This window comes from Chryseobacterium jejuense (assembly GCF_017877355.1).
Taxonomy (GTDB): domain Bacteria; phylum Bacteroidota; class Bacteroidia; order Flavobacteriales; family Weeksellaceae; genus Chryseobacterium; species Chryseobacterium jejuense_A.
The window spans coordinates 1-57671 of record NZ_JAGIPR010000010.1; the positions used below are offsets into that span (position 1 = coordinate 1).

Below are 57671 nucleotides of genomic sequence, written 5' to 3' on the forward strand. Positions count from 1 at the left end.
ATAAAAATTTTTATTTTTTTAATTATTTTCACCTTCCCCCCGCGTGTCCCTCTACCCCCCCCCCCCCCCCCCCGCCCCCCCCCCCCCCCCCCCCCCCCCCCCCGAAACTCAAGAAAAAAGTTCAAACATACCGCTCAATCAGGGCTAGTAAACTCTAATGGGTTTCAAAAACCCGTTAAGGTAAAAATAAATCTACCATTAAAGGTTGAAGGTTTCCTCATCTGAAATAAGAATCAGTAGAAAAATTTCTACTTTTGCCCCATGTTAGAAATTCTTTATCGTGATGAGCATATTATTGCCATCAATAAACCCAGTGGATTATTGGTTCATAAATCCTTTTATGCCGGAGAAGCAGATACCTATGCTATTCAGGAACTGAGAAACCAGATTGGACAAAAAGTGTTTCCTGTACATCGGTTAGACCGAAAAACTTCAGGTGTGCTGCTATTTACGTTAGATAAAGATACCCTTAGAATCATGAGCGACCGTTTTGCAACCAGAGAAGTGGAAAAAAAATATATTGCCATACTGCGAGGCTGGACGAAAGAAGAAGAAACCATCGATTACGATTTGATTAATGAAAATGAAGTCAAGCAAAATGCTATTACTTATTATCATCTTTTGCAAAAATCAGAAATCGCTTTACCCTTTTTAAAACATCAGACTTCAAGATACTGTTTAGTGGAAGCGATTCCTGAAACGGGACGATTTCATCAATTGAGAAAACATTTTAAACATATTCTACACCCAATTTTAGGCTGTCGCAAACATGGCTGCAATAAGCAGAATAAGTTGTGGCTTCAAACATTTGGCATTAACAAAATGACCCTTCATGCTCATCAATTGATTTTCAATCATCCTATTTCTAACGAAAGAATTACCGTAAATGCTACTATAGATGAAGAGTTCAAAAAAGTAGGAGACATTCTGAATTTTGATTTAACTCAGTACTCTTAATTTACAACCAAAGAGAAAAGCAAATCCTAAATCCTTGTCAAGGATGCTTTAAAGATAAATCAGATCTTCCTGTATTATAGATGCTATATATCAGGTATTTCGATAAAATATCATAGGTTAATCTATGGTTAATTTTAAAATGAGTAATTTTGTAAAACTTTTTTTCAATGTACAAATCGCTCATTCGTCCGATTCTTTTCAAATTTGATCCCGAAGAAGTGCATCACTTTACTTTTTCGATGCTTAAGAATTTTGGATTTCTTACTCAATTATTTTTCCCAAAACCTATTGAAGACAAACGTCTGGAAAGAGAAGTTTTCGGATTGAAGTTTAAAAATCCTGTAGGATTGGCTGCCGGTTTTGATAAAAATGCGGTTTTGTTCAACGAATTGGGAGACTTAGGGTTCGGATTTGTAGAAATTGGAACGGTAACCCCAAGAGCTCAGGCTGGAAATCCTAAGAAAAGATTATTCCGTCTTATTGAAGATGGAGGAATCATCAACAGAATGGGATTCAATAACGATGGTCTTCAGGCTGCTATTGAAAAGTTAAAATCTAACAAAGGGAAAATAATCATTGGCGGAAATATCGGAAAAAATACAGATACAAAACCTGAAAACTATACACAGGATTATCTGGATTGTTTTGAAGGTCTTCATCCTTATGTAGATTATTTTGTACTCAATGTAAGCTGTCCGAATGTAGGAAGCCACGCCAAACTGGAAGATGTGGAATACCTTCGTGAGCTGATCACGGAAGTAAAGAAAATCAATCAGTCAAAATCTGTACAGAAACCTATATTACTTAAAATTGCTCCGGATCTTAATAACACTCAGTTGGACGAAATTGTAGAGCTGATTGCAGAAACAAAAATAGATGGAGTAATCGTTTCCAATACTTCAGTAAACAGAGAAGGGCTGAAAACATCTTCTGAAGTTTTAGAGCAAATAGGAAATGGGGGATTAAGCGGAAAACCTATTCGTGAGAGAAGTACAAAAATGATTAAGTATCTTTCCGATAAAAGTAACAGAGCATTCCCGATCATTGGAGTAGGAGGAATTCACTCAGCAAAAGATGCCATTGAAAAGCTAGATGCGGGTGCAAGTCTGGTTCAATTGTATACCGGATTTATCTACGAAGGCCCGGAGTTAATTAACGAAATCAACAAAGAAATTTTAAAAAGAGCAAGCAGATTGCCTAGATAATATAAAAAGAGAGTTCAGAAAATGAGCTCTCTTTTATTTTGATTTTATTACAGATGCATTTTTAAGATCAACGGTCAATGTATGAGCCGGAAAAGAATCCGATTTTCTTATTTTATACTGTAGCGTTTTGCCATCCTTTGATTTAATCTGTGTTGTATCATACATGTTTTCCAGACAGCTTTCGGTAAGGAATTCCTCATAGCGTTTATAGTTCCAGTCTTTGGTAAAATAAAGAGCCCTGTAGCCTTTTTCTCCTTCGCTGGCTCCGCATCTTCCACATGCATTTAGGTTGGAGGAATGGTCAAAATATAATAAAACTCGGTTTCCTTTCTCGCCGGAAACGTAAGAGATCAGTTCATTTCCGCCATATAGATTAATAACATCAAAGGTGTTAATTTTTTTGTTATTGGGTAAAATCAGATAATTATTGTAGCGGTAGATCATATCATTACCGGTAAATAGCTTTGCAGGCTGAACTTTGTCTTTATTCTCAATATAAAAACTTCCAGGAATAGGGTTTTCCTGAGTTTGATCTTGCCCAAATAAGATGGTTTCTTTTGGAGTAAGAGTTTTTGCAATTTCAGCTACTTTTTCCACATCCTGCGGCGAGTTGATTTTTTCTTTAAACTGTTTGGAATTCTGTTGATGCTTCGGTCCGAAATTATATAATGACAGTTTCCCATAATCATAAAGTCCGGTTAATGGAATTTTCTTCTGATATTTATCATAATAATACCAGCCATCTACAAAATGCTGATATAAGTTACAATCCGGAATGCCATTATAATGAAGCTGTAATGTAACAGGAACTCCTGCAATTTCTCCTTTAAATATCTGGGAAGAGTCTGTAACCTGCTTTAATTCAACTTTCTGGCAGAAGAAAAAAGTCAGGTTGAAAGATAATAATAGAGTGAAAATCTTTTTCATAGCTGGATATTGCTGTTTTAAATAAAAAAGTGAGCAATGGTATAGATAATCAATCCTACCAAACCACCAACTAAAGTCCCATTAACACGGATGAACTGAAGATCTTTTCCAACTTCCAGTTCCAATTTTTCACTTAACTCTTTACCCTGCCAGTTGCCCACAGTGGTACTGATGAGGTTCCCAAATTGATGGGTATTTTTGAGAATATATTTATAAGCCGTTACCCGAACCCAATGATCTATTTTATTCTGAAGGTTTTCATCTGTTTTTAAGTTTTGTGAAAACTCATTCAGGTTTTTGGAAAGATAATTTTTCAAAGCAGAATGGTCTTCCTGGAGTTCTTTCATTAGTGTTTTCTTGATGGAAACCCAGATGTCATTAGAATATTCTTCAAGCTTATCATTTTTAAGAAGTCCGTTTTTAATGGTTTTGAATTCCTCATCCCACTTAGGATCTTCTTTAAGGTCCACAGAAAATTCATAGATTTTTTGAGTAATCAATCCTCTGACTTCATGTTCCGGATTCTCTTCTATTTCTTTGAAAAAAACAGATAAACCATCCGCGATCTTATCCGCAATTTTATTATCAACGAAAGATGGAATGAAAGTATAACTTCCTTTTTTTACCCGGTCCTTAATCATTTCATCATTTTGAATAATGTATTCCTTAATCTGTTTTGAAAGGTTGGTAATAATCCTCTGATGGTCATTCTTTTCCAGAATATAATGGATCCCGTTTCCTACCACCTTGTTGAGCTTAATATCATCCGTCATTTCTGATACCTTTTTACTGATGAACTGACTCACCGTAGAATCATCAAGCTTATTGAGAATATCAAGAACAATATCAGACAGGTTTCGGATCAGAATATCCTGATTTTTTTCTTTGGCAAGCCATTCTCCGGCAAAACCGGAAACCTTTATTTTTTGAATGTACGGCCGTATATTTTGAGGTGAAAGAAAATTACTGACTACAAAGCTTCCCAGATTATCTCCCAGCTTTTGCTTACTGTTTTCAATCAGATTGGTATGAGGAATCGGAAGCCCAAGCGGATGACGAAATAAAGCCGTTACGGCAAACCAGTCGGCCAAAGCACCCACCATGGCTGCTTCGGCAAAAGCACGTACATACCCAATCCAATGAGAAGAACTGGACTTCTGCATTATAGTTGTAACAATGAAAATAAGAGCCATCAGAACAAAAAGTCCTGTGGCAAATGCCTTATATTTTCTAAGCTGTTTTCTTTTTGCTTCGTCATTCATATTCTCAAATTTACTAAATTTGGTTATGAAACTGTTTAATCTTAATAAAAGCTTTTGCTTTAAATATTGCAATTAACTTTAAGAGTTCAGAATTACAATGAAATTTTTAGTTTCACTCATTATATTAATTGTTCTGCAGGGATGTACGCAGAAACAGCAACCTATTAAAATTACTTCTATGGAAAATACAGAAGCAAAAAACAATCCATATTACTCAAGAACCGATACTGCAAAATTGAATATCTCCAATGATGAATGGAAAAAAATACTGGCTCCGGATCTTTATGCAATCTCAAGGGAAGCTGCTACAGAGAGAGCTTTTACAGGAAAATATAATGATTTTGATGAATTAGGAGATTATTATTGCGCCGTTTGTGGTAATCATTTATTCCGTTCCACTTCAAAATTTTCAAGCAGCTGTGGATGGCCGAGTTTCTTTGAAGCGGATAAGGAAGGGGTTTACTATAAAAGAGATACTGCCTATGGAATGGAAAGGGTAGAAGTACTTTGCAAAAGATGTGACTCCCACCTGGGACACGTCTTTGATGATGGTCCAAAACCTACAGGATTGAGGTATTGTATGAATTCTATTAGCTTGGAATTTGTAGGAGATTCCCAAAAATAATGAGCTTTATTTCATGGCCATGAAAGAATTGAGTCTGGAAAACCGAAAACGAGTCTGGGTCACTTTGTCAGAACTATATCTCGATACAGAGCTTCAGGAGTTAGATTTCAGATACATGGCAACATCCTTTTTTGAAAGTTCTTTTACTTTTGAAGAAATCAAAGGAATTGATCAATATGAGGTTTTTCCAGTTTTCTTTTCAAACCTTTTGATTCCAGCAGGAGAGTGGGCAGGATTTGATGAGTTGATATTGGTTAAAAATATTATGAAATGGATGGAAACAAGAAATAAGTTGGATATTTTAGCGGTCAAATGTCTTTACCCCATCTATGGTAAGATAAATAGGAGTTATTGGAAAAAAATAGAAGAGGTTTATAATCAGATACGTGCTGAGACCCTCCGTTAAAGTTTCTTAAATTCAGTTAAACTTTTTAGACTTATAAGTGGCTGATAACTATGTTTTTATAATTTTGCCCCACTAATTTGGTACTAATATATTATTGAATGAAAGGATTTTATGGCGTAATAGGCCTTCTTTACATGGTGACAACTTCATTCTACATTTCTCCAAGAGCAGAAGTAAAGAGTGTAAGTATCACAACAACAAAAACAAAAAGAGTAACTGACACGAAATCTGAGAAGAGTGCTGCAGCAACAGCATCTTCGGCAGAAGCATTATACAAAACAATTGAATTTGATCCTGACCATGAAATGAACTACGAAGTTTTTTCCAAAGCATTAACAGGATTTGAAAATCTAAAGAAAGCAGGATTGCTTACGGATGAGTCGCATTTATTAACTGTTTGCGATTTTTCTATGTCTTCCAATAGCAAAAGACTTTGGGTTATTGATCTTAACGACAAAAAAGTACTGTTCAACTCATTAGTTGCCCACGGTAAAAATACAGGCGAAGAATTTGCTATGAATTTTTCTAACACGGAAAGTTCGCGGCAGAGCAGCATAGGATTTTATATCACGGATGCAACTTATCAGGGAGACAACGGGTATTCATTGAGATTATTGGGAATGGATAAAGGATTCAATGATGCAGCATATAGAAGAGCGATTGTAATGCATGGAGCAGACTATGTAAGTGATACATTTGCAGCAGTGCATAAAAGAATCGGAAGAAGCTGGGGTTGCCCTGCTGTACCGAGAGAGCTCTCGCAATCTATGATTAATACGATAAAAGGTAGAAATTTATTATTCATCTATTATCCCGATCAAAATTACCTTTCCTCTTCGGAATGGTTAAAAGCATAAGATTTAAAGCAGTCAAAAAATGACTGCTTTTTTCTTTTGAAAAACTTATTGTAAATATTCTTTAATAACAGTTCTGGCTTCCTCAATGTTATTACTGATTCGGGCAATTATTTTTCCGTTTTCGTCGATGATAAAATGGAGAGGATAGCTTGTAGCGTTTACTTTCTTTTGGAAGTCTTTATTTACATCAAAGAAATTAATCCAATTGGCATTGTTTTTCTTTAAAATATTCTTTGCAACCTCTATTCTATTGGGTTTTTGCTCGTCTGTAATCGTGATGAAATTTACATTTTGACCTTTATATTCGTTATATAGCTTCACAATTTCAGGCATACTTTTTATGCAGGGAGCGCAAGTAGTAGACCAATAGTCAATAAAGGTTAATTTATATTTCTTAAAGCTTTCAGAAGTCAATTTATTCTGCTTATCAAAATAAATATCAGGTATTTTTTGTCCGATGGATGTAGACTGTTCAGCTTTTAAACGAGTTTCAACACCTTTGTATAATTTCTGTTGTTTAAATTTTGTTGAAAATAAATTCAGGTTTTTCAAGTAAGCAGGATGGTAATCTTCAAAAGTATAATCATTCACAATTTCCCATAAGGCGACATACGAATTGGGATTTTTCCTGATATATTCTCCTAAAAACTCCTGTTTTTTGTCCATGTTTATCAAACTGTCACGTTGATGTGGGCTTTTTGATTTTATATAAAACTGGTCCAATGATTTTTGTAAAGCCCTATACTCTTTGTTGGTTGGAGAATCTATATTAACTTCTAGATTATGAATGTTTTGGGGTAAATCAATTTTATATTTTCCTTTTTCTAAAAAAAATATTTTTGTATTATAAACTCCTTCACCTTTCTTTCCTATATAACCAAAAGCTACAGGTTGAGGATATTCTATAAAGCCACAGATAATATTTTTCTTGTGAATTTTAAAATAATAAATTGAATAATCTATTTTGACCTTTTTTGCAAAATCAGAAATATTTTTATTCGTTTGTATTTTAAATGTATAAAGATCTCCAAATCCTTTTCTTGTCATTGGTGCTCCCAACATGAGACTGTCATTAATGTACGGATCTGAACTGAGATCAATTTCAAAATTATTCTGAGAATAAATAAAATTTGAAATGAGAATTAATAATACATAGTGAAGTTTCTTCATAAAATATTTTGTAATGGAACTAACTTACAAAAAACTTTTACACATAGAAAATCCCTGTGCTTTAAAAACACAAGGATTATAAATATTTTCATTAAAAATCTTCCGGTATTTTTGTCCTTCTGACTAAGTAAGAATTTATTATTAACTAAATTTCAGATATAAAAACCTGCCAGAATTTTATTTTAAAAATTAAGAAAATTTCTTAAAAACAATAGTAGCATTATGCCCTCCAAAGCCAAAAGCATTACTCAATGCAAAATTGATCTCTTTTTCCTTAGCTTCTCCAAATACAATATTAATATCCTTCGGAATACCCTCATCAATACTGTGAAGATTGATGGTTGGTGGAATAATACCATTCTGAATAGCCTTAATAGAAAGAATAGCTTCAACAGCTCCTGCGGCACCTAATAAATGCCCGGTCATTGATTTCGTTGCACTGATGTCAAGTTTTTTATTCCCTTTGAAAGCGTTGTTAATTGCTTTTAATTCAATTAAATCGCCCAATGGAGTAGAAGTGGCATGTGGATTAATATAATCTATATCTTCCATATTTACACCTGCTTCTTTTACAGCTAATTGCATGGCTTTGATAGCTCCAACTCCTTCCGGATGAGGTGCTGTCATATGATAAGCATCCGCAGTCATTGCTGCTCCTGCTAATTCTGCATAGATTGTTGCGCCTCTTGCTATTGCATGTTCATATTCTTCAAGAACTAATGCACCTGCGCCTTCACCCATTACGAAACCGTCTCTGTCTGCATCATATGGACGACTGGCTGTCGCAAAGTCATCGTTTCTCGTAGACATAGCCTTCATAATAGAGAAACCACCTATTGAAGCAGGAGTTATAGCTGCTTCAGAACCACCACTAATGATTACTTTCGCTTTTCCAAGACGGATATAGTTGAAAGCATCCATTAATGCTGTATTTCCTGTAGCACATGCAGAAACTGTTGTGTAGTTGATTCCTTGAAGTCCATATTTCATGGAGATCATTCCTGAAGCCATATTGGCAATAAACTTAGGGACAAAGAACGGATTAAAGCGTGGGGTTCCATCACCGTGTGCAAAATCCATTACTTCCTTTTCAAAAGTCCACATTCCACCCTGTCCTGTTCCCCAGATTACTCCTGAGTCAAAAGGATCCATATTCTCAAGATCTAAGCCTGAATCCTGTATTGCTTCTGCTGAAGCGTACATTGCATATTGTGTAAAAAGGTCACTTCTTTTAATTTCGTTGTGGGTAAGATGTAGCTTTGGATCAAAACCTTTTACCTCACAGGCAAAGTGTACCTTAAATTTTTCTGAATCGAAATGAGTGATTAATCCCGCTCCGCTAGCTCCGTTAATACTGTTGTACCAAAATTCTTCGACATTATTTCCCAAGGGTGTCACTGCGCCCAATCCTGTAATGACAACTCTTTTCATATTAGTTGATTATTTAAAACTGATTAGATTTTTATGAGGTAAAGTGTTTTTACCCATGTTTCATTTCACTGCTTTTCTTGATCATTTTGTTTTCCGTTTGCAATATTATCATTTTTCTTTCGCTATGGACGAATAAACAGGTGTATTATTTATAGCATAATGAATATTTTATCCATAAAAATAGCTGAAAATTATTTTTCTAAGATCATTGTTACCCCTTGTCCACGAGCCGCACAGATGGAAATAAAGCCTTTTCCGCTTCCTTTTTCATTCAGGAGTTTGGCTAAGGTAGCTATTACTCTTCCGCCTGTTGCTGCAAAAGGGTGAGCTGCTGCAAGACTGCCACCTTTTACATTAAGTTTGCTTCGGTCTATTTTTCCAAGGGCTTTTTCCAATCCGAACTGTTTAGCCAGATCATCATTTTCCCAAATCTTAATGGTTGCTAAAACCTGAGCAGCAAAAGCTTCATGAATTTCGTAATAATCAAAGTCTTCCAGATTCATTCCTGCTTTTTTCAACATTCTTTCAGCTGCAAAAACAGGTGCTAATAATAAATTCTGTTGGTTTTCTACATATTCTATCCCTGCAAGTTCTGAAAATGTAATGTAAGCCAGAATAGGAAGATTATTGGCTTTTGCCCATTCTTCACTGGCTAATAAAACTGCAGAGGCACCATCTGTAAAAGGGGTTGAGTTTCCCGCTGTTAAAGTTCCGTTTTGCTTATCAAAAGCAGGTTTGAGTTGAGAAAGCTTTTCAAGGCTGGTATCGAGACGCAGATTATTGTCTTTTTCGAGGTTAAAGGCAGGAGTTATCATATCGCCAAAAAATCCTTCATCATATGCTTTGGCCATATTCTGATGACTTTTAAATGCCAGTTCATCTTGTTCCTCTCTTGAAATTTTATAATATTTTGCTGTTATTTCGGTGTGTTCTCCCATCACCAGGCCTGTCTTAGGCTCCTGTCCTTTGTAAGGAATAGGCATCCAGTCCTTCAATTTTGGACTTAACAACTGTTTAAGTTTTCCAAATGCAGATTTCTCTTTATTGGCTTTTAATAGAGCTTTTCTCAAGCGGGGAGAAGATTCAAAAGGAATGTTACTCATGGCTTCTACACCACAGGCAATACCACTTTTTATTTGTCCAAGCGCAATTTTATTCCCAATATAAATAGCAGCTTCAATTCCGGTATCACAAGCCTGTTGAAGATCGCAGGCAGGAGTTGCTGGATTCAGGGAAGTGTTCATTACGGTTTCTCTGATGAGGTTACTCTCAGAAATGTGTTTGATGACGGCACCGCCAGCAACTTCGCCAAGTAATTTACCTTTTAATTGATAACGATCTATCAATCCATTCAGAGCAGCCAGTAAAAGATCTTGGTTCCCCTTTTCGGAATAGGCGGTATTCATTCTGGCAAATGGGATTCTGTTGTATCCTACAATAGCCACTTTTTTTGTTTCCATATTGTACAATTTATGATGGAAGAATTGTGAGTTCATGATCGATCATGTCTTTCACCTTATCTAGCGCTTGATTCAGGAATAGTTCATTATCCATTGTTTTTGAAAGTAAAATTCCTCCTTCAATAAGCATAATAAATAGAGACGCGTATTCATCAGCATTCACTGAAGTTTTCAATTCGTTATCTTTCTTACCTTGAGTTATGACTGCAGATATTTTTTCTGTCCACAACGTAAATGATTTTTGAACATACTGTTTAAGTGCTGGAAAAGAATCGTCAGCTTCTGTGGCCGCATTCATCAATGGACAGCCTCCGTTTGAAAAGACAGCGCGCCAGTTTTTTCTGTAAAATGCTATAAAAGCATGCAGTTTATCTGTTGAAGTTGGATACTGGTCTCCAAGCGAATGACTCATTATTTTACTCAACAATCCGGCATTGTATTTATAGACTTCAATAGCTACCTGGTCCTTATTCTCAAAGTTTCCATAGATACTTCCTTTGGTAAGTCCCGTGGCCTGGGTGATGTCTGACAGGGATGTAGCATTATAACCTTTGGTATTGAACAAAGTGGCTGTTTTCTCAATGATAAATTGTTTTGTCTTTTCTGCCTTTGACATTTTAAATGCTTAATTAAAATGCAAATATACAAAAATATACCAAGTGGTATATTTTATTTTGAAATTAAGCCTGAATCCTTTTCAGAACTCAGACTTATTGTATTAGCAGGTATGCTTTTTTAAGCTAAAGTCGCATTCAAAGTGATTTCAAAGTTGAATGCTGCACTTACCGGGCATCCTTCTTCTGCGATCTTGGCATATTTCTGAAATTCTTCTTCAGTAATTCCTGGAACCTTTGCGGTAAGAGTAAGCTCAGATTTTGTAATTTTTCCAATATTTGGATCAAGGGTGATAACTGAAGTAGTAGTTAATTCTTCAGGGGCGTAACCGGCTTGGGAAAGTTCAGCGCTTAATTTCATTGTAAAGCATCCGGCATGGGCCGCTGCCAATAATTCTTCAGGATTGGTTCCTACACCATCTGCAAAACGGCTGTTGAAAGAATATTGTGTCTGGTTTAAAGTGGTACTTTGGGTTGTAATATGTCCTTTTCCTTCTTTAATGGTACCGTTCCAAACGGCAGTTGCGTTACGTCTCATACTATTGGGTTTTGATTAATATTAATTGATGTTGATGTAAAAATTTATTTCCTGATTAAAAATTGTTCTGTATAAAGATACGAAAAAGCATTGTTTGAAGCATATTAAATTACATAAGCCGGATTTTATTCTGATATACATACCAAAATGAAGTGAAAAAAATAGTCAATATGTTTTTACATTGATATTATTTTATCAAATTTACAAATAATTGTACTGCGAACGATATCTTAACCTTTTTTCAAAATGCCTTCATGAACGGACTAGAAAATATTCTTAGAGAAATAACTCCACTATCTCCAGAAGATAGTTTTCTGGTATTTGACAGGATTAAAGAGTCTTTTGATTTTCCTTACCATTACCATCCGGAGATTGAAATTAACTTCGTATATAAAGGAAAAGGATATCGCAGGATGATTGGAGATCATACGGGGGAGATTGGAGATCTAGAGCTGGTATTGGTTGGTCCCAATTTACCGCATTGTTGGGCAAATTACAGATGTAAGTACAAAAAGACTCACGAAATTACCATACAGTTTAATCAGGACTTTTTTAATCAGGCACTGATGCAGAAAAACATCCTGAAACCTATTAATAATCTGATTAAGGATTCGATTAAAGGAATTTTATTTTCTACGGCAACGGCTGAAAAACTAAAAGATTCGTTTCTTAACCTTTCTAAGATGAACAGCTTTGAGTCATTTATAGAAATTATGAAGATTCTCAATGAATTAGCTGTTGCAGAGGATAAGATACTTTTGTCTTCCTACAGCATCGATTCTGAAACTTTTGATGATAATGATAAGATGAAGGTCATCCATGATTTTGTTCATAAGCATTTTGAAAATAAAATAACCCTGGACAATGTAGCTTCATTGGTCAATATGAGTAATGTGACCTTCAACAGATTTATTAAAAAAAGAACGGGAAAAACCTTTATCAATTACCTTAATGAAATCAGAATAAGCTATGCAGCCCGCTGGCTGATGGAAAAAAACCTTACTGTTTTTGAAATTGCTTTTGAAGCCGGGTTTAATAATATTGCTAATTTCAATAAAGTCTTTAAATCTATTAAAAAGACCACTCCAACTGAGTTCAGGGAACAGTTTAAGGGAGTAAAAAAAATTGAATAACGTCCTTCTCATTTTTCTGCTCTATATTCTTTGAGATTTCTATGTCTCTCATTTTACTATCGTATTTAACGTTGAAGAATAGGAGATAATTCCTCTTTTTTTGATTGTTGAAATTTTATTTTAATTTATTGTTAATTAGTTTATTACATGCTTTTAAATTAATGCGCTGAAAAAATAATATCGTTTTATGATAAAATAGTATTATATCAGACTGGTTACAAAATTTAGATTTGTTAATGTGAATTAAATCTTAACAAAACTTTAAATAATTTAATACATAAACCGCAAAATATTGCTAAAAAAACAATAATCTTTTGGGTATTAAAATATAAAGTAATGTCGTTGATTCTCAATTAAATCTAACTAATCTAAACCTTATGAGAAAAGCAGTTATACCGGTTCTATTTGTTTTTTCCCTTTCTGCTACTGCACAGGAAAAAAAAGCGGCCGACACTACTAAGACAACCGATATTCAGGAGGTCGTAGTCACCTCTTTGGGGATTAAAAAGCAGGCCCGCGCTTTGACCTATTCCAGCCAGCAAATTGGTGGGGATGAACTGACAGAAGTGAAAACCCCCAATTTTTTAAACTCTATCAGCGGAAAAGTTTCCAATGTACAGATCAATAGAACTAACGGTGTAGGAAGTTCGGTGAGGGTTTTAATGAGAGGTAATAAATCAGCAAGTAGTAGTCAGCCTCTCTATGTAATAGATGGTATTCCCATTATTAACAGTGTTGGAAAATCTGCTGAGGCAAGCCAATATTCTACAATGCCAGACGCAGGAGACGTTTTAAGTTCCATCAATCCGGATGACATTGAAAGCATCAACTTCTTAAAAGGAGCTTCCGCTTCCGCACTTTATGGCTCTATTGGGGGAAATGGTGTTATTCTGATTACAACTAAAAAAGGAAAAGTAGGTAAAAGCTCTATAAGTTACAATACTAGTTTTACAGTAGATCAGGCATATAGTCTTCCTAAATTACAGCATAGTTATCTGTCTTATGACCCCTCAGTCTCTGGACAAACTCCTGGTGTTTCCAATGAAAGCTGGGGTGCGAAAGGAGCTTCTAAGGATCATCTGAAAGATTTTCTACAAACTGGTACAACATGGGTTAATAGCCTTTCTTTCCAGTCAGGAACCGAAAAATCAACGAATTATTTCTCGATAGGAAATACCACTAATAAAGGGATTGTTCCTTCTTCGTATTTTGATCAGTACAATGTCTCCTTTAGAAATTCCAGTAAATATCTGGATGATAAATTAACCTTAGATGCTAATTTTATTGGCTCTTTACAAAACAGTATCAATAGACAGACTCCTGGTATTTCTTTCTCTCCTTTAGTGAGTTTGTATTGGTTGCCTAGAGGCGTAGACTTTGATCAATATAATAATAGTAACTATTCTTTTATAGACAAAAAAAGATTATTACCTGCTCAGAATTGGTGGGCTATAGGATCAGATGGAAAATTTAATGGTAATCCCGCAACACAAAACCCTTATTGGGTCTTAAATAGAAATAGAGTAACGGTTAATAACAAAAATACATATAGTGCTTTATCGTTGGCATATCAAATCAATCCGTGGTTATCAGCAAGAGTAAGAGGTAACTATAGCTGGAATATTACTGATAGCCAAAGAGGTGTTTCAGCATATTCAGATCCAAATCTTATAACGAGCAACGGAGAAAATGGAAGATTTCTTCAAAACAAATACGAAAACTCTTCTACTTATGGTGATATGTTATTAGTAGGGAGCCCCAAATTAAATGAAGATATTTCATTAGATTTTACAGTAGGTGGAAGTATCAATACTTCAAGAAGTACAGTAACAGAAATTGATAATGCTTATTTGGCAGCTCCAAATTTGTTTACTGTAAGTAACCTGCAATGGAATGTAAACAGGGGTGTCGGAGATGGCTTTCATAATATAATTTATAGTACTAAAAAGCAGATTCAGTCGGTTTTTGCAAGTGCATCTTTGGGATATAAGAATATGTTCTTTGTGGACATGACTTTTAGAAATGACTGGGATTCCAGTTTGGCTTATACAGGAACCAGTGGATATGATTATGAATCTGTGGGTGCTAATGCTGTATTATCCTCAATCTTTAAACTCCCTGAAGCCATTAGCTTTTGGAAAATAAGAGGGTCTTATGCTACTGTAGGGTTAGGATTGCCTGCAAATTTAACAACCGCAACAAATCCATATAATACTGCTTATGGATATATTGTTGATGCCGGTCAGATTATATATCCTAAATATTCACTTGTGACGGATCCTGCTTTCAAAGAATTATTTGTAAAGCCGGAGCTCAATAAAACTTTTGAAGTTGGAACTGAGTTAAGATTGTTTAAAAACCGTTTAAGTTTTGATATCACCTATTACAATTCAAATGCTACTAACCAGCTTTTACCTATTACAATTTCTTCTAACTTAGGAGGATTGCCGTCTGGTTCATACTATGTAAATGCTGGAAAGATACAAAATACAGGTTTTGAAGCTTCTCTATCCTATAAAATCTTAGATTCAGAAAAATTGGGTTGGACGGCCAGTTTAAATGGTTCTGCAAACAAAAACAAAATTGTAGAATTATTTCCTGATAGATTAAAAGTTAAAGAAGATTTACTCCTTGCACTTACTGGTGGTGGAGCTTATACAAAACTTAGAGTGGGTGGGTCTTTCGGAGATATCTATGGTATTAAGTTCCTGAGAGATGACCAAGGAAGAATTTTAGTAGATGCTGATGGAAAACCTATGGCAGATAAACAGATTGGTTATTTGGGAAATCCGAATCCTAAATTTATGTTAGGGTTTAATAACTCATTTAATATTGGGAAATTGGGGATCTCTTTTCTTATTGATGGAAAATTTGGAGGCCAGGTTCTGTCTCTTACAGAAAAAGCAAATGATATGCTTGGGGTAAGCCAGAACAGTGCTTCTGCTAGGGATGCAGGTGGAGTATCTATCCCGAATGCTGTATATGCACCAGGAACACCAAATGCAGGCGCTGCCTATACTGGGTTAACAGATGCGCAAGCTTATTATAAAGCGGTAGGAGCAAATCAGGAAGGAGCAGGAATTGATGAAGCCTATATCTATAGCGCAACAACGGTAAGACTGCGTCAGGCATCTATAGGCTACACTTTTGATATTAAGTCCAGCTATCTAAGGAATGCAACGGTAAGTATAGTAGGAACAAATCTATTTTTCTTTTATAAAAAAGCACCGTTTGATCCTGAACAGGTTTCAGGAAACACACCTGGTGGTGTAGGAGTGGATTCTTTTGGTATACCTATTACCAGATCTATCGGATTATCACTAAAAGCTAACTTCTAAATTACAATACTACAATGAAAATAATTAATATAAAAACCTATATGCTTGGAATGGCAGTACTTCTTTCTGCCTCCAGTTGTACCGGAGACTTTGAACAGTTTAATCAAGAGAAAGTTGGAGGTCCGGAAAATTTTTATGCAGACTTTAAGGCAATTGTAGACCCTATGAAAGCCATGCAAAGAGGTTTTCAGGCAGATTATCAGTTAGGCACCAATCTCAATGCAGATATGTATAGTGGAATGTTTAGTACGGCATCACAATTTAATGGAGGTACCAATAATCTTACTTATCTAATGATGGATAACTGGAACAATAGGATCATTTCGAAACAACAAGATACTTTTAATAATTCTATTATCATTGATAACGCTGCAAAAAACAATTATCCCGGGATAGATTTCACAGCAACTTTTGCAGTTAAAAAAATATTAAAAATTCTTACAGCGGCAAGAGTTTCAGACCGTCATGGACCTGTAGTATATAGCAAATATGATACCCCCAATGCAAACGGGATTACAGATTTTGATTCTCAGCAGGACGCTTATAACAATTTTATTAATGACCTTACTATTGCCATATCTGATTTGCAAAAAATACAAAATACTGCAGAAACAGAGAGTATAGAAGATAAAAGTGTGATGAAAAAGGCAGATTTAATCTATGGTGGAGATATTGCCAAATGGACAAAATTAGCCAACTCTCTTAAGCTGAGATTTGCTTTGCGTATGAGTTATGCTGATCCCGCAAAATCAAAAAAATACGCAGAGGAGGCCCTTGCTTCACCTGTAGGATTAATCTCTGATAATACAGACAATGCATTGATTAGTGTAGGACAGCATGAATTAAGTTTTATTGTCTATTCGTATGGTGATTGTTATATAGGAGCTCCAATAATGGCTTATATGAATGGTTTCAAAGATCCCAGACTTTCTGCGTATGCTAATCCTGCAACAGATCCTGCAACTTTTGTAGGAGGTAAACCACAATATATAGGAATACGTCAAGGAATTGATTTAATCAATGGGAAACCGACTTATGGAGGCTATTCCCAACCTGCAGCAAGAGCTGCCAGTGGAGATTATTTCTCCGGGACTGATGGAAAGTTCAAATTATTTACTGCTGCTGAAACTTGGTTTTTAAAAGCTGAAGCGGCTTTGAGAGGCTACTCAGGCGCAGGGGATGCACAGGCTAATTACCAAGCAGGTATCACTCAATCTTTTGGAGAATGGGGAAAAAGTTCTGATGTAGCTAATTATCTTGCCGATAATGTTTCAACAGAAGCTCCTTATATTGATCCTAAAAATGCAGCCAATAATATCCTTGCCGGAGACTCTCAGTTAAGTACCATTACAATTGCTTGGAACAACAGTGATTCTAACGAAAAGAAACTTGAAAGAATCATCACTCAAAAATGGTTAGCTCTTTACCCGGATGGTCCTGAAGCATGGGCTGAACAAAGAAGAACAGGCTACCCAGTTTTGTTCAAAGTCAGAAAAAATGATAGTGGAGGATTAATTGATACCAATCAGATGATCAGAAGAATTCCGTTCACAAATGATACAAAAAATTCGACTTTTAATTACGCACAGGCAGTTCAGCAATTAGGCGGCCCGGATAACGGAGCTACCAAGTTATGGTGGGATAAGAAATAATCAAATCACTTCAAAAATACAGAGACATCTCATAAAGGATAATCATTCGGGCAGGAGATAGGCGTAGGATCTCCAAAAAAATTATAGTTTCGTTTTTTAGCCGGAATGAACCTTGAGATGTTCTCTTTTCTTTAGAATCTTATTTTTAAATATGGGAAAAAACAACTCCGGAACCCGTCGGATTCAGCCTATTCTCTGGATATCCACATTATATTTTGCAATGGGTGTGCCCTTTGTAACCATTAATGCGGTTTCAGGAATTATGTATAAAGACATGGGTGTTTCGGATTCACAGATCACATTCTGGACAGCTCTTATTATGTTTTCATGGACATTGAAGCCACTTTGGAGCCCTTTTCTGGAGATCTATAAAACCAAAAAATTCTTTGTTGTTGCTACCCAGTTTGCCATAGGAATTTTATTTGCTTTAGTTGCATTAAGTCTGCCTCTGCACGACTTTTTCAAATATAGCATTGCTCTTTTTGCAGTAGTTGCGTTTTGTGGAGCAACCCATGATGTAGTAGCGGACGGAACCTATATTGGTTTTCTTAGTAATAAAGAACAAGCCAGATATATTGGCTGGCAGGGAGCTTTTTATAACCTTGCCAAGATTATCAGCAGTGGAGCCTTAGTCTATGTTGCTGGAGTGTTGGAAAAAACAAAAGGCGTTACCAATGCCTGGATGATGATTATGGTGATCTATGCATTATTATTTTTTGCATTAGCGATGTATCACTATTTCATTCTGCCAAAAGAAAACAAAGAAGAACAAAAAGATGCAAAAACGGCAGGAAATGTCCGTAAAGAATTGTTGGAGGTCATTACTTCTTTCTTTACCAAAAAGAAAATCCTGTGGTGTATTTTGTTCATTATTTTGTACCGCTTTGCAGAAGGTTTTGCAATCAAAATTGCCCCTTTGTTTTTTAAAGCACCAAGAACTTCAGGAGGGTTAGGATTATCAACATCAGATATCGGGCTTATCTATGGAACTTACGGTTCTGCAGCATTCATCCTGGGATCTGTTTTGGCTGGATATTTTATTTCAGCCCGCGGATTGAAAAAATCATTGATATGGTTGTGCTGTGCATTCAATATCCCATTTGTGGTATATGCACTACTGGCTTATTATCAGCCTATTGATCTTTTACCCGTAGGAATTGCTGTTGTAGTAGAATACTTCGGTTACGGATTCGGTTTTGTAGGGTTAATGCTTTATATGATGCAGCAGATTGCTCCCGGAAAACATAAAACAGCTCATTATGCCTTCGCTACAGGAATTATGAACCTTGGAGTGATGATTCCGGGGATGTTCAGTGGAATGATTAGTGACTGGATCGGATATAAAATGTTCTTTATCTGGGTGCTGATTGCTACCATTCCGGCATTCCTTGTAACCTTGTTTGTTCCTTTCCCTTATTCAGAAAATCAGAAAGAAGAACCAATCAATTAATAAACAAATTTTAAATAAAAGTAAAAATACTTTATGACAGCTCAATCAGTAATGATCCCTTGGCAGGATCGCCCGGAAGGTTGTAATGATATCATGTGGAGGTTTTCCGAAAACCCGATCATTAACAGATATGCAATACCAACGTCCAATAGTGTATTCAACAGTGCCGTAATTCCTTTTGAAGATGGATTTGCCGGGGTATTCCGTTGCGATAATAAAGCCGTTCAAATGAACATTTTTGCAGGGTTCAGTAAAGATGGAATCAATTGGGATATTAATCATGACCCTATTGAAATGCAAGCGGGAAATACCGATATGATTGAATCCGATTATAAATATGATCCACGTGTTACCTTTATAGAAGACCGCTACTGGATCACATGGTGTAATGGCTACAACGGACCTACCATTGGAATTGGATATACTTTTGATTTTAAAGAATTTTTCCAGTGTGAAAATGCGTTCCTTCCTTTTAACAGAAACGGAGTGTTGTTTCCGGAAAAAATTAATGGAAAATATGCCATGTTGAGCCGTCCTAGTGATAACGGGCATACTCCTTTTGGAGATATTTATATCAGTTATAGTCCTGATATGAAATATTGGGGTGAACACCGTTGTGTAATGAAAGTAACACCTTTCGAGGACAGTGCATGGCAGTGTACAAAGATTGGTGGTGGTCCGGTTCCTATCAGAACAGAAGAAGGATGGCTATTGTTCTATCATGGGGTGATCAATACCTGCAGAGGTTTCAGATACTCAATGGGAGCAGCTTTGCTTGATCTTGAGGATCCTACGAAAGTATTGTACAGAACAAAACCCTATTTATTGGCTCCGGCTGAGTTGTATGAACTTACGGGAGATGTGCCTAACGTGGTTTTCCCTTGTGCAGCATTAACAGAAGGCGATAAAGTGACTGTATATTATGGAGCTGCTGATACCGTAGTAGCGATTGCTTTCGGATATATTTCAGAAATTATTGATTTTATGAAAAAGAATTCAATATAAGTGAATGATGTAAGTTCTAAAGGCGTGTAAATTCGTTTATTTTTCCCATTTTTGGGAAGTTTATAATGGTTTTCATAATTTTAAACAAACTTTTAAATTTTAAAAAATCCCTGATACCTCTTATCATGAAAAAAGAATTGTTGATCTGCTTTTTTACCTCTCTGATTTCTATAACCAATGCCCAACAGAATAAAAATGATATTTTATCCTGGGTAGACCCGTTCATTGGAACAGGAGGGCATGGGCACACATTTCCGGGAGCCACAACACCATTCGGAATGATTCAGCTGAGTCCGGATCAGAATACTAAAAGTGGAGACTGGGACTGGTGTTCAGGATATCATTACAGCAGCAAAACGATTATGGGATTCAGTCATAATCACCTTAGCGGAACAGGATGGGCAGATCTTGGAGATATTTTAGTAATGCCCACTGTAGGGCAGGTAAAAATGGTTCCGGGATCAGAAGGGCAACCTGGAACAGGATACCGTTCAACATTCACTCATGATAAAGAGTTTGCAGCACCGGGATATTATTCTGTAATGCTGGACAGCTATGGGGTAAAAGCAGAACTGACAGCCTCTCCAAGAGTAGGATTTCATAAATATACCTTCCCGAAGACTGATGAAGCTAATATTATTATTGATCCTACGAATAAGATCTTCGGAAATATTTATCACACATTGGTAAGTGTTGAAGGCAATAACAAAATTAAAGGATATTGCTATAGTAACGGCTGGGGCGGAAAGAGATTTGCTTATTTTGTGATGGAGTTTTCCAAACCATTTAAATCTTATGGAGTTTATGCTGAAGGGAAAATAAAAGATAACGAAAAAATTGCTCTGGCTAAAGATGCGAAAGCCTTTGTGAGATTCTCTACAGAAGCCAATGAAAGTATAGAAGTAAAGGTTTCTTTATCTCCGGTAAGTACAGAAAATGCACAGGAAAACTTTGATACGGAAGCCAAAAACGTGGATTTTGCCAAAGCTAAAGAAACGGCACAAAAAACATGGCGGGACCTTATCGGAAGATTTCAGGTGACCGGAGGAACGGATAATCAGCGAAAAATCTTTTATACAGGAGTCTACCACACTTTTATTGCTCCGAATCTTTATATGGATGTGAACGGAGATTATGTGGCTGCCCAGGAAAATATGAATACAAAATGGTTTACAAACTACAGTACCTATTCTTACTGGGACGGATTCAGAGCAACTCATCCGTTGTTAACCATCATGGACCAGAAGCATACTAAAGAATTTGCCAATTCACTTATCAGCAGATATACCGATCGCAAGGATCACATGCCGATCTGGGAACTTTGCGGCTATGACAATTTCTGTATGTTGGGCTATCACAGTACATCGGTAATTTGGGATGCCATTTCAAAGGGAGTTCCCGGAATTGATGCTGAAAAAGCATTTGCTGCTATGAAAGATGCGTCTCTGACAGACAAAATGAGCAGCAGCGATGGAGGCGGAGGTCTTAACGATTATATTAAATTAGGCTACACACCTTCAGAAAACGGAGCCTCTGTTTCTGCCACCTTAGAATATTCTTATGACGACTGGTGTATCCAACAGTTGGCTGAAAAATTAGGAAAGAAAAATGAAGCAGAAGTGTATAGAAAACGTTCAATGAACTTCCTGAATACGTTTAACAAAGAAAATAATCATTTCTGGCCAAGACAGAAGGATGGTAAATTCTTAGCAGATTTTGCCCTTAACGATTGGAAGAAGCTCCAGCCACACTGGGTTTCCGGAAATATCTGGGCTTATGATTTCTTTGTCCCCCATCAGATTGATGAAATGATGAATCTCTACGGAGGGAAGAAAGGATTTGAAGAAAAGCTGGATAAAACATTTACAGAAGCCCTTCACATGGAAGGAGAGCAGCATGTTGATATTTCAGGATTCATCGGTTCTTTAGGATTTGGAGATGAACCGGGACATCATGTTCCATACTTGTATAATTATGCAGGAAGCCCTTATAAAACACAAAAAATGGTAAAATACATCCGCGATAATATGTATGCTGCCAAGCCCGACGGAATTGTGAATAATGAAGACTGCGGACAAATGTCAGCATGGTATATTTTCTCTTCACTAGGATTTTATCCTGTGACACCGGGAAAACCTGTGTATGCCATTGGAGCTCCTCAATTCCCGAAAGCTTCATTACAGCTGGAAAACGGAAAAACTTTTACAGTGATTGCCGATAAAATTTCAGATAAAAACATCTATGTACAGAAAATGTTCCTTAACGGGAAAGAATATAAAAGCTGGGAACTGAACCACAGTGATATCATGAACGGGGGTGAGCTGAGATTTGTAATGGGAAGCAAACCTGTAAAATAAAGACTAATAAAAATAAACGAAATAAAAGTATCAATGGAAAGGAGAGATTTTATTAAAACAAGTGCAATGGCAGGGGCCGGATTGCTGTTTACTCAGAATATTTTTGCAAAAACCCTGGCTACGGAAGGTTTTCCTGTTGTCCGTGTTCCTAAAGATAAAAGACATTTTACCAGTGAATCCGTAGAAAATGCTATTGCAGCCTTTAAAAAGAAAGTAAACAATAAAGAGCTAAGCTGGCTTTTTGAAAACTGCTTTCCAAATACATTAGATACTACTGTTTTCTACAGTGAAACCAATGGTACATCGGATACATATGTGATTACAGGAGACATTGATGCCATGTGGCTTCGTGACAGTTCTGCACAGGTTTTTCCTTATCTGCAGTTCTCGAAGAAGGACGAGAAGCTTCACAAATTGATTTCCGGAGTTATCCACAAGCAAACAACTTTCATCCTTAAAGATCCTTATGCGAATGCGTTCTACAACGATGACAAAAAGATCAGCAAGTGGAAAGAGTATGACCATACTGATATGAAACCGGGAACTCACGAAAGAAAATGGGAAATTGATTCTCTGTGTTACCCTATCCGTTTGGCATATCACTTCTGGAAAACAACAGGAGATACGAAACCTTTCGATACTAACTGGTTGCAGGGAATTAAACTTACTTTACAGACTTTCATTGAACAACAAAGGAAAAAAGACTTAGGTCCTTACAAATTTGAACGTACAACATCATGGGCTACAGATGGAGTTCCTATGGGCGGATATGGCTATCCGACAAAGCCGGTAGGTCTTATCAGTTCTATGTTCCGTCCAAGTGATGATGCTACGATCTATGGGTTTCTGATTCCATCCAACTTATTTGCAGTAGTAAGTTTACGTCAGGCAGCAGAAATGGTGTCTCAGATTAAAAATGAAAAAACTCTGGCTCAACAACTCAACAGCCTTGCTGATGAGGTAGATGCAGCCATCAAAAAATACGGAATTTATAATCATCCTGAATTTGGAAAAATATATGCTTTTGAAGTCAATGGTTTCGGAAGTTACAACCTGATGGATGATGCGAACTGTCCAAGCTTGCTGGGATTGCCTTATCTGGATGCGGTTAAAGCGGACGACCCTGTGTATCAGAATACGCGAAAATTTGTTTGGTCGGAAAATAACCCATTCTTTTTCAAAGGAAAACTGGCAGAAGGGATAGGAGGTCCACATATTGGATTGGATATGATCTGGCCAATGAGTATCATTATGAAAGCGCTCACTACAAAAGATAAAAGTGAGATCAGATGGTGTATAGATACCTTACAGAAAACGCACGGTGGGACAGGCTTTATGCATGAATCCTTCCATAAAGACAACGACAAAAAATTCACCAGAGAATGGTTCGCCTGGGCCAATACTTTATTTGGAGAATTGCTTTGGAAAACCTTTAACGAAAATCCTGAGCTACTGACCTAACCCATTAATCTATATGGCTTATTTACTTAAGATGCTTTCCTCAAAAAGAAAGGATCAGGAGAATGCTATATCAAATCCACACACCAAAACACCTTAAAAAAATTATACAATGAAAAAAAAATCAATCCTTACCGCACTGATGGCCATGGCGCTACAGTCTGGTGCTTTCCTTAACGCACAACAGCTTAATCCTAAAGGAATATGCTATGTGGAAGTGAACAACAACAACATCCTGAATGCAGGAGCGTATAAACTGCAAACATCGAATAGTTACCTGTTCAATGTGGTGAATATCTTTGCGGCTAATATTAATTATGATACCAGCCGTGGGAGAGCATATCTATACTCTAACAATAATGTAACCAAGGTTCTTACCAATGCAGATACCTACATAAAACCATTACAGCAGAAAGGAATGAAAGTGGTGCTAACCATTTTGGGAAATCACCAGGGAGCCGGGATATGTAATTTCCCTACCCGTGAGGCTGCCAAAGATTTTGCATTACAGCTGGCCAATACGGTAAATACTTACGGTCTGGATGGGATTGATTTTGATGATGAATATTCAGGATATGGGAATAACGGAACCGGGCAGCCTAATGACAGTTCCTTCGTTATGCTTGTTCAGGAATTAAGAGCATTACTGCCGGATAAAATTATTTCATTCTACTATTATGGAGATGCTGCTTCAAGGCTTTCATGGAACGGTGCCAGAGTAGGAGATCATATCAATTACAGCTGGAATGCGATGTACGGAACATTCTCAGCACCGAACGTTCCACCCCTTACCAAAGCTCAGATTTCTCCTGCGGCAGTCTGGTTGGGAAATACGTCTAATTCTACCACAACAAGTTTGGCTACTCAAACGAAAAACGGAGGCTATGGATTATATCTTTGGTATGACCTTAAAGGAACCAATCAGACATCACAGCTTTCAGCAGGCACTCAGACATTATATGGTGAGCCAACAGTGTTAAGCGGAACTTTACAATCATGGACACAGGGCACCAATTGTGATGCACCTATCGGATTATACACAAGCAATCTTACCGGAACAAGTGCAAAACTCAACTGGTCTACAGTTGGAACTAATACTTATGATATTGATTATAAACCGGCCTCTTCAGCAACATGGACGAGTGTGGCCACAGCAGTTAGCTCTACATCAGTAACTGTTTCAGGACTAACAGCCAATACTGAATACGACTGGAGAATCAGAACAAACTGCAGTGTAAAAAGTGCCTATATGTTTGCTCCAAGATTCAACAGTGGATCAGGAACAACAACACCTACGGGTTCTTATGCTCTTTCTTTGGACGGAAGTTCTGAATCTGGAGCTGCCGGAAATATGAATTTAAGTAGTTCAGCATTATCTTTTGAGGGCTGGATCAAACCTTCATCTTTCAAATCAGTTTCTCCATACATTTCATCCATTATGGGAACAGAAGCAGGGGATGCAAATTCAGCATTATTAAGATTAGGAGATGCCGGTCTAGCGAATAACAAGCTTCAGTTTGTATTAAGTATCAATAATGTACAGCAAAAACTAGCTTCCACTACAGCTTTGAATGCCAATACTTGGTACCATGTAGCGGCAACTTATGATGGAAGTTCTATGAAACTTTATATCAATGGGGTTTTGGATGCAAGCAAAGCACAAACCGGAAATGTAAGCTCTAATGGAGCATTCAATGTAGGATATCTATATAATACTTCCAGAAACTTCAATGGTAAAATTGATGAGGTTAGAGTTTGGAAGCGTGCATTAAGTCAAACGGAGATCAGTCAGAATATGTGTAATGTATCTGTTCCGGCTACTTCTCTAGCTGCTTATTGGAAATTCAATGAAGGAAGCGGTTCTGCCGTTCAGGATAGCTCTGGAAATGGGGTTAGTTTAAGTTTAACAGGAGTGGATGCCTCCAATTGGGGAACAGATCTGCCATGTGCAGCGGCAACTTCAATAGTATCAAGAACTGCAGCTGCCCAGAGAGGAATAAGTTCAGGAGAAATTCAGACTAAGAATCAGATTAAATTATATCCGAATCCTGTCAGTAAATCTTCTTCATTTACAGCCTCCGTTCCTGATGGATACAATAAAGGAAAGTTAACTATCTATGATTTTAACGGAAGAGTTGTAGGCACAAAATCGTTGAGTACAGGTGATAATCATTATGAATCATCAGAGCTTTCAACAGGAAACTATATCCTTCAGTTTGAATCTCAAAATGGAGGTGAAAAACAAACCGAAAAATTAATAGTAAAATAATAAATCAGTCATTGGGCTTCGGCCCAATGGCTTTTCCTATTCTAATAAAATTAATATCAATGAAAAAAAACTCCTTTCTTATTCCCCTGATGGCCCTGATGTTTCAGGCTGCCCCTCAAATGAAAGCACAGCAGCTTAACCCCTTGGGTGTTTGTTATGTGGAAGTCAATAACAACAACATGCTGAATGCGGGTTCTTATACTTTGCAGAATACCAACAGGCAGCTTTTTGATGTGGCCATTATCTTTGCAGCCAATATCAATTATGATGTTTCTAAAAGCAGAGCCTATATCTCAAGCAATAACAATGTAACCAAAGTACTGAACGATGTAAATACCTATGTAAAACCTTTACAGCAAAAAGGGATTAAAGTATTGCTGGATCTTTTAGGAAACCATCAGGGAGCCGGAATCTCCAATTTCCCTAATCGTGAAGCAGCCAAAGACTTTGCTCTGCAGGTTGCTCATACGGTATACACTTATGGTTTGGATGGTGTAGACCTGGATGATGAATATGCAGGATACGGAAATAACGGAACAGGGCAGCCTAATAACAGCTCTTTTGTCATGTTATTACAGGAATTGAAAGCCGCAATGCCTGATAAACTGATTACCTTCTATTATTATGGCCCGGCTACCTCAAGGCAAAGTTATAATGGAGACTTAGCAGGAAACTATATCAATTACAGTTGGAATGCCATGTATGGTACTTACGTTGCTCCAAGTGTTCCGCCCCTTGATAAAACAAAACTTTCTCCGGCGGCAATCTGGATACAAAATACAAATCCTCAGTCTACTCCTGCATCTATAGTTTCCTCATCAGCAACCAGTACCAAAAATGACGAGTATGGTGTGTTCATGTGGTATGATTTAGGAGGAACAGATATGGCTAATTATCTGAGCACCGGATCTAATATTCTTTATAATGAAAATACCCAATTAAGTGGACAGCTCTATTCATGGAGCCAAGGGCAAGCCTGTGATCCGCCGTTAGGATTGGATGTAACCAATGTAACAGGAACTTCTGCTAAATTAAACTGGGTGTCTAATGGCTCTCAAACTTATAACATCGATTATAAACCTGCTAATTCAACAACCTGGACTAATGTTGCCAGCAATTACTCCGGAAGCAATGTGGTCATCAATAATCTGACAATGAACACGGATTATGACTGGAGAATACAGTCTAATTGCTCTTCAACATTAACAAGTACTTATCTTTTTGCTCCAAGATTCAATTCAGGAAACGGATGTGCAACGCCTTCAGGATTGGTATCAGGAAGCTATCTAGGAAATTCAACTCAATTGTCATGGGATGCGGGAACAGCATCTTCTTATACATTACAATACAAAACAGCAGCAGCTACTGCCTGGACTGAGGTTCAGAATATTAACGCCAATAATTATTCACTGCAAAATCTTTCCCCTAATACAAACTATGTATGGAAAGTACAGGCAGCATGTAATGGCGGAACAGTAAGTACTTATTCAGCAGAAGGAGTATTCAACAGTGGTTTTGCTTCGGTTACAAGCCCTGGTCCAAGATCACTTTCATTCAATGGAAGTACAAATTATCTGAATGCCGGACAATTTAACCTGAGCGGAAATGCACTAACAATTGAAGGTTGGGTGAAAGTAAATGCATTTAAAAGCGCCTTTCCTAATATTTCATCAGTGCTTGGGATTGAAGTAGGAGATAATAACTCTGCAATGCTTAGGTTTGGGGACGGTAACCTGGCCAATAACAAACTTCAGTTTATCCTGAGTTTCGGTTCCTCTCAGACGAAAATTAATACCAATACAGCATTCAACACCAATACATGGTACCATGTGGCAGCAACCTATGATGGAACAGCGATGAAGCTTTATGTTAACGGAACCCTTGATACAAGTACACAAGTTACTGGCAGTTTTACAGCAAACGGCATTATGTATTTAGCAAGAAACTATGACAATTCCCGCGCATTAAACGGTTCTTTGGATGAATTCAGAGTTTGGAAAAGAGCATTGTCAGCTCAGGAGATTATGGATAACAGCTGTAATGTGGCAGCTAGCTCACAAGGTCTGGAGGCAAATTGGAAAATGGATGAAGGTAGCGGAATAGGAGCCCTGGATGCAACCGCAAATACTCATTTTGCAACATTAGTCAATATGACCAATACCAATTGGAAAACAGAAGTTCCTTGTAATGGTTCTCTGGGAGTAAGAGATGCTGAGTCTGTAAAAGAGAGTAATACTGTTTATCCAAATCCTGTTAAACGAGGAAGTGACATTCACTTTACGGTTGCCGATAATTCCAGCGAGGTTTCATTCTATGATATTTCAGGAAAGCTATTGAAAAAACAGGATCTTAATCAAAATAATAATACAGTGAATACACAAGATTTGGCCACTGGTACTTATATTTACAAAATCACATCTTCAAAAAATAAAGAAGTATCATCAGGTAAAATCATTGTGAAATAAAACTCATTGTATGAAGATTTTATCTGAAAAATAGATCATAGATCGTAAAGCAGGCAGACAAGCAGTATCTTCTTGTTTGTCTGTTTTTCAATACAACGGAACAGCTTGAATTTAAAATAAAAAATGATGCAGAATATACTAGGAATCGATATTGGCGGATCGCACATTACACTGGCGCAGGTAGATCCTGAGAAACGTGAAATTATCACTTCAACGTACGTAAGAGAATATGTTAATTCCTTTGATAACAAAGAAATAATTTTCTCCGCCTGGACTTCAGCCATTGAAAAAGGAGCCTATAATCTGGTGAAAGAAGATCTTTTAATAGGAATTGCCATGCCGGGGCCTTTCGATTATGAAAACGGAATATCGCTGATGGAACAGGGGAAGTTTATTGATATCCTTCATGTCAACATAAAAGATGAACTGGCCCAAAGATTATCCATTTCTACAAAGCAGATTCACTTTGTTAATGATGCGGCAGCCTTTATGGAAGGCGAAGTATTCGGAGGCTGTGTGCAGGGCTTTCAAAAGATTTTTGGAGTCACTCTCGGAACAGGATTAGGAACCACTTTCTATAACGGAGAATTGGCTACAGATGAAGACCTTTGGGATTCTCCTTTTAAAGAATCCATCTTTGAAGATTATCTGGCCACACGTTGGTTTGTTAAACGTTACGAAGAACTTACAGGAGAGCAGATATCAGGAACGAAAGACCTGTTGGATAAACCTCTGGAAATACAGAAACAGATATTCGATGAATATGCAGATGCTTTCTCTGAATTTGTGGTGAAATATGTAGACCATTACAAACCGGAAGTTTTAGTTATAGGAGGAAATATAGCAAAAGCCTATCCTCATTTTGAACAAAGATTTATTCAGAATCTAACAGCGAATAATATTAACTTGCAGGTTAAAATCTCTGCCATCTTTGAAGATGCAGCCATTTTGGGAGCTGCTAGCTATGCACTAAAAAAGCTTATATAAATTAACAAACGAAACGATACAATGAAGTCTATTTTTTCTACTTGCTTTCTTTTATTACAGGCCCTGGTTTTTGGTCAGAACGCATCTCCCGTAGACTATGTAAACCCATTGATGGGAACCCAGTCCAAACCTTCATTATCCAACGGAAACACTTATCCGGCAGTTGGACTTCCATGGGGAATGAATATCTGGACGGCCCAAACCGGAAAAATGGGTGACGGATGGGCCTACACTTACGATGCAGATAAAATAAAAGGATTCAAACAAACCCATCAGCCTTCTCCCTGGATGAATGATTATGGAGCATTCTCCATTATGCCGGGAGTGGGAAAACTAAAATTTAAAGAAGACGACAGGGCAAGTTGGTTCAGCCATAAAGCTGAGGTTACCACTCCTTATTTCTATAGTGTTTATTTAGCAGATATCAATGTAACTACTGAATTTACGCCTACAGAAAGAGCTTCTTTTTTCAAATTTGATTTTCCTAAAACAGACAGTGCATATGTAGTTATTGATGCCCTGAATAAAGGTTCATACATCAAAATTTTACCGAAAGAAAGAAAAATTCTGGGCTATACCACCAGATATTCTACCGGGAAGTATGACAATTTTAAAAACTATTTTGTGGTTCAGTTTGATAAAGACTTTGAGCTTACAAAAACCTGGAAAGATGATAAACTTGTTAATGATAAGCTTGAAATTACCAGCGATCACACCGGAGCCATAGTAGGCTTTAAACTGAAAAATAAAGAAACAGTGTACGCAAAAGTAGCCTCTTCATTCATCAGTTTTGAACAGGCTGAAATCAATCTTAAAAGAGAGATCGGAAACAGAAATTTTGAACAGGTAAAAACCGATGCTAAAAATATCTGGAATAAAACCTTAGGAAAAATAGAAGTAAAAGGAGGAACAGATCAACAGATGAGAACCTTTTATTCCTCTTTGTACAGAACTTTATTTTTTCCACAGAAATTATATGAGATGGATGCTCAGAGTAAAATAAAGCACTGGAGCCCATACAACGGGAAAATTGCAGACGGAAAAATGTTTGCAGGAACTGGTTTCTGGGATACTTTCAGAGCTTTATATCCTTTCCTGAACCTGGTGTATCCAAGTATCAATGTAGAAATGCAGGAAGGATTGGCAAATGCTTACAAAGAAGGAGGATTCTTACCGGAGTGGAGTAGTCCTGGATATTCCGATATTATGATTGGGAATAACTCAGCTTCCGTAGTGGCAGACGCTTATATCAAAGGACTTCGTGGGTATGATGTAGAAACCCTTTGGCAGGCCGTAAAACATGGTGCCAATAACGAAGGACCTATAGAAGCAGTGGGCCGCGCAGGTGTAAAATATTACAATGAATTAGGCTATGTTCCTTACGATGTAAAAATTAATGAGAATGCAGCCAGAACATTAGAATACGCTTATGATGACTTTTCAATATATCAACTAGGAAAAGCATTAGGAAAACCTGCCTCAGAAATTGATATTTACAAAAAAAGAGCGTATAATTACAAAAATCTGTTCGATAAGGAAACAGGACTGATGCGTGGTAAAAATAAAGATGGTAATTTCCAGAAACCTTTCAATCCTTTTAAATGGGGTGATGCCTTTACAGAAGGAAACAGTTGGCATTATACCTGGTCAGTTTTCCAGGATATTGAAGGCTTAGCCCAATTGATGGGCGGTAAAAAGAAATTTGAAGCCAAACTGGATGAAGTCTTTTCATTACCACCGGTTTTTGATGACAGCTATTATGGTGGAGTGATCCATGAGATCAGAGAAATGCAGATTATGAATATGGGACAGTATGCCCACGGGAATCAGCCTATACAGCATATGATCTATCTGTACAATTATGCAGGAGCACCTTATAAAACCCAATATTGGACAAGACAGGTGATGAATAAGCTATATCAGGCTACTCCGGATGGCTATTGCGGAGATGAAGATAATGGGCAGACTTCTGCGTGGTATATTTTCTCAGCATTAGGATTTTATCCCGTAACGCCGGCAACAGATCAGTATGTATTGGGAGCTCCGTTGTTTAAGGAAGCCACCATCCATCTTGAAAACGGCAAGAAAATTGAAGTAAAGGCAGCTGAAAACAGTGCTGAAAATTTATATGTGCAATCATTGAATGTAAATGGACAGCTGTACTCCAAAAACTGGTTGAGCCATAAAAATTTGATGAACGGTGCAGTTCTGAATTTTAAAATGGACAGTAAGCCGAATACAGACAGAGGATCACAGGAAAAAGATTTTCCATATTCCATGTCAAAAGAATAGTCAGATCAATAATTTTAATTAAGAGAAACAAGATATATGAGCACGGAAAAAAAAGAAATATTCGATAGAGTGGAACAGACTCTACAAAGCCAGGGGTTTACCATTGCAGCAAAAGACGAAACCAGACCATGGGGAGGTTTTTTTGTGATTGATGAGGCACAGGCGCAGGATTTCGCCAATCAGTACTTTGATGGAATTGATGTGGAAAACCTGAGAATAGGAGGGAAGCTAAGCCCGAAAATTCTTATTGTGGCTCCAGAAGCAAGATTAAGCTGGCAGTATCACCACAGAAGAGCAGAGATCTGGCAGGTAGTGGAAGGAACAGTAGGAATCAAAAGAAGTACTACAGATGAAGAAGGAGAAGTAGCAGAATATAAACCAAAAGATCAGGTAAAACTTCAGCAGGGAGAAAGACACAGATTAATAGGTCTTTCAGGCTGGGGAATCGTAGCTGAAATATGGCAGCATACTGATGCATCCAATCCTTCAGATGAAGATGATATTGTAAGAGTACAGGATGACTTTGGAAGATAAAATAAAAAAACAGCATCAATTATGATGCTGTTTTTTTATTTTGGTAAGGAAGCTGGATGCTGGAAGAGAGAAATTCCTGGAGATTTTCAGAAGGATTATTTCTGCTATTGATCTAATGCTTCACAGAAAATGGGACAGACAAAAATTAAACCTATAAGGTTTTTTTATGGAAAGTTTTAATATCATAAAAAACCAGTATCAAATTGATACTGGTTTATATTTTCAAGGATATCCTGAAACAGAGAAGTTATGAGGATTTCAATTAAATAAACTGTCAAACAGTACCTCTATCATCCAGCCTCCATCTTCCCGCTCTTAAAACGTCACATCCAGTCCCACATAGAAATTCGCTTTCATAATCGGTGCATAGACCATTCCGCCATCAAAATAATTTCCGAAAGGATTTCTAAAATCGATGATTGCATTTTTCTGGTAATAAGAAGTAAGGTTTTCTCCCCCTATATAAGCCCTGATCTTTTTGTTGAAATTTCTTGAGATCTGTGCATTCAATACCGCATAAGAATTAGAATATCTTGGCAACTGAAATTCTGTAGGATTGTCTGACATATCAGGAAGTCTTTGTTTTCCTACCCAGTTTAAAGTGGTATCAAAGCTCCAGAAACCACCTTTGTCATTTTTATTGGTTGCATAGGCAAGGTTTATAAATCCTCTGTGTTTTGCCATAAAAGGAACTTCTCTTCTTCCTCCAATATAATCCGCCTGTACATCATAATATTTATAAGCCAGTCTTACATCAAAGTTCTTGAAAGGCGTAAAATCCCATTGGGTCTGGAATGAATTAGCAAATGATTTACCTTCCAGGTTATAGAATGTAAGCTGCTGGGGAGATTGGTCTAAATCTACTAATACCTGATCCTGGAAGTCTGTTCTGAAAAAGTCAGCAATGATCGTGGATTTTCTTCCGAAAAGCTTAAATTCCTGCTGTAAGCTTGCTCCGTAGTTCCATGCAATCTCAGGCTTTAAACCATAAATATTTCCTCCGTTAGGTAGGATATTGATTGCTCTGTTAGAAGCAAAATACTGCTGACTCTCTGCAAATACATTCGCCGTTCTAAATCCTCTTCCTGCAGAAAGTCTTAAAATAGTCTGTGGAGTAAAGTCGTACTTAAAATTCACTCTCGGTGTAAACTGAGTTCCTGCCAGGTTGTGGAAATCTACTCGGGTTCCCGCTACTAAAGTATATTTTAAGCCTGTTAAAGTATATTCAGCAAAGATTCCCGGAACAATTTCGTTTCTTTTCATATTATCCACTAAATAAGTCTCCTCATAACCATCATACAAGAAACTTGCTCCCGCTTTATATTTGTGGTTGGTGTTTCCAATAATACTTTCAAAAATTAAATTTGAATAATAGGTATGCTGTTTTCCGTAATAATTTCTCAGTCCAAAGAAGCTGTCCTGCTGGTGATAAACATATTGGTTCATCCAACCGATACTTTGATAAGGCTTTCCTTTAAAAACATATCCTGTTTTGTTCCAAATCTGAAATCTTGAAATATCAATTCCAACACCATAAGCCGGTTGTTTATCTTGTGCTAGTTTCTTGTCGAAGGCAATTTGTCCTGCAGTTCTTTCATCCCGGATAAAATTAATTCCAAAATGAGACCCGAATCCTGACTTTTCAAGGTCATTATAATTCAGGAGATAAGCTGCATTGATCTGTGTTCCTTTGGGTCTGTCAAGAAAACCGTCATCATTCATATCTGTATTCCCGAAAGTTCCGTTTCCGTGAAGAAGGAAAGTTTGTGACCACTTATCATTAATGGGAGAAACATGGGTAATATTCGCTTCAGCTCTTCCGTTAAAATCCGAAAAAAGATTGAGAGAAGTTTCAGGTTCCTTAGCATTCTTCAATAATTCAGTATTGATCTGCCCAGTAATACTTTCATAACCATTGGTTACCGTACTTCCACCTTTCGTTAACTGAATACTTTCAATCCATCTTCCCGGTATAAAATTCAACCCATAAGCAGAAGCTAATCCTCTGATCTCAGGCAGCTGTTCTTTCGTTAAGCTGGTATATTTTTGATCCAATCCCAGCATTTTCAGCTGCTTTGTACCTGTTACGGCATTGCTGAAAGAAACATCTACGGTTGCATTGGTTTCAAAACTTTCAGATAAATTACAACATGCCGCTTTTAACAGCTCTTTTTTATCAATATTAAAAACCAGCCCTGCTTCTTTCTTGCTTAAAGATGTAGCTGCTTTAGAACCTGTTACTACAACTCCGTCAATACTCTTCTCATGTTTGCTGTGAGAATCATTGTCAGCGGGAGCTGCGTGATCTTTATGGTTTTCATGTTTCGTCTCTTCTTCATAATGAACCTTTGGATTAGCCTCTCCAAAAGTGAAATCTCTGTCATACAGGCAACATCCCGGAAGACCATTATAAGTGGAATCTAAAGCCTTGTATTTCTCGTTATCATGTCCTGCATCCGCAATAGCCTTCAATATCTTATCCGATGAGGTTTTGGCAGCATCAAAATGTAAAAAAACCGTTTGCTTTTCGGCATTCCATTCCGCAGAGTCTGCTCCTGCACCTTTAGCCGCTTTTTCAATTCTGGCTTTGCATGATGCACAGTTTCCTCTTACATAGAACTCGTTGTCCTTTTTAGCTGGAGTTGTTGTATTGGCATGATGTTCATGGTGAGATTCTGCTTGTGTTGGCTGTAGATCTCTTTCATATAAACAACACCCAGGAAGACTTTTGTAAACATCATCCGAAGCTTTGAATTTTTCATTATCGTGACCTGCTTCCGCTACTTTTTTCAGAATATCGTCAGCAGAAATTTTATCCGTTTCTAGAGTGAGTGTTTGGAGATCAACAGAATAAACAGCAGTTTTTGCACCTGCTTTTTTTGCGGCTCCTTCAATTCTTGTTTTGCACATTTCACAGTTCCCTTTTACTTTGAACTGATTTTTCTGAAGATTTTGAGCCGATATAAATTGTGTAAATAAGAATAATGCACCAAGTATTAACCTGGAAATATATAATTTCATTTGTTTAAAGTTTAGATTAAATAAAATACGGTTCATTACAATGTATAACGAACTCACAATGTTTTAATTAACCTATTTTAGGAGGTTGCCAGATTTCCTTTAATCGGTCGGAAAGGTAAGGGTCTGAATACTGAAACTGAGGATTCTTATTCGCTTTATAATAAGACAGTTCCAGACGCAGGTTTTTTGAAAAAGGAGTCTCAATAAAAGTAAAGCAGGCAACACATGACGAACAACAATCATCATTACATGACTTTGTAGCATCATCTTTACCCTCTTTTTTTGAGGAATGATTTTTACAGCAGTCGCTCTTCTTTCCGGATTCTGCTTTGCAGCAGGTTTCCTGCATAGATTGAGCGTAGAAACTATCCTTAGGAACCAGAAAAATTCCCAAACAAAATACTATTGCCAGTATGTGAAATAGCTTCATAGCTACAAAAATACAAAATTTATGGCAAAGGATCACCAACTTTTAGAGAACAGCTGTGCCAAGGTTCTCCATGAGCTGGGTTCACTTTAGGTTTTTCTCCCATAGCCAGATTTTGTGAAGCGGTTTGAGCCTTTGCCTGAACTGGAGTTGGTGTAGGAGTAACCTGTATATTGTTTTGTGCAGATTGAGGGGCCGCAGCCGGTTTACTGCTCAAAGGCTGTCCTACAGGGATGTCACATCGGTGTCCCGGTTGTCCATGTGGCGGATTCATTCCCGGAGCTGTTTTCACTGATTGAGCACTGTTATTCATGGTTACTTTCGCTGGGGATGCTTTACCAGGGTCAATTTGAATGGTATTGTTCGCTCCTACACTGATATTTTGAGAAGCAGGAGTTGCTGTTGGCTGGCTGTTTAAAGGCTGTCCTACAGGAATATCACATCGGTGTCCCGGTTGCCCGTGCGCAGGATTCATTCCCGAAGCAGTGGCCATTGCAGCTGGAGCCGCATTGGATTGGATTCCCGCCTGATCCATCAGTGAAGCTTTTGGAGCATTGTTTAGAGCTACAGAAGGCTGTTGCGAACCAGCTTCTTCTTTTAAATAAGTTGCTTTTTCATCTTTTTTACAAGAGACAGCTAATATTGATACAGAGATCAAACCTAAAAATGTATTCTTCATATCCTTGATTGGGTATGAAACAAAATTAGCAAAACATTTTCAATTGTTTTGCTAATTTTATATTTATAATACGATTTTTAGATTAATTTTTTACAAGAAGCCTAAATCCTTCTCCGTGAACGTTGATAATTTCCAATCCTTCATCATCTTTCAATAACTTACGAAGCTTAGCGATATACACGTCCATACTTCTTGCTGTAAAGTAATTTTCCTTTTTCCAGATCTTTCTAAGCGCAAGATCTCTTGGCATGAAATCGTTTCTGTGGATGCAAAGAAGCTTTAATAGCTCATTTTCTTTTGGAGAAAGTTTATATTCTTTATCACCTACCTTCAGTTGTCTCAGCATAGAATCGAAGAAGATATTGCTGATTTTGAACTGCTCCTGTTCTTCATTTTCCAGCGTAGAGCTTCTTTGAAGAATCGCCTTGATCTTGTATAAAAGAAGTTCTGTATCAAATGGTTTTGTGATATAGTCATCAGCTCCCAGTTGGTACCCTTTCAGGATATCTTCTCTCATATTTCTTGCAGTAAGGAATATGATCGGAGTATTTTTATCAATTTTTTTCACATCTTCCGCCAATGAAAATCCGTCCTTTTTAGGCATCATTACGTCAAATATACAGATGTCGAATTCATTTTCTGTAAATTCTTTCAATCCCTGTTCTCCATCAGTGGCAAGGGTTACTTCAAAATTATTGATGGTTAAATAATCTTTAAGCACCGCTCCGAAACTCTGATCGTCCTCTACTAATAATATTCTGTTGCTCATAACTTTTACTAATTAATAATTAACAATTAAGAATGAACTGCCTCACTCTCTCTTCTTATATTTTGTTTTTTTGGTTTCTTATTTTATAATGGATAAATGAGAGTTGATAATTGATACGAAATATTTTTTATCACCAATATATTATCATTTATCACTCATTGCTTATCTTTTATATCTTAGCTCATTGGCAGCTTGATTGTAAATGTGCTTCCATCACCTTTGTTGGATTCTACAATAATCTGTCCTTTGTGCAGTTCTACAATTTTTTTAACGTAGGAAAGACCTAATCCCTGTCCTTTTACGTTGTGAATATTTCCTGTCTCTTCTCTGAAGAATTTCTCGAAGATTTTTGTTTTATTCTGAGTTTCCATTCCCATTCCCTTATCTGATATTTCGATAACATACCAGTGCCCTTCATTTCTGGTTTCCACATGAATTTCCGGCGCTTCAGGAGAATACTTGTTGGCATTATCTAATAAGTTGACCAGCATATTCGAGATGTGGAATTCATCAATTTTAAAATTATAATGAGTGGCATTGAATTTTTGAGTCAGGCTACCGTTTCTCTGCTGTACAATCAGATTGAAGGATTCTGTTGTCCTTTTAATCAATTCCCTTACATTAGTTTCTTTCAGAAATAGTTCTACCTCATTTCGTTCAAGCTTAGACATGTTCAGAACATTTTCCACCTGCTTTTTCATCCTTAGATTTTCCTGTTTAATCAATTCTGAATAATACTTTACCTTATCCGGATTGGTAGCAATTTTATCATTTGCTAATGAATCAGTTGCCACGGAAATGGTTGCTAGCGGTGTCTTGAATTCGTGAGACATATTATTGATGAAGTCTGTTTTCACTTCAGCCAATTTTTTCTGTCTCATCATATAATTAATGGAAATAATATAAATCCCAAGAATCGTAAGCAATGAAAGGAAAGTTCCCAACAGCATCGGCCAGTTGTTCATCGCTAAAGAATATTCTTTCTTAGGGAAAACTACAGCCAGATTATATAAGGTATTGTACTTTTTATCAGTAAAAAGAGGATAGCTATAGGTATTGCTGTCTTTTTTTTCTTTGTAGGCTTTATTGGCAATACTGGTAAGTTTGTTGTCTTTATCAACAATTCCATATCCGAACTTGGCAGTAATTCCTCTGATTTTCAATTCTTTTGTGATCACTGAATCTAGAGTAGCCGGGCTCACCCTTTGTGCAATGGGTAAATTGTTTCCGTATACCTTTACGAATTCTTTTACAGCGTAATCCCCGGTTTCAATATCTTGATTGATATCCGAGGTGAGAATTTCGCGGTTGGTGGTATCTCTTTTTATTTTGTAAGCAGCTTCATCCGTATATAGAGTAGTCAGTTTTACAGAATCTCCTTTTTTAGAAATAGGAAGCTGTGCATTCGAAATAATATTCTTGGAATAGATAATCTGTCTCTGCGTTCCGGAATCTTCTACCTGTTGAATGGTAGTAAGCGAAGGATTCTTGCTGTTGGCAAGAATGGTACTTCTGTTATCCTTGGTTAGATATTTATCAGCTTCAATTTCTTCAATTGTTTTTGAAGTGCTTTCCAAAACGGAATAAACTTTATTTGAAAAGTCCTGTTCCAGTACTCCGTAATAGCCTTTCAACCAATAAAATTGGAGCGTAACGAAGACAATAAGTGAGATCGTCATAAACACCGAAATTATTGGGATGAATTTATTATTCATTATTTAATTATATATGTTTTGGAAAAATGAATGTTAAAATTAATTGTTTTAAGACTAGGTAAACAAAAAACGAGCCAAAAAATTATGTTTTTTTTCTTAAAAGACAGTTTTTTAACAATTATTTATGAATTATTGTTTACTTGTCATAGGAAAAGTCCTTTCTGTAAATAAAGAGTTACCTTTAATCAAAATTATTACTTTATGGAATCTAATATCATTTTCAACAAAGATTTTGATTCGAAAAGCGTCTATGTAATGGTTATTTACAAGGCTGATGTTTCGAAAGTGTGGAACTATTTTACCCAATCCGAATTATTGGATCAGTGGTGGGGGCCAAGACCCTGGAAGTCTGAAACGGTAAAACAGGATTTTAAAGAAGGCGGAATCTGGTTGTATGCTATGGTAGGTCCGAATGGAGAAAAAGGATATTCTCAATCCCAATACGGAGAAATCATAGAACATAGAAGTTTTGATTGGACGAGTGCTTTCTGTGATGAAAATGGGGATGTGAACAAAGATGCTCCAAAATCAAAATGGTTGATTGGTTTCACGGGAGTAGAGGAAGGAACAAAAGTAACGGTTAATATTCACTATCAATCTGAAGAAGTAATGAAGGAAATGCTGGATATGGGGTTTGAAGAAGGTTTTAAAATGGGGCTCAGTCAGCTTAAGGAAATCATTGGATGATAGATTTTTACTTTTATAAAAAATGAAAATCGGGTGCCTCAATTGAAGTACCCGATGTAATGAAATATGAATAAAAAATGTTTCGTGTTATTTCAGGCTTATAGTTTTTCTATGCTGATAAAAGTTCCGTCTGTTGGAACAACTTTGTAAACATCGGCAACCGTCAGGATAGAAACCCCTCCAGAAACCTGAACTTTAAGTTTGTCTCCTTTGTCGAACATGGCTAAGAACTCCATTGTTCCCACTCTGTTGGCCCCAGCTGTAATCAGGATGGCTTCATTTAAAGGAACATCATTTCGGGCAAGGATAGCTTCATTTTTTAAAGCCCTGAACGAAATCACAGGTGGGCTCACGTGGATCCCTGAAGTTTTTACTTTTAAGCTGATAAGAATCTTATAAAATCCGGATTCCTTGAATGTGAAATTGCTGAAGTCGCTGTTTACCGCTCCCTGAGGATCAATAATGCCAAGTTTATCTCCATCCAATGTGTTATTGTAGAATCCAAAAGGAACATCTTTTTGTCCACATCCGATAAGAATACATCCTACAGTTGGAAAATCACTTTCAGCGGTTGTCGGGTTCATACTGGCACGGGTCGTTCTTCCTCCACTTTCATAAAAAGTAGGTTTCCATTGATCTCCATCATATACTACCACTCTTTGAATATCTTTTCTGTACATAATCATACCCTGCATAGAAGGATCTTTATCAAAACGATTAGATTGACTGGCATTATACAGGGGTAATTCTGTTTCATTGTTTACCGTAGGGATCATCATCCCTTTAGATTGTGCTGAATTATCTTCTTTGTTCACAACACTGAACATGGAATTGGGACTTGGATTGGATGCACTACCAATGATAACCTGGGAAAATGCCATCTTGGCTGTTATTAGAAGTGCAGCGATATATATTTTCTTTCTCATCTTAGTTCAATTTTTCTATATAGATAAAAGTATCTTTATCATTCATTTTAAAATTCACACCAGCACCCACATTTAATCCTGTGTCAGCCTGAATACCAGCTCTTATTCGGATCTGGTCTCCTGCATGCAGATATTTTGTTGTGGAAAAGTTGTTCACAGAGTTTGAACTGCCGCCTGTTACCAACAATCCGTAAAGCAGAAAACTGTTTTCATGAATTTTTTGCCATCCTTCTCCAGCGGCATTGGCATATAGAGCCTGTAATGAAACAATGGTAGCTGCATTTCCCACAGAAAGTCCTCCGGCACTGCTTGTTTTTATAGATGGGTTAATTCTGTAAAAACCATCTGCAGGAATTGTAATTTCTCCACTAGCATTTACCGTAACCCCTAAATTATTTATATTATTTCTATCAAAATCGTTTAAAATATTAAAAGGGAGGGTAGGACGTCCTGTAATTCCCAATACATTGGCAACAGATACATCAGATGAATTGGATCCCAGAATACTTACATTTTTATAATTTTTGATACTTCTCTCTGTGGCAGCAATCCATCTGTAACCATCATATTTTACTACATCTTTAATCTCCTTGCTGTAAAATACCAAACCATTATCTTCAGGTTTGTTTTCATACAGATCCGGATGTGCTACATTATAATTAGGAAGTTCAGTATGGTTTTCAACAACAGGAAGCATAATTCCTTTTGAATTGTGCTCTACCTGTAAAGCTGCTCTTGGATGAACTGTTTCAGGTTTGTTACCCATTTTTACCTGAGCAAATCCCAGTGTGCTTATTGCTGTTACAATAAAAACTTGGAGCGTAATCGTTTTTCTGATCATTTTAATCACTTACTTTGGTGAACATTATTTCTCTTGGATAGTATTTGGCGATATTGGCATTGGCTGCAGCGGTAAGAGTAACCACTACAGATACTGTTGCCAATGGGGAATGTATTCTTGAAACAATATAATCTCCAGGATTCAAGCGGATTCTTGTGGTGGTGAAAGCTGCCGTATTGGTGTCCCCGCCAATTCCCAGAATACCATAATAATCAGGGAAGAATGTGGTAAGTTTTACTTCATTGTAACTTCCGTTACTTTGTTTCAGGTAGGCTCTCAGTTGATATTGAGGACCACTTGTCAGGGATACGGCACCTCCTGTTTTGGAAGGGACATTCAGGTAAATGTCATAAACACCGGCTTCATTAATGACGAATTTGGCATTATCAAAGCTTTTGTCTCCATAAAGCCCTCCTCCTGCCACTACTGCAGTTTCCCTTGTTATATTAAGGTTATTATAGGATTGTTTACCGTCAACAGCAGCACTGAAGCCCAATCCTACGTGTCTGCCACATCCAAGAAGGATACATACAACACTTGTCTCTTCATCAGCATTGGATAAAAATCTGGACTGTTTCATTTTGAATTCGGCAGCGGTAGGTTCATTGTTCCATTTTTCTCCGTCATAGGAATAAAATGTAGCATGTGTTTTTTCGAACATCATCATTCCTGTCATCTCAGTATCTGGGGTGGTGGTGCTATATAATGGAAGGTTCTCCGGTGCTGATACTTCAGGAAGCATCATCCCGTAATTTTTTCCTTCATATTTTCCGTCTACCTGTAAAATGGCCTTGTTGTGGATTTCAACCGTTGGGTTTTTCGAAATACCTACTTGTGAAAAGGCCATACTGACAATGAGCAACATTAAAGAAGTGCTAATTTTTTTCATGGTTTGATTTCTATTTAAATTTTAATCTGTCTTATTCAGAAGAATTTTTTTGAAATACATAGTTTTTCAGTCATTAATTTTTTGTGTGTTTTTTCAAATTTTTATCCTTCCCGGCTCACGGTGAGTCGGGATATCATTTGGTTGTGTCTTTTTTTCAGTACTGTACATAAAGTGTAAGACTGAAGAAATTGACCATAGTATTCTGAGGGAAATTGACCATAGTAGTAGGTCAAAAGAATGTGGTCTGGAAGCCTCTAAATTACAACTCTAATATAGAATATGCCTAGCAAATTCTAAATATTTATAAAATATTAATATGTAATTCGTAAAAAATGACTGTAAGCGTCTGGGAATGAAATTGTTTAAAAATTTAACCAAAAATAAAAAATTAGAATAATTTTTAAATGATTGCGCTATTTTTGTTTAAAAAAAATAGAGACAAGTTTTTGGCTTGTCTCTATTTGTATAAGGTATGCAGTATTTTAGGTGGGTTTTGGTAATGATGGTATGGTTTCATTGTCAAATTTCTAAATAACCGCAGTTTTGAATTTAAATCAGCTCTTCTTCCTGGAAGTACTGGATAATTGCCTTTTTCATAAGCAAGGTCTGCTCATTAGGTTTTAATTCCGGAAGATCTTCCAATTTTTCAAACTGTGGCCACCCATCTTCATAGTGTGTAAATTTGTAATATCCAAAAGGCTCAAGCAATCTGCAAACAGCAATATGGATGAGATTTACTTTGTCTTCTTTTGTATATTTCTGTTGCCCGCTGCCAAGTTCCTGTAGCCCTATTAAAAACAGTAAAGTCTCAATAGGTGGGTTCTTCTCGGTTTCGAAATTATCTTCGAAGAACTGTTCTATTTTTTTCCAATATTCGGACTCGTTCATATAATTGATAAATGATGATTGATAATTGATGTTGTTTAACGTTTAAGTTCTTCTCCTAGTTTCTTTTTATAGGCTGAAGTTGTTTTTAAAATTTCGCTGGCTTCATTAATAAGGTATTCCATTTTATCTTTTTTAAGTAAATGAAGTTCATCTATTAATTCCATCCAAAATAAGGTTTCATCGGCTTCTTCCACAACAATACATATCTTAGAGTATTTTTCTTTTGTGGACCGTGCCCGGCACATTGCTCTGTAATTGCTTGCTGTTGATGAGACAGATCTGAAAATTTGTTTTCTGATATTTGATATCTTATCGGAATATGGAATTTCAGACAACTCATTAATAATTGTAATTGTTAATGTTTTAGTTCTTTTTGAAAAGATCTGGTTATAGTCGTTCATGAAATCCATATCAATTATCATTTATCGATGATCATTTATCTTCAATAAGAACGCATACTCAAGTGCGTCTTCCTTCAGGGATTCAAATCTTCCACTTGCACCTCCATGACCTGAGCTCATATCTGTTTTAAAGATCAGGATGTTGTCATCTGTCTTCAGTTCCCTAAGTTTTGCAGTCCATTTTGCAGGTTCCCAATATTGTACCTGAGAATCATGGAATCCTGTTGTGATAAGAATGTTTGGATAGTCTTTGGCTTCAACATTGTCATAAGGAGAATAATCTTTCATATAATGATAGTATTCCTTGTCATTAGGATTTCCCCATTCATCATATTCCCCTGTTGTTAATGGAATAGTGTCATCTAACATAGTAGTAACAACGTCCACAAAAGGAACCTGTGCAACAATACCGTTGAATAATTGAGGTTCGTAGTTGACAACCGCTCCTACCAAAAGACCTCCGGCACTTCCACCCATGGCATACATATGATTGGATGAAGTATAGTTTTCCTTAACCAGATATTTTCCGGCATCAATAAAATCAAAGAAGGTATTTTTCTTGAATAGCATCTTTCCATCCTCATACCATTCTCTTCCCAGATATTCACCACCACGGATGTGAGCAATGGCATAAATAAAGCCACGATCAAGGATGGATAACCTTACATTTGAAAAGCTGGCGTCAACAGTATGTCCATAACTTCCATATCCATATAATAAAAGTGGAGTATCTGCTGATTTCTTTGTGTCTTTATGATAAACAAGAGAAATAGGGATTTTTGTTTCCCCATCTCTGGAATCTGCCCATATTCTTTCGGAAATATAATTTTCCGGGAAGAACTTACCTCCTAAAACCTCTTGCTGTTTCAGAAGTTTTGTAGTTTTGTCCTTCATGTTGTACTCGTATGTAGAACCAGGCTGAGTAAGGGAAGTATAGCCGTAGCGTAGAACTTCGGTGTCAAATTCCAGATTAATTCCGATATAAGCTGTATACGTTGGATCTGAGAAAGGAAGGTAATAAGACTCTTGAGTTTTTTCATCAATAATCTTGATTTGAAGCAGTCCTTTTTCTCTTTCTTCAAGAACCAGATAATCCTGGAAGATTTCAAAGCCTTCCAATAAAACTTCAGGACGGTGAGGGATGACGTCTACCCAGTTTTCCATACCACAGTTTTCAATCTTAGTTTTTACAATTTTGAAGTTCGTAGCGTCATCAGCATTCGTGATAATGTAGAATTCATCTTTGTAATGCTCTACGGAATATTCAAGGTCATCTATTCTTGGCTGAATCACTTTCCAGTCTGCAAAAACATTGTCTGCAGGGATAAAATGATGCTCATCAGAAATTGTACTTGAACTTGCAATGAAAATATATTGCAGGGATTTTGTTTTGAAAACATTTACATCAAATGTGTCATCTTCTTCATGGAAGATCAGGACATCTTGCGAAGCATCAGTTCCTAGTTTGTGTCTGTAAACCTGGAATGCGCGAAGGCTTTTGTCTTTTCTGATGTAAAATACATGTTGATTGTCATTAGCCCAAACGGCTTTTCCTGTAGTGTTCAGAATTTTATCGGGAAGAATTTCTCCGGTCTTTAAGTTTTTGAAGTTTAAAGAGTAGATTCTTCGTCCTACATTGTCTGAAGAAAAAGAAGCCAATTCATTATTAGGGCTTACCGCAACACTTCCTACCTCGAAGAAATCTTCACCTTCTGCCAACCTATTAACGTTAAGTACAATTTCTTCCTCGTTATCCAGGCTTTCATACTTTCTGCAGAAGATAGGATATTCTTGGCCTTCTTCGTAGCGTACAATGTACCAGTATTCATTAAAGAAATAGGGAAGGGATTCATCATCCTTTTTATAACGGGCTTTCATTTCTTCGAAGAGTTCTTCCTGTAGTTCTTCGGTGTCTTTCATGATGAATTCTTCGTAAGCATTTTCTTCTTCAAGATATTGGATAACTTCCGGATTTTCCCTTTCATTAAGCCAGAAGTAATTATCAATTCTTCTGTCGCCGTGGGTTTCTAGTATTTTTTCTATTTTTTTTGCCTGTGGAGCTTTCATCAGAATATTTTATTTTTTTGCAGGGCCTGATATGCTTTATCAGAACGTGCTATTTAATGTTAATTTTTGTTCAAATGTAGTTAAAAAAAAACCATCTTTCCTGTATTGAAAAGATGGTTGAGCTTATTTTTTTGTATTAAAGACTATTTGTGTAGCGCTTTAATATATTTTTCTAGGGCCATAGTCATAGAAGGAGTTTCCTTCGTAGGAGCCATTAGATCTACTTTTAATCCCGCTTCTTCCGCTGCAGCCAAAGTCGTGTTACCGAAAACTCCGATCTTTGTTTCATCCTGTTTGAAGTCAGGGAAATTCTGTTGTAGAGATTTGATTCCTTGTGGGCTGAAGAAGATCAACATATCGTAATCTTGAATGTTGATATCAGTCAGGTCACTACATACAGTACGGTACATAATTGCTCTTGTCCATTCAATATTTGCAGAATCCAAAGTTTTTACAATGTCCGGACTTAAAACATCTGAAGATGGCAACAGATATTTTTCAGTAGGAAACTTCTTGAACAGAGGAAGTAGATCTGAGAAGTTTTTCTCCCCAAAGCTGATCTTTCTTTTTCTATACACAATGTGCTTCTGAAGATAATTGGCAATTGCTTCCGACTGGCAGATGTATCTCATTGTATCTGGAACTGCAAAACGCAATTCTTCTGCAAGTCTGAAATAATGGTCAATAGCATTTTTACTGGTAAAAATGATACCGGTATATTGCGTCAGATCTATTTTCTGAGTTCTGAGCTCTTTATTGTCAACCCCTTCGACGTGGATAAATGGACGGAAATCAATCTTTATTTTTTCCTTCTTCGCTATATCCAGATATGGAGAAGACTCACTAGGCGCTGGTTGAGAAACCAATATAGACTTTATTCTCATCTTTGACTTTATTAAAAAAATAACAGCTTCCAAAGCAGTAATAATGGTGTGATTTGGAGCGTGCAAATATACAAAAATTTATAATACCATTTCTCCGGAAGAATCTTGTTCTTGTGAAATAAATAGAAAAAAACTTTGAAAATGAATACAAAAGAAAAGAAGAAGAAATAATATAAGAAGGTTTTATTTCTGTCTATAGGGAAGTAATAATGGGTAACACACAAAATTATCATCAAAAAAGACAGGATAAAATAGAATTTGGTGGAGGTGAAATAAAAAATAGTCCATTTTTTTCCATCCCCTATACTTTGATAGAATAAATAACCTAATGTTGATTTTATCAGATAAAAAAACATAACTGCCAGCAAGGTGTACCCAAACTTATTAAGCTGGTATCCCAAAATCTGCAGATCTGCAATAAACTTAGGAACTACCGGAATATACTGAGAGATCAGTACGGATAAAGTAAGTGTAATTACACAGGATGTAATAATCCAGCTCGGAAGGTTATTGCTTGCATCAAAATACTTTTGAAGCAGAAAATCTTTAAGACTGGCATCTCTCTCTATAATGTTCATCATAAAAACATATAAAAAGATACAGCCTATAAGTATAAAAATTACCCAATCGTTATTCTCAGGTATTCTTACATGATTGATGTAGTTTGGTGATGACGGCAAATTTTAAGTTTTTTATTTTTTTATTTAACTATAAATAACACAACTTGGCATAGAATTTCTTTATTGCTTCATCTGTTAAATTTAATATTACAATCTATTTTTCATTGATGATATGGAGCATTCAAAACTGTAGAAAACAATTTTTGTCTAATCCCGGAATCTTTGAAAAAGATTTTTGCAAAATTATAGATTATTTTGTATAAAATAAAAAGGTTAAATAAACTATCTTTGCAAACTGAAATGAAAAAACTCGTCATAATCCCAACATATAACGAAAAGGAAAATATTGAAAATATTATTTCCGCGGTTTTTGCATTGGAGGATGACTTTCATATCTTAGTAGTGGATGATTCTTCTCCAGATGGAACAGCGGATGTAGTAAAGGAATTACAGAATAAATATCCACATTATCTGCACCTTTCGATAAGACATATTAAAGATGGCTTAGGGAAAGCCTATATTCATGGGTTTAAGTGGGCGATCGAAAATAAATATGACTATATTTTTGAAATGGATGCCGATTTTTCGCATAACCCTAATGATCTACCTAAACTTTTTGAAGCCTGCCTGAATGCAGATATGGCCATCGGTTCCCGCTATTCAAAAGGAGTGAATGTGGTGAACTGGCCAATGGGAAGAGTTTTGTTATCTTATTTTGCATCAAAATATGTGAGATTTATTCTAGGACTTTCTATCCATGATACCACAGCCGGTTTTGTCTGCTTTTCACGAAAAGTATTGGAAGAAATCGGGTTGGATAATGTAAGATTGAAAGGATATGGATTTCAGATAGAAATGAAATTCAGAGCCTTTAAAAAAGGGTTCAGAATTGTAGAAGTTCCTATTATATTTACCAATAGAATTTTAGGAGAAAGCAAAATGAACGGTGGAATTATCCATGAAGCTGTTTTTGGTGTTTTAAACTTAAAATGGAAGTCAATCATCAATAGATTATAAAAATAAGCAGATGAAAAATTTGATTCTTGTTTTTGTTTTTCTGGGGCTTTTTTCATGTAGTGATTATATCGATAAGCCTAAAAATCTGATCGATCAGGATGTGATGGCAGAAGTTGTTGCAGAGCTTGTGATGAACGATCAGGTTAACTTTATGTATCAGAACAGAAATATGGAAGCTGGTACAAGGTTTATTTTAAAATCTCATAATATAAAACCGGATGACTTTGTTGAAAGTTTTAAATATTATGTGATTAAAGAAGAAATGGAAGGCATAGCAAATGATGCACAGCAAATTTTACTGAAGAAAGATCCCAAGGCGGATCAATATGTAAAAGATAAGCTGAAAAAGGCTGAATTAGGAATGCCTCAAAAATAAATAATGATGTAGCGGGTTTTGCCCGGACAATGATAATTGCTGATCGCAGTGAGCTAAAAAAGTGTACAAATGAAATTTTTTAATATCGAAAAAACCTCTGAAGGAAAAGCTAGGGCAGGGGAGATTACTACAGACCACGGGAAGATTGAAACTCCCATTTTTATGCCGGTAGGAACTGTTGCAAGTGTAAAAACAGTTCATCAGAGAGAATTAAAAGAAGACATTAAAGCCCAGATTATTTTGGGAAATACTTACCACCTTTATCTTCGTCCAGGAATGGAAACGATGCAGGATGCCGGTGGTCTACATAAATTCATGAACTGGGATCTTCCTATTCTTACAGATTCAGGAGGTTTTCAGGTGTTCTCGTTAGCGAGTAACAGAAAAATGACCGAAGAAGGAGCAAGGTTCAAGTCTCATATTGACGGAAGCTATCACATGTTCTCTCCTGAAAGATCAATGGAAATCCAGAGACAGATTGGAGCAGACATTTTCATGGCTTTTGACGAATGTACACCTTATCCATGTGATTACAACCAGGCGAAATCATCTATGGAGCTTACCCACCGTTGGCTGAAAAGATGTATTGACTGGACTAATAACAATCCTGAATTATACGGACATAAGCAAAGACTTTTCCCAATTGTTCAGGGATCTACTTATTCAGACTTAAGAAAAATTTCTGCAGAAGTAATTTCTGAAGCAGGAGCTGAAGGAAATGCTATCGGAGGGCTTTCTGTAGGAGAGCCTGAAGAGGAAATGTACAGAATCACTGATGAAGTAACAGATATCCTTCCAAAAGAAAAACCAAGATACCTTATGGGAGTGGGAACTCCTTGGAATATTCTTGAATCTATCGGATTAGGAATTGATATGATGGATTGCGTTATGCCTACCAGAAATGCCAGAAATGCAATGCTTTTCACATGGCAAGGGGTAATGAATCTTAAAAACGAAAAATGGAAGCGTGATTTCTCGCCTTTGGATGAATTCGGAACCAGCTTTGTGGATCATGAATATTCAAAAGCGTATCTTCGTCACCTGTTTGTATCCAAAGAATATCTGGCAAAACAGATTGCTTCAATTCATAATCTTGCGTTTTACCTTGATCTGGTAAAAGTAGCAAGAGAGCACATCATAGCAGGAGACTTCTATGAGTGGAAAAATTCTGTAGTACCTGTTCTTAGACAAAGACTGTAAAAGACATATGCTTAAGATTGTAGACAGATATATCATTAAAAAATACCTTGGAACTTTTAGTTTCATGCTGGTACTATTGTCTATAGTGGTACTTGTTATCGATGTTCAGCAAAAGATCCCAAGGATAGAAAATGCAAAAGCTCTTGATCCCAAATTAGATCTTGGGTATTTCCTGATTCATTTTTATCCTTTCTGGATTATTAATCTTGTGGTGACATTCCTTTCCATCCTGGTATTTATCACTGTGATCTATTTCACATCCAGAATGGCCAATAACACTGAAATTGTGGCTATTATCAGCAGTGGTGCCAGTTTCCATAGATTTTCAAAACCTTATCTCTATACTTCGATTCTGATTGCATTGATGGCACTCGTGGTGTATCATTTGGTGCTCCCTTGGGCAAATATCAAGAAAAATGAACTGGAAGCATATACTTATAATGCTGCTAATAAAGAAAAAATTCTTGGAACTGCTCCAGCCTCTTCACAGCTAAGCAGAACTGAATATATCTTTGTAGATTCCTGGAATAAAAGAGAAAAAAGAGGATCCAGCTTTGTATATCAAAAGTTCGATACCCATAGAAAAATGGTGTACGAATTAAAAGCCAGTGAAGTATATTGGGATCAGGACAAAAAACAGTTTGTTCTAAATAATTATCTGGAAAAAACCATCAATAAAGATAATACAGAGAAACTGAATAATGGGATAGAGCTTAGAAAAAACTACAGCCATTCTCCTGAAGAACTTTTCCCGAATGAACTTTTAGGACAAAATAAAACCACACCGGAACTTTTAAAATTCATAGAAAGAGAAAAAGCCAGAGGAAACAGTAACCTGAATTCTTATCTGAATGAGCTTCATCAAAGAACTTCAATGCCGGTTTCTATTATTATTCTTACTTTCCTTGCTCTTTCCCTTTCTTCTCAAAAGAAAAGAGGAGGTTTGGGGATTAATCTTGCTATCGGAATTTCATTGGCCTTCCTTTTTGTCTTTTCATTTGAAGCTTTAAAGGTGGTTTCAGAGAATAAGAGTTTGTCACCAGCTTTGGCGATGTGGCTGCCTAATTTGGTATTTCTTCCGCTTACTCTATATCTTTATATCAAAAGAGCGAATCAGTAAAGAAGTTTTACTTCTTTGTGATAGAAAGAACGCAGACCATCATTTTCCAATTCGATCCAAAGTTCACCCTTTTTATCGGCATTTCGGATGATGCCATTTTGTCTCTCTTTTTCAATTTCAAAGACTGAGATCTCATCCTTTCGGAATAAGTTTTTATTGAAGTTGTCTAGAATTTCCTGGTCAGAAGGAATATTTTTCAGTTTCTCTGACAAGAATTCATGAAGGTTTAAACTAAGCTCTTCAAGATCAAATTCCTTCCCTGTCTGCGTTAGAAGTGAACCAGCATTCGATATTTCTTCAAATTTGTCCTGAAGAATATTAATTCCCGTTCCGATAATGAAATAATTATTTTGATTAATTTTTTTCTTTTCAATCAAAATTCCAACGATTTTTTTACCTTTAAGGATAATATCATTCGGCCATTTGATTTTTACGTCATTATCAGCCAAATTGGCAAGGAAATCCCTTACAAGTATTGCGGTATAATAATTGAATATAAAGTGGGAGCACAAGATGTTTTGAGTATTCACTGCCAGCGTATAAGCCAGATTTTTTCCGGCGGTAGGAGTCCAGGTATTTCCATACTGGCCACGGCCTTTAGTTTGATTGAAAGTATGCAATCCTATAAAATCTGAATCTTCGTAAAGTAAAAACTTTGATATTTCGTCATTAGTAGAAGAACATTCTTTCAGATAGAAGAGTTGGCTCATTTAAGAAAACTTTAAGACATTAAGGGGGTAAAAGTAAGGTTAAAGTAAAGAAAAAACAATAAATTTGCAGATTATAGTATTTTTTTAATGAATAAAACAGCAGAAAAACAAGCACTAATAGATAAAATCGTTGAAGCACTTCAAGACGTAAAGGGGGAAGATATTATGATCTTCGATCTTTCAAACATTGAAAACTCAGTAGCGGAGACGTTCGTAATATGTAGCGGTAACTCAAATACACAAGTTTCAGCATTAGCAGGAAGTGTAGAGAAAAAAGTGAGAAATGATCTGAAAGATAGACCTTGGCACGTTGAAGGAACTGAAAATGCAATGTGGGTATTGGTAGATTATGTTTCAGTAGTAGTTCACATTTTCCAGAAAGATGTACGTGAATATTACGATATCGAAGAACTTTGGGGTGACGCAGTCATTACCAAAATTGAAAATGAATAATAAAAATTTTAAAAAGTCTAAATGAATAACAAAGGATTCAATTGGTTCTTTCCTATTGCAATCATAGCTCTTTTGCTTTTCTTTGGTTCCAATTTCCTTGGTGGAGATACAGCAAAAACTATAGATGAAGATGGTTTCTTTAGAGAAATGCAGGCGGGGAAAGTCCAAAATATTATTATATACAAAGACATAGAGAAAGCTGATGTTTTCCTTACCAAAGAAGCAAAGTCAGCAATGGTTTCCAAAACCGGAAAGGAAAATAATCCTTTTTCAGCTTTAGATATGGCTCCAAAAGCAGATTATTCTGTAAAATATGGAGATCTTCAACTTTTCTTACAGAAATTTGAACAGATCAAAGCAACCAATCCGGCTATTAAAACAGCTAAAGATTATGGAACAGGTAAGAGTCCTTTCACAGATATTCTTGTATCTGCACTAATCTGGATTGCTATCTTGGGATTATTCTACTTCCTTCTTTTCAGAAAGATGGGCGGCGGCGGAGGTCCTGGCGGACAGATCTTCTCAATCGGGAAATCTAAAGCTAAGCTTTTCGATGAAAAAGAAAGAATTCAGGTAACATTTAAAGATGTTGCAGGATTGGAAGGTGCTAAAGAAGAAGTACAGGAAGTGGTAGACTTCTTGAAAAACTCTGAAAAATATACAAAATTAGGAGGTAAAATTCCCAAAGGAGTACTATTGGTAGGGCCTCCGGGAACAGGTAAAACCTTATTGGCAAAAGCTGTTGCAGGAGAAGCTAAAGTTCCTTTCTTCTCGCTTTCAGGATCTGATTTCGTGGAAATGTTTGTTGGAGTAGGAGCTTCAAGAGTAAGAGACCTTTTTGCTCAGGCGAAAGCTAAATCTCCAGCGATCATCTTTATTGATGAGATTGATGCCATAGGACGTGCAAGAGGAAAAAGTAATTTCTCAGGCGGAAACGATGAAAGAGAAAACACCTTGAACCAGCTTCTTACTGAAATGGATGGTTTCGGAACAGATGTGAATGTGATTGTAATGGCGGCTACCAACAGAGCAGATATCCTTGATAAAGCCTTGATGAGAGCAGGACGTTTTGACCGTTCAATCTATGTAGACCTTCCGGAATTACATGAAAGAAAAGACATTTTTGATGTTCATTTAAAGAAAATCAAACTTGATGATAATGTAGATAGAGATTTCTTAGCAAAACAAACTCCTGGATTCAGTGGAGCGGATATTGCTAATGTTTGTAACGAAGCAGCATTGATTGCAGCGAGATACAACCATACCTCTGTTACAAAACAGGACTTCCTGGATGCAGTAGATAGAATTATTGGTGGACTTGAAAAGAAAAATATGGCGATTAAGCCATCTGAGAAAAGAAGAGTGGCTTATCATGAGGCAGGTCACGCTACAATCTCTTGGCTGGTTGAGCATGCATCACCACTTTTAAAAGTAACCATTGTCCCAAGAGGACGCTCATTAGGTGCCGCTTGGTATCTTCCGGAAGAAAGACAGCTTACCACTACTGAACAGATGTTGGATGAAATGTGTGCAACATTAGGAGGTAGAGCAGCAGAGCAGGTGATCTTCAATAATATTTCAACAGGAGCACTTTCTGATCTGGAAACTGTTACGAAAAGAGCGCAGGCTATGGTTACGATCTATGGTTTAAGCCCAAATATCGGAAACATTTCTTATTATGACAGTTCAGGCCAGTCTGAATATTCTTTCGGAAAGCCGTATTCTGAAGAAACTGCTACAAAAATTGATGTAGAGATCAAAGCGATTATCGAAAATCAATATGAAAGAGCTGTAAGAATCTTGGATGAGAATAAAGATAAACTAGATGCTTTAGCGAATAAGCTTTTAGAAAAAGAAGTGATCTTCCGTGAAGACTTAGAAGAAATCTTTGGTAAAAGAGCTTGGGATCCTGAATTGACAGAGAAACCGGTTACCAATACAATTCCTGAAAAAGATCAGCCTGAAGTGTTGGAAACGCCTCAGATTAAAGAAAAAGAGGAGGAAAGCGAAATACAGGCTCCAGAAAGCCCAACACAGCTTTAAAATCCTTAAAAAATAGGAAATATAAAACCTGACAACTTTAAAATTGTCAGGTTTTTTCATATTTAAGGAGATATTTTGGAATCTATTGTAATTTATTTTCTATTTTTGTATAAAGTTGACTAAAAATAGATTAAGTTGAATTTATTCAAGAGGATTGTAAGCAAACTTACCAACCAGCCTGAAGAAGAAGAAAACCAGAGCCTGGAGAAGCTTGGGGATTCGCTAAAAAATGCGGATCTCGACTATAAGTTTGCGCAATTATTTACGCATTCGGGGGGATTTTTTAATTATTGTGCAGATGAAGCGGAGGCTCTACAAACTTTAAATCAAATTATCAAAATAGAAGGTATTAACAATCTTTTCTGTTGGGATAAGGAACTTCAGAACTTCTTAAACGTTGTGAAATCTCCTTATACGTCAGAATTGCAGTCATCCAATGATGCTGCATTTATCACTTGTGAATATCTGATTGCGTATGATGGCAGAATTATGCTTTCACACAATAATATTCTTCATTATCATTCTTCAAGGCTACCGGATAGGATTATCATCATTGCCAATGTTTCACAGATTGTAAACAACCTGAATGATGCCATGGGGAAAATAAAAAGAAACGGAAATATCAAGAACCTTACTTCCATCAGCGGAAGCCAGTCTAAAATGGACAGTTCTTCGAATTCCAATACAAAACTGTTTTTATTGCTGCTTGAAGATTAAGCACCCACTACTAAATTTTAAATTTTGGACAAAAACCTCATTCAAAGAACCGTTTCAGGTCTCGTTTATGTAGCCATTATCATTCTTTGTTCGACTCCGTTAGGGGCGCAACTTATCAACAGCATTCTTCCTGGTCTTATTCAGCAACAGTATCTTTACTATGGTTTGATAAGTCTTTTATTGGTAGTAGGAACCTGGGAATGTGTAAAGATCATGAAATTTGGAAAAGGATATGAAAAATGGATCGTGTATCCATTGGTTATTTTTATATTCTATGTTTTTTCCAAAAGATACTTCCATCATGATTTCTTTTTTGATTTCAGATTGAGTGAGATACTAGCTCTTGCCTTAATTGGTATTGCTGTAGTCACTTTATTTAAGTTTCCTAACGAATTATACTTTGACAGCGGAAAATTGATTTTTACGGTCATTTACGTGGCTCTACCGTTCAGTTTTGCATTAGGATTACCAAAGTTTTCCAGTTATAGCGATAGTTTCTCTCTGGAAGTTCTTTTCCTTTTTATCCTGATCTGGAGCAGTGATACTTTTGCTTACCTTGTAGGAAAGTTCTTTGGAAAACATAAGATGGCTCCTAAGATTTCTCCTAAAAAAACATGGGAAGGTTATATAGGAGGAGTTGTTCTTACATTGGTATTGTCTTATTTTGTAGAGCACTATCAGCCTGAACTGAGAGGAAACTGGATGGTTGTAGGATTTTTAGTGGCAGCTTTTGCTCCACTGGGAGATTTGGTAGAAAGCCAGCTGAAGAGAAACTTCGGTGTGAAGGACAGTGGAAACATCATTCCAGGACATGGCGGAGTATTAGATAGGCTGGATAGTTTTATTATCTGCGTTCCTGTCGTATATTTGTACTTTATTTTAGAAAAATTTATTTAGTCTCATGAAATTGCATAGAGAATCAAAAGGAACGATTACGGTAGCAACAATACTTTTTTTTGTATTGGGAGCTTTAGCCATCTATTTCCTTAAAATATGGTCTTTGTTGATCATCATACCTTTGTTGGTAATTTACAGCCTTATATTCTGGTTTTTCAGAGTTCCTAGCCGTAGTATTCTTGATCACAGAGAGAATGTAATAGCGCCGGTTGACGGAAAAGTAGTAATGATCAAAGAAGTGGAAGAAAATGAATTCATTAAAGGAAAGGCCATTCAGGTTTCCATCTTCATGTCTCCATTGAACGTACACATCTGTAGATACCCGGTAACCGGAAAAGTGATCTATAAGAAATACCATCCTGGAAAATACCTTGTAGCATGGCATGAAAAGTCATCTACAGAGAATGAAAGAACAACAGTAGCTATTGAAACTGAAACCAACCACAAAGTAGTTTTCAGACAGATCGCAGGATACGTAGCCAGAAGGATCGTGTTCTACTGTAATGAAGGAGATCAGGCGAAAGCCGGGCATGAGTTCGGATTTATCAAATTCGGATCAAGAATGGATGTATTCCTGCCTTTGGATACTGAAATCATCTGTAAGATCGGAGACATTACCAAAGGAGGTTTAGATGTTATTGCAAAACTTAAACAAAATTAGTTTATAACTGTTACATAATAAAAAGGAGAAAATCTTAAATGGTTTTCTCCTTTTTTATTTCAACTGTTTAGGTTAAATGAAAGAAAAACATTTTGTGAGTTTTTCTACTCATGAGTGGCATTGCGTACCATATCGTATGGTATTTATAAGATCTACTTAATATTTTGGCTTCTTAAAATATAATTTTGTTAGAGGATTAAGAGAATCTAAAATGTATTACATAAAAAACTGTTGAAAATGAATTTAAAAGAAATCCATATTGGTACACTGTTACAAATTCGAATGGAAGAACTTCAGATCTCTACAGAAAGAGCAACCAAATTTTTAAAATGCGATGAAGCTGATATAAAAAAGATGTATCAACAAAGCAGTATTGATACTCATCTTTTGCTCAGATGGTGTAAGCTTTTAAAATATGATTATTTTAGATTATTCACTGGATATTTAGTTCTTTATGCGCCGCCTACTAATATGTCTGCATCGGAAAAAAGCAATCTTCCTATATTCAAAAAAAACATATATACTAAAGAAATCAAAAGTTTTATACTTGATAAAATCTTTACAAATAAAATGACTACCCAGGAAGTAATTATTAAATATAGAATACCTAAAACAACATTATACAGATGGATCAAAAAAGTATAGAAAGAAATAGATATCCGGATTATAAGAAAATATATACTGATATTATTATCGAAAGGTTTCCTGACAAAAAAAATGATTTGCAAATCCGTGATAAAATTAACTGTATTCAAACCACATTGGATATTCTTAGCCTCAATACGCTAATCTTTGGTGAAGAAGAACTATTGAATGAAATTGATAATCAAAAACTTCGTTCTTATGATGAAAACTCTATTGTAAAGATTCTTGATTATCAAAGGAAGAACCAGCTTAGTAATACAGCTACTGCACTTCATTTTAGGATGAGCCGAAATACAGTGGCAAAATGGAAGATTATCTATAAATATAAAATTTAAGGTATTTTTATTTCAAAATGTATAAACTGATAAGTTTTTTACACAGATTTTTATTTTTTTATATATTTAAATATGCAAAACCCTAGTTGTGCGATTGATTAAAATTGATCATTGAGCTTTTGTAATAGAGATTTAGAATATGATAAAAAAAATACTTTCCAAAATAATGACTTACAGTTTTGAGAAGACTGGTAATGATTTTGAGCATCAGTTTTTAGCACTTATCAATCGTTACCTTTTGTTTCTTTTTTTCTTAGATTTGTTTTATTCAGTATTTATTATTCTATTCTT

51 protein-coding genes (1 of these 51 running past the window's edge) are annotated in these 57671 nt (G+C 36.4%); 30 read left to right on the plus strand and 21 right to left on the minus strand.

Annotated elements, in window-relative coordinates; all coding sequences use genetic code 11:
* Positions 1-261 precede the first annotated feature (261 nt).
* Positions 262-957, plus strand: a complete 696-nt coding sequence (locus J2772_RS18230) for a pseudouridine synthase (protein WP_209919215.1) — start codon at positions 262-264, stop codon at positions 955-957.
* A gap of 167 nt (positions 958-1124) precedes the next feature.
* A complete protein-coding gene (locus tag J2772_RS18235; RefSeq protein WP_209919217.1) occupies positions 1125-2162 on the plus strand; it encodes a quinone-dependent dihydroorotate dehydrogenase in 1038 nt (345 codons plus the stop codon).
* A 33-nt stretch (positions 2163-2195) separates the two neighbouring features.
* Here J2772_RS18235 and J2772_RS18240 read toward each other — a convergent pair whose 3' ends face one another.
* Together J2772_RS18240 and J2772_RS18245 are read right to left on the minus strand one after the other, a co-directional pair.
* On the minus strand, positions 2196-3089 hold the full coding sequence (locus J2772_RS18240) for a hypothetical protein (RefSeq protein WP_209919218.1): 894 nt from the start codon (positions 3087-3089) through the stop codon (positions 2196-2198).
* 17 nt (positions 3090-3106) lie between these two features.
* Positions 3107-4351 (minus strand): DUF445 domain-containing protein, encoded by a 1245-nt coding sequence (locus J2772_RS18245; RefSeq protein ID WP_209919220.1) that lies wholly within the window; start codon positions 4349-4351, stop codon positions 3107-3109.
* A gap of 97 nt (positions 4352-4448) precedes the next feature.
* On the opposite strand from J2772_RS18245, the gene msrB reads away from it, so the two are divergent.
* The 3 genes from msrB to J2772_RS18260 all read left to right on the plus strand — a co-directional run bounded on the left by msrB (position 4449) and on the right by J2772_RS18260 (position 6239).
* Positions 4449-4976, plus strand: a complete 528-nt coding sequence (gene msrB, locus J2772_RS18250; protein WP_209919222.1) for a peptide-methionine (R)-S-oxide reductase MsrB — start codon at positions 4449-4451, stop codon at positions 4974-4976.
* A 19-nt stretch (positions 4977-4995) separates the two neighbouring features.
* Positions 4996-5382 carry a hypothetical protein gene (locus tag J2772_RS18255; protein ID WP_209919224.1) on the plus strand — a complete coding sequence of 129 codons (387 nt, stop codon included), beginning with the start codon at positions 4996-4998 and terminating at the stop codon, positions 5380-5382.
* A gap of 98 nt (positions 5383-5480) precedes the next feature.
* A complete protein-coding gene (locus J2772_RS18260) occupies positions 5481-6239 on the plus strand; it encodes a murein L,D-transpeptidase catalytic domain family protein (RefSeq protein WP_209919226.1) in 759 nt (252 codons plus the stop codon).
* A gap of 45 nt (positions 6240-6284) precedes the next feature.
* On the opposite strand, the gene J2772_RS18265 is transcribed toward J2772_RS18260, so the two are convergent.
* From J2772_RS18265 to J2772_RS18285, 5 genes are all read right to left on the minus strand, one after another.
* Positions 6285-7409 (minus strand): TlpA family protein disulfide reductase, encoded by a 1125-nt coding sequence (locus J2772_RS18265; protein WP_209919228.1) that lies wholly within the window; start codon positions 7407-7409, stop codon positions 6285-6287.
* 189 nt (positions 7410-7598) lie between these two features.
* The gene (gene fabF / locus J2772_RS18270) at positions 7599-8840 is read right to left on the minus strand and encodes a beta-ketoacyl-ACP synthase II (RefSeq protein WP_209919230.1); all 1242 of its coding nucleotides are present in this window, start codon (positions 8838-8840) and stop codon (positions 7599-7601) included.
* A 191-nt stretch (positions 8841-9031) separates the two neighbouring features.
* Positions 9032-10300 carry an acetyl-CoA C-acetyltransferase gene (locus J2772_RS18275; RefSeq protein ID WP_209919233.1) on the minus strand — a complete coding sequence of 423 codons (1269 nt, stop codon included), beginning with the start codon at positions 10298-10300 and terminating at the stop codon, positions 9032-9034.
* A gap of 10 nt (positions 10301-10310) precedes the next feature.
* Positions 10311-10916, minus strand: coding sequence for a TetR/AcrR family transcriptional regulator (locus tag J2772_RS18280; RefSeq protein ID WP_209919234.1), 606 nt, complete (start codon positions 10914-10916; stop codon positions 10311-10313).
* A gap of 119 nt (positions 10917-11035) precedes the next feature.
* Positions 11036-11452, minus strand: a complete 417-nt coding sequence (locus J2772_RS18285) for an OsmC family protein (protein ID WP_209919236.1) — start codon at positions 11450-11452, stop codon at positions 11036-11038.
* Between the two features lie 254 nt (positions 11453-11706).
* Here J2772_RS18285 and J2772_RS18290 point away from each other — a divergent pair, with 254 nt between their 5' ends.
* From J2772_RS18290 to J2772_RS18345, 12 genes are all read left to right on the plus strand, one after another.
* Positions 11707-12585 (plus strand): AraC family transcriptional regulator, encoded by an 879-nt coding sequence (locus J2772_RS18290; protein ID WP_209919238.1) that lies wholly within the window; start codon positions 11707-11709, stop codon positions 12583-12585.
* A 377-nt stretch (positions 12586-12962) separates the two neighbouring features.
* On the plus strand, positions 12963-15923 hold the full coding sequence (locus J2772_RS18295; RefSeq protein WP_209919240.1) for a SusC/RagA family TonB-linked outer membrane protein: 2961 nt from the start codon (positions 12963-12965) through the stop codon (positions 15921-15923).
* 14 nt (positions 15924-15937) lie between these two features.
* Positions 15938-17575 carry a SusD/RagB family nutrient-binding outer membrane lipoprotein gene (locus J2772_RS18300; protein ID WP_209919243.1) on the plus strand — a complete coding sequence of 546 codons (1638 nt, stop codon included), beginning with the start codon at positions 15938-15940 and terminating at the stop codon, positions 17573-17575.
* A 151-nt stretch (positions 17576-17726) separates the two neighbouring features.
* Positions 17727-19025, plus strand: a complete 1299-nt coding sequence (locus tag J2772_RS18305; protein ID WP_209919246.1) for an MFS transporter — start codon at positions 17727-17729, stop codon at positions 19023-19025.
* Between the two features lie 33 nt (positions 19026-19058).
* Positions 19059-20030 (plus strand): glycoside hydrolase family 130 protein, encoded by a 972-nt coding sequence (locus J2772_RS18310; protein ID WP_209919249.1) that lies wholly within the window; start codon positions 19059-19061, stop codon positions 20028-20030.
* Positions 20031-20155: 125 nt separating this feature from the next.
* Positions 20156-22387: a GH92 family glycosyl hydrolase gene (locus J2772_RS18315; protein WP_209919252.1), complete on the plus strand. Its 2232-nt coding sequence runs from the start codon at positions 20156-20158 to the stop codon at positions 22385-22387.
* Positions 22388-22420: 33 nt separating this feature from the next.
* Positions 22421-23848 (plus strand): glycoside hydrolase family 125 protein, encoded by a 1428-nt coding sequence (locus J2772_RS18320; protein WP_209919254.1) that lies wholly within the window; start codon positions 22421-22423, stop codon positions 23846-23848.
* Positions 23849-23957: 109 nt separating this feature from the next.
* Complete coding sequence (locus tag J2772_RS18325) at positions 23958-26114, plus strand: endo-beta-N-acetylglucosaminidase H (protein ID WP_209919256.1); 2157 nt, start codon at positions 23958-23960, stop codon at positions 26112-26114.
* A gap of 59 nt (positions 26115-26173) precedes the next feature.
* The gene (locus J2772_RS18330) at positions 26174-28579 is read left to right on the plus strand and encodes an endo-beta-N-acetylglucosaminidase H (RefSeq protein ID WP_209919258.1); all 2406 of its coding nucleotides are present in this window, start codon (positions 26174-26176) and stop codon (positions 28577-28579) included.
* Between the two features lie 126 nt (positions 28580-28705).
* Positions 28706-29566, plus strand: coding sequence for an ROK family protein (locus J2772_RS18335; protein ID WP_209919259.1), 861 nt, complete (start codon positions 28706-28708; stop codon positions 29564-29566).
* A 21-nt stretch (positions 29567-29587) separates the two neighbouring features.
* A complete protein-coding gene (locus tag J2772_RS18340) occupies positions 29588-31858 on the plus strand; it encodes a GH92 family glycosyl hydrolase (RefSeq protein WP_209919261.1) in 2271 nt (756 codons plus the stop codon).
* 36 nt (positions 31859-31894) lie between these two features.
* Positions 31895-32392: a phosphoheptose isomerase gene (locus J2772_RS18345; protein ID WP_045491618.1), complete on the plus strand. Its 498-nt coding sequence runs from the start codon at positions 31895-31897 to the stop codon at positions 32390-32392.
* Positions 32393-32707: 315 nt separating this feature from the next.
* Here J2772_RS18345 and J2772_RS18350 read toward each other — a convergent pair whose 3' ends face one another.
* The 5 genes from J2772_RS18350 to J2772_RS18370 all read right to left on the minus strand — a co-directional run bounded on the left by J2772_RS18350 (position 32708) and on the right by J2772_RS18370 (position 39003).
* Positions 32708-35413, minus strand: a complete 2706-nt coding sequence (locus J2772_RS18350) for a TonB-dependent receptor domain-containing protein (RefSeq protein WP_209919263.1) — start codon at positions 35411-35413, stop codon at positions 32708-32710.
* 67 nt (positions 35414-35480) lie between these two features.
* On the minus strand, positions 35481-35843 hold the full coding sequence (locus J2772_RS18355; RefSeq protein WP_209919265.1) for a hypothetical protein: 363 nt from the start codon (positions 35841-35843) through the stop codon (positions 35481-35483).
* Between the two features lie 19 nt (positions 35844-35862).
* Complete coding sequence (locus tag J2772_RS18360; protein WP_209919267.1) at positions 35863-36519, minus strand: hypothetical protein; 657 nt, start codon at positions 36517-36519, stop codon at positions 35863-35865.
* Positions 36520-36601: 82 nt separating this feature from the next.
* Positions 36602-37288 carry a response regulator transcription factor gene (locus J2772_RS18365; protein WP_002982671.1) on the minus strand — a complete coding sequence of 229 codons (687 nt, stop codon included), beginning with the start codon at positions 37286-37288 and terminating at the stop codon, positions 36602-36604.
* Between the two features lie 176 nt (positions 37289-37464).
* Positions 37465-39003, minus strand: coding sequence for a sensor histidine kinase (locus tag J2772_RS18370; protein ID WP_209919269.1), 1539 nt, complete (start codon positions 39001-39003; stop codon positions 37465-37467).
* A 201-nt stretch (positions 39004-39204) separates the two neighbouring features.
* Here J2772_RS18370 and J2772_RS18375 point away from each other — a divergent pair, with 201 nt between their 5' ends.
* Positions 39205-39690 (plus strand): SRPBCC domain-containing protein, encoded by a 486-nt coding sequence (locus tag J2772_RS18375; RefSeq protein ID WP_209919271.1) that lies wholly within the window; start codon positions 39205-39207, stop codon positions 39688-39690.
* Positions 39691-39788: 98 nt separating this feature from the next.
* On the opposite strand, the gene J2772_RS18380 is transcribed toward J2772_RS18375, so the two are convergent.
* The 8 genes from J2772_RS18380 to J2772_RS18415 all read right to left on the minus strand — a co-directional run bounded on the left by J2772_RS18380 (position 39789) and on the right by J2772_RS18415 (position 47266).
* Positions 39789-40616, minus strand: coding sequence for a hypothetical protein (locus J2772_RS18380; protein WP_209919273.1), 828 nt, complete (start codon positions 40614-40616; stop codon positions 39789-39791).
* Between the two features lies 1 nt (position 40617).
* The gene (locus J2772_RS18385) at positions 40618-41457 is read right to left on the minus strand and encodes a hypothetical protein (protein ID WP_209919275.1); all 840 of its coding nucleotides are present in this window, start codon (positions 41455-41457) and stop codon (positions 40618-40620) included.
* Between the two features lies 1 nt (position 41458).
* Positions 41459-42346: a hypothetical protein gene (locus J2772_RS18390; protein WP_209919277.1), complete on the minus strand. Its 888-nt coding sequence runs from the start codon at positions 42344-42346 to the stop codon at positions 41459-41461.
* A gap of 549 nt (positions 42347-42895) precedes the next feature.
* On the minus strand, positions 42896-43234 hold the full coding sequence (locus J2772_RS18395; protein ID WP_045491598.1) for a hypothetical protein: 339 nt from the start codon (positions 43232-43234) through the stop codon (positions 42896-42898).
* Between the two features lie 35 nt (positions 43235-43269).
* Complete coding sequence (locus J2772_RS18400; RefSeq protein WP_245365264.1) at positions 43270-43644, minus strand: four helix bundle protein; 375 nt, start codon at positions 43642-43644, stop codon at positions 43270-43272.
* A gap of 12 nt (positions 43645-43656) precedes the next feature.
* On the minus strand, positions 43657-45702 hold the full coding sequence (locus J2772_RS18405) for a S9 family peptidase (protein ID WP_209919278.1): 2046 nt from the start codon (positions 45700-45702) through the stop codon (positions 43657-43659).
* A gap of 143 nt (positions 45703-45845) precedes the next feature.
* Positions 45846-46586: a uroporphyrinogen-III synthase gene (locus tag J2772_RS18410; RefSeq protein ID WP_123869497.1), complete on the minus strand. Its 741-nt coding sequence runs from the start codon at positions 46584-46586 to the stop codon at positions 45846-45848.
* An 11-nt stretch (positions 46587-46597) separates the two neighbouring features.
* The gene (locus J2772_RS18415; RefSeq protein WP_209919281.1) at positions 46598-47266 is read right to left on the minus strand and encodes a DUF4271 domain-containing protein; all 669 of its coding nucleotides are present in this window, start codon (positions 47264-47266) and stop codon (positions 46598-46600) included.
* A 240-nt stretch (positions 47267-47506) separates the two neighbouring features.
* Between J2772_RS18415 and J2772_RS18420 the strand changes: the two genes are divergently transcribed.
* The 4 genes from J2772_RS18420 to J2772_RS18435 all read left to right on the plus strand — a co-directional run bounded on the left by J2772_RS18420 (position 47507) and on the right by J2772_RS18435 (position 50919).
* The gene (locus J2772_RS18420) at positions 47507-48223 is read left to right on the plus strand and encodes a polyprenol monophosphomannose synthase (protein ID WP_045491593.1); all 717 of its coding nucleotides are present in this window, start codon (positions 47507-47509) and stop codon (positions 48221-48223) included.
* 10 nt (positions 48224-48233) lie between these two features.
* Positions 48234-48599 carry a DUF4296 domain-containing protein gene (locus tag J2772_RS18425; protein ID WP_209919283.1) on the plus strand — a complete coding sequence of 122 codons (366 nt, stop codon included), beginning with the start codon at positions 48234-48236 and terminating at the stop codon, positions 48597-48599.
* 69 nt (positions 48600-48668) lie between these two features.
* A complete protein-coding gene (gene tgt / locus J2772_RS18430) occupies positions 48669-49799 on the plus strand; it encodes a tRNA guanosine(34) transglycosylase Tgt (protein ID WP_209919285.1) in 1131 nt (376 codons plus the stop codon).
* Positions 49800-49806: 7 nt separating this feature from the next.
* Positions 49807-50919, plus strand: a complete 1113-nt coding sequence (locus J2772_RS18435; protein WP_209919287.1) for an LptF/LptG family permease — start codon at positions 49807-49809, stop codon at positions 50917-50919.
* On the opposite strand, the gene J2772_RS18440 is transcribed toward J2772_RS18435, so the two are convergent.
* Entirely contained in the window at positions 50913-51629 is a 717-nt protein-coding gene (locus tag J2772_RS18440) for a biotin--[acetyl-CoA-carboxylase] ligase (RefSeq protein ID WP_209919289.1), read from the minus strand. The genes J2772_RS18435 and J2772_RS18440 overlap by 7 nt on opposite strands.
* Before the next feature lie 87 nt (positions 51630-51716).
* Here J2772_RS18440 and rsfS point away from each other — a divergent pair, with 87 nt between their 5' ends.
* The 8 genes from rsfS to J2772_RS18480 all read left to right on the plus strand — a co-directional run.
* Complete coding sequence (rsfS, locus tag J2772_RS18445) at positions 51717-52082, plus strand: ribosome silencing factor (protein WP_045491586.1); 366 nt, start codon at positions 51717-51719, stop codon at positions 52080-52082.
* Between the two features lie 21 nt (positions 52083-52103).
* Complete coding sequence (gene ftsH / locus J2772_RS18450) at positions 52104-54125, plus strand: ATP-dependent zinc metalloprotease FtsH (RefSeq protein WP_209919291.1); 2022 nt, start codon at positions 52104-52106, stop codon at positions 54123-54125.
* Positions 54126-54260: 135 nt separating this feature from the next.
* Positions 54261-54842: an LUD domain-containing protein gene (locus J2772_RS18455; protein ID WP_209919293.1), complete on the plus strand. Its 582-nt coding sequence runs from the start codon at positions 54261-54263 to the stop codon at positions 54840-54842.
* Positions 54843-54866: 24 nt separating this feature from the next.
* Positions 54867-55739 carry a phosphatidate cytidylyltransferase gene (locus tag J2772_RS18460; RefSeq protein ID WP_209919295.1) on the plus strand — a complete coding sequence of 291 codons (873 nt, stop codon included), beginning with the start codon at positions 54867-54869 and terminating at the stop codon, positions 55737-55739.
* Positions 55740-55743: 4 nt separating this feature from the next.
* Positions 55744-56400, plus strand: coding sequence for a phosphatidylserine decarboxylase family protein (locus J2772_RS18465; protein ID WP_209919297.1), 657 nt, complete (start codon positions 55744-55746; stop codon positions 56398-56400).
* A gap of 237 nt (positions 56401-56637) precedes the next feature.
* Positions 56638-57045 (plus strand): transposase, encoded by a 408-nt coding sequence (locus tag J2772_RS18470; protein ID WP_209919299.1) that lies wholly within the window; start codon positions 56638-56640, stop codon positions 57043-57045.
* On the plus strand, positions 57027-57380 hold the full coding sequence (locus J2772_RS18475) for a helix-turn-helix domain-containing protein (protein WP_209919302.1): 354 nt from the start codon (positions 57027-57029) through the stop codon (positions 57378-57380). Before J2772_RS18470 ends, J2772_RS18475 begins: the two co-directional genes overlap by 19 nt.
* A gap of 139 nt (positions 57381-57519) precedes the next feature.
* On the plus strand, positions 57520-57671 hold the 5' portion of the coding sequence (locus J2772_RS18480) for a helix-turn-helix transcriptional regulator (protein WP_209919304.1). It continues 841 nt past the right edge of the window; 152 of the gene's 993 nt are visible here — the first part of the coding sequence; the start codon lies at positions 57520-57522; its stop codon lies off the right edge, out of view.

Excerpts from the sequence above, each read along its gene's own strand:
- J2772_RS18285 (WP_209919236.1), bottom strand. The coding sequence starts at position 11,452 with ATGAGACGTAACGCAACTGCCGTTTGGAACGGTACCATTAAAGAAGGA.
- J2772_RS18265 (WP_209919228.1), bottom strand. The coding sequence starts at position 7,409 with ATGAAGAAACTTCACTATGTATTATTAATTCTCATTTCAAATTTTATT.
- J2772_RS18420 (WP_045491593.1), top strand. The coding sequence starts at position 47,507 with ATGAAAAAACTCGTCATAATCCCAACATATAACGAAAAGGAAAATATT.
- J2772_RS18335 (WP_209919259.1), top strand. The coding sequence starts at position 28,706 with ATGCAGAATATACTAGGAATCGATATTGGCGGATCGCACATTACACTG.
- rsfS (WP_045491586.1), top strand. The coding sequence starts at position 51,717 with ATGAATAAAACAGCAGAAAAACAAGCACTAATAGATAAAATCGTTGAA.
- J2772_RS18425 (WP_209919283.1), top strand. The coding sequence starts at position 48,234 with ATGAAAAATTTGATTCTTGTTTTTGTTTTTCTGGGGCTTTTTTCATGT.
- J2772_RS18255 (WP_209919224.1), top strand. The coding sequence starts at position 4,996 with ATGAAAGAATTGAGTCTGGAAAACCGAAAACGAGTCTGGGTCACTTTG.
- J2772_RS18345 (WP_045491618.1), top strand. The coding sequence starts at position 31,895 with ATGAGCACGGAAAAAAAAGAAATATTCGATAGAGTGGAACAGACTCTA.
- J2772_RS18470 (WP_209919299.1), top strand. The coding sequence starts at position 56,638 with ATGAATTTAAAAGAAATCCATATTGGTACACTGTTACAAATTCGAATG.
- J2772_RS18230 (WP_209919215.1), top strand. The coding sequence starts at position 262 with ATGTTAGAAATTCTTTATCGTGATGAGCATATTATTGCCATCAATAAA.
- J2772_RS18370 (WP_209919269.1), bottom strand. The coding sequence starts at position 39,003 with ATGAATAATAAATTCATCCCAATAATTTCGGTGTTTATGACGATCTCA.
- J2772_RS18465 (WP_209919297.1), top strand. The coding sequence starts at position 55,744 with ATGAAATTGCATAGAGAATCAAAAGGAACGATTACGGTAGCAACAATA.
- J2772_RS18325 (WP_209919256.1), top strand. The coding sequence starts at position 23,958 with ATGAAAAAAAAATCAATCCTTACCGCACTGATGGCCATGGCGCTACAG.
- msrB (WP_209919222.1), top strand. The coding sequence starts at position 4,449 with ATGAAATTTTTAGTTTCACTCATTATATTAATTGTTCTGCAGGGATGT.
- J2772_RS18275 (WP_209919233.1), bottom strand. The coding sequence starts at position 10,300 with ATGGAAACAAAAAAAGTGGCTATTGTAGGATACAACAGAATCCCATTT.
- J2772_RS18395 (WP_045491598.1), bottom strand. The coding sequence starts at position 43,234 with ATGAACGAGTCCGAATATTGGAAAAAAATAGAACAGTTCTTCGAAGAT.
- J2772_RS18310 (WP_209919249.1), top strand. The coding sequence starts at position 19,059 with ATGACAGCTCAATCAGTAATGATCCCTTGGCAGGATCGCCCGGAAGGT.
- J2772_RS18400 (WP_245365264.1), bottom strand. The coding sequence starts at position 43,644 with ATGGATTTCATGAACGACTATAACCAGATCTTTTCAAAAAGAACTAAA.
- J2772_RS18245 (WP_209919220.1), bottom strand. The coding sequence starts at position 4,351 with ATGAATGACGAAGCAAAAAGAAAACAGCTTAGAAAATATAAGGCATTT.
- J2772_RS18305 (WP_209919246.1), top strand. The coding sequence starts at position 17,727 with ATGGGAAAAAACAACTCCGGAACCCGTCGGATTCAGCCTATTCTCTGG.
- J2772_RS18330 (WP_209919258.1), top strand. The coding sequence starts at position 26,174 with ATGAAAAAAAACTCCTTTCTTATTCCCCTGATGGCCCTGATGTTTCAG.
- J2772_RS18380 (WP_209919273.1), bottom strand. The coding sequence starts at position 40,616 with ATGAGAAAGAAAATATATATCGCTGCACTTCTAATAACAGCCAAGATG.
- J2772_RS18340 (WP_209919261.1), top strand. The coding sequence starts at position 29,588 with ATGAAGTCTATTTTTTCTACTTGCTTTCTTTTATTACAGGCCCTGGTT.
- tgt (WP_209919285.1), top strand. The coding sequence starts at position 48,669 with ATGAAATTTTTTAATATCGAAAAAACCTCTGAAGGAAAAGCTAGGGCA.
- J2772_RS18315 (WP_209919252.1), top strand. The coding sequence starts at position 20,156 with ATGAAAAAAGAATTGTTGATCTGCTTTTTTACCTCTCTGATTTCTATA.
- J2772_RS18320 (WP_209919254.1), top strand. The coding sequence starts at position 22,421 with ATGGAAAGGAGAGATTTTATTAAAACAAGTGCAATGGCAGGGGCCGGA.
- J2772_RS18440 (WP_209919289.1), bottom strand. The coding sequence starts at position 51,629 with ATGAGCCAACTCTTCTATCTGAAAGAATGTTCTTCTACTAATGACGAA.
- J2772_RS18290 (WP_209919238.1), top strand. The coding sequence starts at position 11,707 with ATGAACGGACTAGAAAATATTCTTAGAGAAATAACTCCACTATCTCCA.
- J2772_RS18350 (WP_209919263.1), bottom strand. The coding sequence starts at position 35,413 with ATGAAATTATATATTTCCAGGTTAATACTTGGTGCATTATTCTTATTT.
- J2772_RS18355 (WP_209919265.1), bottom strand. The coding sequence starts at position 35,843 with ATGAAGCTATTTCACATACTGGCAATAGTATTTTGTTTGGGAATTTTT.
- fabF (WP_209919230.1), bottom strand. The coding sequence starts at position 8,840 with ATGAAAAGAGTTGTCATTACAGGATTGGGCGCAGTGACACCCTTGGGA.
- J2772_RS18375 (WP_209919271.1), top strand. The coding sequence starts at position 39,205 with ATGGAATCTAATATCATTTTCAACAAAGATTTTGATTCGAAAAGCGTC.
- J2772_RS18390 (WP_209919277.1), bottom strand. The coding sequence starts at position 42,346 with ATGAAAAAAATTAGCACTTCTTTAATGTTGCTCATTGTCAGTATGGCC.
- J2772_RS18300 (WP_209919243.1), top strand. The coding sequence starts at position 15,938 with ATGAAAATAATTAATATAAAAACCTATATGCTTGGAATGGCAGTACTT.
- J2772_RS18385 (WP_209919275.1), bottom strand. The coding sequence starts at position 41,457 with ATGATCAGAAAAACGATTACGCTCCAAGTTTTTATTGTAACAGCAATA.
- J2772_RS18475 (WP_209919302.1), top strand. The coding sequence starts at position 57,027 with ATGGATCAAAAAAGTATAGAAAGAAATAGATATCCGGATTATAAGAAA.
- J2772_RS18240 (WP_209919218.1), bottom strand. The coding sequence starts at position 3,089 with ATGAAAAAGATTTTCACTCTATTATTATCTTTCAACCTGACTTTTTTC.
- J2772_RS18365 (WP_002982671.1), bottom strand. The coding sequence starts at position 37,288 with ATGAGCAACAGAATATTATTAGTAGAGGACGATCAGAGTTTCGGAGCG.
- J2772_RS18235 (WP_209919217.1), top strand. The coding sequence starts at position 1,125 with ATGTACAAATCGCTCATTCGTCCGATTCTTTTCAAATTTGATCCCGAA.
- ftsH (WP_209919291.1), top strand. The coding sequence starts at position 52,104 with ATGAATAACAAAGGATTCAATTGGTTCTTTCCTATTGCAATCATAGCT.
- J2772_RS18360 (WP_209919267.1), bottom strand. The coding sequence starts at position 36,519 with ATGAAGAATACATTTTTAGGTTTGATCTCTGTATCAATATTAGCTGTC.
- J2772_RS18405 (WP_209919278.1), bottom strand. The coding sequence starts at position 45,702 with ATGAAAGCTCCACAGGCAAAAAAAATAGAAAAAATACTAGAAACCCAC.
- J2772_RS18295 (WP_209919240.1), top strand. The coding sequence starts at position 12,963 with ATGAGAAAAGCAGTTATACCGGTTCTATTTGTTTTTTCCCTTTCTGCT.
- J2772_RS18435 (WP_209919287.1), top strand. The coding sequence starts at position 49,807 with ATGCTTAAGATTGTAGACAGATATATCATTAAAAAATACCTTGGAACT.
- J2772_RS18260 (WP_209919226.1), top strand. The coding sequence starts at position 5,481 with ATGAAAGGATTTTATGGCGTAATAGGCCTTCTTTACATGGTGACAACT.
- J2772_RS18280 (WP_209919234.1), bottom strand. The coding sequence starts at position 10,916 with ATGTCAAAGGCAGAAAAGACAAAACAATTTATCATTGAGAAAACAGCC.
- J2772_RS18410 (WP_123869497.1), bottom strand. The coding sequence starts at position 46,586 with ATGAGAATAAAGTCTATATTGGTTTCTCAACCAGCGCCTAGTGAGTCT.